At 64.0% G+C, this 56138-nt stretch carries 54 protein-coding genes (1 of these 54 running past the window's edge); 24 read left to right on the plus strand and 30 right to left on the minus strand.

What is annotated here, in order from left to right:
- Both Q0D31_RS20420 and Q0D31_RS20425 read right to left on the minus strand, forming a co-directional pair.
- The coding region (locus Q0D31_RS20420; protein WP_291855181.1) for a hypothetical protein at window positions 1-804 on the minus strand (804 nt) is incomplete at its 3' end.
- Between the two features lie 215 nt (window positions 805-1019).
- Window positions 1020-1253 (minus strand): hypothetical protein, encoded by a 234-nt coding sequence (locus tag Q0D31_RS20425; protein WP_291855184.1) that lies wholly within the window; start codon window positions 1251-1253, stop codon window positions 1020-1022.
- Window positions 1254-1620: 367 nt separating this feature from the next.
- Here Q0D31_RS20425 and Q0D31_RS20430 point away from each other — a divergent pair, with 367 nt between their 5' ends.
- The 3 genes from Q0D31_RS20430 (at window position 1621) to Q0D31_RS20440 (ending at window position 3869) form a co-directional block, all read left to right on the plus strand.
- Window positions 1621-1800, plus strand: a complete 180-nt coding sequence (locus Q0D31_RS20430) for a hypothetical protein (RefSeq protein WP_291855186.1) — start codon at window positions 1621-1623, stop codon at window positions 1798-1800.
- A gap of 265 nt (window positions 1801-2065) precedes the next feature.
- Window positions 2066-2344, plus strand: coding sequence for a DUF2312 domain-containing protein (locus Q0D31_RS20435; RefSeq protein ID WP_291855189.1), 279 nt, complete (start codon window positions 2066-2068; stop codon window positions 2342-2344).
- A 775-nt stretch (window positions 2345-3119) separates the two neighbouring features.
- Window positions 3120-3869, plus strand: a complete 750-nt coding sequence (locus Q0D31_RS20440; protein WP_291855192.1) for a hypothetical protein — start codon at window positions 3120-3122, stop codon at window positions 3867-3869.
- 91 nt (window positions 3870-3960) lie between these two features.
- Here the strand turns inward: Q0D31_RS20440 and Q0D31_RS20445 are convergent, their stop codons facing one another.
- The 5 genes from Q0D31_RS20445 to Q0D31_RS20465 form a co-directional block, all read right to left on the minus strand.
- On the minus strand, window positions 3961-4944 hold the full coding sequence (locus tag Q0D31_RS20445) for an ATP-dependent Clp protease proteolytic subunit (RefSeq protein ID WP_291855195.1): 984 nt from the start codon (window positions 4942-4944) through the stop codon (window positions 3961-3963).
- Window positions 4945-5087: 143 nt separating this feature from the next.
- A complete protein-coding gene (locus tag Q0D31_RS20450) occupies window positions 5088-6002 on the minus strand; it encodes a patatin-like phospholipase family protein (RefSeq protein ID WP_291855379.1) in 915 nt (304 codons plus the stop codon).
- Complete coding sequence (locus Q0D31_RS20455) at window positions 5888-6616, minus strand: hypothetical protein (RefSeq protein ID WP_291855197.1); 729 nt, start codon at window positions 6614-6616, stop codon at window positions 5888-5890. The genes Q0D31_RS20450 and Q0D31_RS20455 overlap by 115 nt, the downstream gene beginning before the upstream one ends.
- A complete protein-coding gene (locus Q0D31_RS20460) occupies window positions 6594-7877 on the minus strand; it encodes a nucleotidyltransferase (RefSeq protein WP_291855200.1) in 1284 nt (427 codons plus the stop codon). Before Q0D31_RS20460 ends, Q0D31_RS20455 begins: the two co-directional genes overlap by 23 nt.
- Before the next feature lie 111 nt (window positions 7878-7988).
- A complete protein-coding gene (locus tag Q0D31_RS20465; RefSeq protein ID WP_291855203.1) occupies window positions 7989-11741 on the minus strand; it encodes a vitamin B12-dependent ribonucleotide reductase in 3753 nt (1250 codons plus the stop codon).
- Window positions 11742-12461: 720 nt separating this feature from the next.
- Between Q0D31_RS20465 and Q0D31_RS20470 the strand changes: the two genes are divergently transcribed.
- The 3 genes from Q0D31_RS20470 to Q0D31_RS20480 are packed head-to-tail and all read left to right on the plus strand — an operon-like array spanning window position 12462 to window position 13741.
- Window positions 12462-13358 carry a DMT family transporter gene (locus Q0D31_RS20470; protein ID WP_291855207.1) on the plus strand — a complete coding sequence of 299 codons (897 nt, stop codon included), beginning with the start codon at window positions 12462-12464 and terminating at the stop codon, window positions 13356-13358.
- Window positions 13359-13417: 59 nt separating this feature from the next.
- Window positions 13418-13576, plus strand: coding sequence for a hypothetical protein (locus tag Q0D31_RS20475; RefSeq protein WP_291855210.1), 159 nt, complete (start codon window positions 13418-13420; stop codon window positions 13574-13576).
- A gap of 21 nt (window positions 13577-13597) precedes the next feature.
- Window positions 13598-13741: a hypothetical protein gene (locus Q0D31_RS20480; protein ID WP_291855213.1), complete on the plus strand. Its 144-nt coding sequence runs from the start codon at window positions 13598-13600 to the stop codon at window positions 13739-13741.
- A gap of 72 nt (window positions 13742-13813) precedes the next feature.
- Here Q0D31_RS20480 and Q0D31_RS20485 read toward each other — a convergent pair whose 3' ends face one another.
- Window positions 13814-14329 (minus strand): DUF892 family protein, encoded by a 516-nt coding sequence (locus tag Q0D31_RS20485; RefSeq protein ID WP_291855215.1) that lies wholly within the window; start codon window positions 14327-14329, stop codon window positions 13814-13816.
- 134 nt (window positions 14330-14463) lie between these two features.
- Here Q0D31_RS20485 and Q0D31_RS20490 point away from each other — a divergent pair, with 134 nt between their 5' ends.
- From Q0D31_RS20490 to Q0D31_RS20510, 5 genes are read left to right on the plus strand one after another with little or no spacing between them, the layout of a single operon-like run.
- Window positions 14464-14658, plus strand: coding sequence for a hypothetical protein (locus Q0D31_RS20490; RefSeq protein WP_291855218.1), 195 nt, complete (start codon window positions 14464-14466; stop codon window positions 14656-14658).
- Window positions 14659-14691: 33 nt separating this feature from the next.
- A complete protein-coding gene (locus Q0D31_RS20495; protein WP_291855221.1) occupies window positions 14692-15186 on the plus strand; it encodes a YetF domain-containing protein in 495 nt (164 codons plus the stop codon).
- Window positions 15187-15232: 46 nt separating this feature from the next.
- The gene (locus Q0D31_RS20500; protein ID WP_291855224.1) at window positions 15233-15871 is read left to right on the plus strand and encodes an isochorismatase family cysteine hydrolase; all 639 of its coding nucleotides are present in this window, start codon (window positions 15233-15235) and stop codon (window positions 15869-15871) included.
- Window positions 15868-16188: a hypothetical protein gene (locus tag Q0D31_RS20505; protein ID WP_291855227.1), complete on the plus strand. Its 321-nt coding sequence runs from the start codon at window positions 15868-15870 to the stop codon at window positions 16186-16188. Before Q0D31_RS20500 ends, Q0D31_RS20505 begins: the two co-directional genes overlap by 4 nt.
- 57 nt (window positions 16189-16245) lie before the next feature.
- Window positions 16246-16749, plus strand: a complete 504-nt coding sequence (locus Q0D31_RS20510) for a ferritin-like domain-containing protein (RefSeq protein WP_291855230.1) — start codon at window positions 16246-16248, stop codon at window positions 16747-16749.
- Window positions 16750-16807: 58 nt separating this feature from the next.
- Here the strand turns inward: Q0D31_RS20510 and Q0D31_RS20515 are convergent, their stop codons facing one another.
- Window positions 16808-17665 (minus strand): SDR family oxidoreductase, encoded by an 858-nt coding sequence (locus Q0D31_RS20515; protein WP_291855381.1) that lies wholly within the window; start codon window positions 17663-17665, stop codon window positions 16808-16810.
- 91 nt (window positions 17666-17756) lie between these two features.
- Between Q0D31_RS20515 and Q0D31_RS20520 the strand changes: the two genes are divergently transcribed.
- Window positions 17757-17999, plus strand: coding sequence for a hypothetical protein (locus Q0D31_RS20520; RefSeq protein ID WP_291855233.1), 243 nt, complete (start codon window positions 17757-17759; stop codon window positions 17997-17999).
- A gap of 580 nt (window positions 18000-18579) precedes the next feature.
- On the plus strand, window positions 18580-19485 hold the full coding sequence (locus Q0D31_RS20525; protein ID WP_291855236.1) for a DMT family transporter: 906 nt from the start codon (window positions 18580-18582) through the stop codon (window positions 19483-19485).
- 65 nt (window positions 19486-19550) lie between these two features.
- Here Q0D31_RS20525 and Q0D31_RS20530 read toward each other — a convergent pair whose 3' ends face one another.
- The gene (locus Q0D31_RS20530; RefSeq protein WP_366518538.1) at window positions 19551-20063 is read right to left on the minus strand and encodes a BA14K family protein; all 513 of its coding nucleotides are present in this window, start codon (window positions 20061-20063) and stop codon (window positions 19551-19553) included.
- Window positions 20064-20469: 406 nt separating this feature from the next.
- On the opposite strand from Q0D31_RS20530, the gene Q0D31_RS20535 reads away from it, so the two are divergent.
- The gene (locus Q0D31_RS20535; RefSeq protein ID WP_291855242.1) at window positions 20470-20880 is read left to right on the plus strand and encodes an NADH:ubiquinone oxidoreductase subunit NDUFA12; all 411 of its coding nucleotides are present in this window, start codon (window positions 20470-20472) and stop codon (window positions 20878-20880) included.
- A 331-nt stretch (window positions 20881-21211) separates the two neighbouring features.
- Here the strand turns inward: Q0D31_RS20535 and Q0D31_RS20540 are convergent, their stop codons facing one another.
- A complete protein-coding gene (locus Q0D31_RS20540; RefSeq protein ID WP_291855246.1) occupies window positions 21212-21910 on the minus strand; it encodes a DJ-1/PfpI family protein in 699 nt (232 codons plus the stop codon).
- Window positions 21911-22009: 99 nt separating this feature from the next.
- Between Q0D31_RS20540 and Q0D31_RS20545 the strand changes: the two genes are divergently transcribed.
- On the plus strand, window positions 22010-22990 hold the full coding sequence (locus Q0D31_RS20545) for a GlxA family transcriptional regulator (protein ID WP_291855249.1): 981 nt from the start codon (window positions 22010-22012) through the stop codon (window positions 22988-22990).
- 219 nt (window positions 22991-23209) lie between these two features.
- Window positions 23210-23716: a hypothetical protein gene (locus tag Q0D31_RS20550; protein WP_291855253.1), complete on the plus strand. Its 507-nt coding sequence runs from the start codon at window positions 23210-23212 to the stop codon at window positions 23714-23716.
- A 226-nt stretch (window positions 23717-23942) separates the two neighbouring features.
- Here the strand turns inward: Q0D31_RS20550 and Q0D31_RS20555 are convergent, their stop codons facing one another.
- From Q0D31_RS20555 to Q0D31_RS20575, 5 genes are all read right to left on the minus strand, one after another.
- Window positions 23943-24491, minus strand: a complete 549-nt coding sequence (locus Q0D31_RS20555) for a GNAT family N-acetyltransferase (protein ID WP_291855256.1) — start codon at window positions 24489-24491, stop codon at window positions 23943-23945.
- Between the two features lie 260 nt (window positions 24492-24751).
- Window positions 24752-25048, minus strand: a complete 297-nt coding sequence (locus Q0D31_RS20560; RefSeq protein ID WP_291855259.1) for a hypothetical protein — start codon at window positions 25046-25048, stop codon at window positions 24752-24754.
- A 190-nt stretch (window positions 25049-25238) separates the two neighbouring features.
- Window positions 25239-26459: a citrate transporter gene (locus tag Q0D31_RS20565; protein WP_291855262.1), complete on the minus strand. Its 1221-nt coding sequence runs from the start codon at window positions 26457-26459 to the stop codon at window positions 25239-25241.
- 43 nt (window positions 26460-26502) lie between these two features.
- Complete coding sequence (locus tag Q0D31_RS20570) at window positions 26503-27447, minus strand: alpha/beta hydrolase (RefSeq protein ID WP_291855265.1); 945 nt, start codon at window positions 27445-27447, stop codon at window positions 26503-26505.
- Between the two features lie 135 nt (window positions 27448-27582).
- Window positions 27583-28362, minus strand: a complete 780-nt coding sequence (locus tag Q0D31_RS20575; protein ID WP_291855267.1) for an SDR family oxidoreductase — start codon at window positions 28360-28362, stop codon at window positions 27583-27585.
- 229 nt (window positions 28363-28591) lie between these two features.
- On the opposite strand from Q0D31_RS20575, the gene Q0D31_RS20580 reads away from it, so the two are divergent.
- Window positions 28592-29569, plus strand: a complete 978-nt coding sequence (locus Q0D31_RS20580) for a DUF2155 domain-containing protein (protein ID WP_291855271.1) — start codon at window positions 28592-28594, stop codon at window positions 29567-29569.
- On the opposite strand, the gene aat is transcribed toward Q0D31_RS20580, so the two are convergent.
- The 10 genes from aat to Q0D31_RS20630 all read right to left on the minus strand — a co-directional run bounded on the left by aat (window position 29566) and on the right by Q0D31_RS20630 (window position 39433).
- Window positions 29566-30240 carry a leucyl/phenylalanyl-tRNA--protein transferase gene (gene aat / locus Q0D31_RS20585; protein ID WP_291855274.1) on the minus strand — a complete coding sequence of 225 codons (675 nt, stop codon included), beginning with the start codon at window positions 30238-30240 and terminating at the stop codon, window positions 29566-29568. The genes Q0D31_RS20580 and aat overlap by 4 nt on opposite strands.
- Window positions 30241-30321: 81 nt before the next feature.
- Entirely contained in the window at window positions 30322-31413 is a 1092-nt protein-coding gene (locus Q0D31_RS20590) for a histidine kinase dimerization/phosphoacceptor domain -containing protein (protein ID WP_291855278.1), read from the minus strand.
- Window positions 31410-31850: a response regulator gene (locus Q0D31_RS20595; RefSeq protein WP_291855281.1), complete on the minus strand. Its 441-nt coding sequence runs from the start codon at window positions 31848-31850 to the stop codon at window positions 31410-31412. Before Q0D31_RS20595 ends, Q0D31_RS20590 begins: the two co-directional genes overlap by 4 nt.
- Window positions 31847-33376 carry an ATP-binding protein gene (locus Q0D31_RS20600; protein ID WP_291855284.1) on the minus strand — a complete coding sequence of 510 codons (1530 nt, stop codon included), beginning with the start codon at window positions 33374-33376 and terminating at the stop codon, window positions 31847-31849. Before Q0D31_RS20600 ends, Q0D31_RS20595 begins: the two co-directional genes overlap by 4 nt.
- A gap of 103 nt (window positions 33377-33479) precedes the next feature.
- On the minus strand, window positions 33480-34862 hold the full coding sequence (gene accC, locus Q0D31_RS20605; RefSeq protein ID WP_291855286.1) for an acetyl-CoA carboxylase biotin carboxylase subunit: 1383 nt from the start codon (window positions 34860-34862) through the stop codon (window positions 33480-33482).
- 76 nt (window positions 34863-34938) lie between these two features.
- Entirely contained in the window at window positions 34939-35439 is a 501-nt protein-coding gene (accB, locus tag Q0D31_RS20610; protein ID WP_291855288.1) for an acetyl-CoA carboxylase biotin carboxyl carrier protein, read from the minus strand.
- Between the two features lie 58 nt (window positions 35440-35497).
- Window positions 35498-35965, minus strand: coding sequence for a type II 3-dehydroquinate dehydratase (gene aroQ, locus Q0D31_RS20615; RefSeq protein WP_291855291.1), 468 nt, complete (start codon window positions 35963-35965; stop codon window positions 35498-35500).
- Between the two features lie 232 nt (window positions 35966-36197).
- A complete protein-coding gene (locus Q0D31_RS20620) occupies window positions 36198-36902 on the minus strand; it encodes a DUF1236 domain-containing protein (protein WP_291855294.1) in 705 nt (234 codons plus the stop codon).
- Window positions 36903-37171: 269 nt separating this feature from the next.
- Window positions 37172-37939 carry a DsbA family protein gene (locus Q0D31_RS20625; RefSeq protein ID WP_291855297.1) on the minus strand — a complete coding sequence of 256 codons (768 nt, stop codon included), beginning with the start codon at window positions 37937-37939 and terminating at the stop codon, window positions 37172-37174.
- A gap of 93 nt (window positions 37940-38032) precedes the next feature.
- The gene (locus Q0D31_RS20630; protein ID WP_291855301.1) at window positions 38033-39433 is read right to left on the minus strand and encodes a M48 family metalloprotease; all 1401 of its coding nucleotides are present in this window, start codon (window positions 39431-39433) and stop codon (window positions 38033-38035) included.
- 221 nt (window positions 39434-39654) lie between these two features.
- Between Q0D31_RS20630 and Q0D31_RS20635 the strand changes: the two genes are divergently transcribed.
- Window positions 39655-40842 carry an aminotransferase class I/II-fold pyridoxal phosphate-dependent enzyme gene (locus Q0D31_RS20635; RefSeq protein WP_291855302.1) on the plus strand — a complete coding sequence of 396 codons (1188 nt, stop codon included), beginning with the start codon at window positions 39655-39657 and terminating at the stop codon, window positions 40840-40842.
- 10 nt (window positions 40843-40852) lie between these two features.
- On the opposite strand, the gene Q0D31_RS20640 is transcribed toward Q0D31_RS20635, so the two are convergent.
- Complete coding sequence (locus tag Q0D31_RS20640; RefSeq protein WP_291855304.1) at window positions 40853-43909, minus strand: Rne/Rng family ribonuclease; 3057 nt, start codon at window positions 43907-43909, stop codon at window positions 40853-40855.
- Window positions 43910-44624: 715 nt separating this feature from the next.
- On the opposite strand from Q0D31_RS20640, the gene Q0D31_RS20645 reads away from it, so the two are divergent.
- The 4 genes from Q0D31_RS20645 (at window position 44625) to Q0D31_RS20660 (ending at window position 50885) form a co-directional block, all read left to right on the plus strand.
- Window positions 44625-45935 carry an N-acetylmuramoyl-L-alanine amidase gene (locus Q0D31_RS20645; RefSeq protein WP_291855307.1) on the plus strand — a complete coding sequence of 437 codons (1311 nt, stop codon included), beginning with the start codon at window positions 44625-44627 and terminating at the stop codon, window positions 45933-45935.
- A 256-nt stretch (window positions 45936-46191) separates the two neighbouring features.
- Window positions 46192-48684 (plus strand): penicillin-binding protein 1A, encoded by a 2493-nt coding sequence (locus Q0D31_RS20650; protein ID WP_291855310.1) that lies wholly within the window; start codon window positions 46192-46194, stop codon window positions 48682-48684.
- Window positions 48685-48780: 96 nt separating this feature from the next.
- Window positions 48781-49912 (plus strand): peptide chain release factor 2 gene (prfB, locus tag Q0D31_RS20655; RefSeq protein ID WP_291855313.1). Its coding sequence is split into 2 segments (ribosomal slippage): window positions 48781-48849 and window positions 48851-49912, totalling 1131 coding nucleotides; the frame shifts between segments, so codons are not numbered across the junction.
- 67 nt (window positions 49913-49979) lie between these two features.
- Window positions 49980-50885: a DMT family transporter gene (locus tag Q0D31_RS20660; protein WP_291855383.1), complete on the plus strand. Its 906-nt coding sequence runs from the start codon at window positions 49980-49982 to the stop codon at window positions 50883-50885.
- A 1-nt stretch (window position 50886) separates the two neighbouring features.
- Here the strand turns inward: Q0D31_RS20660 and Q0D31_RS20665 are convergent, their stop codons facing one another.
- The 3 genes from Q0D31_RS20665 to Q0D31_RS20675 form a co-directional block, all read right to left on the minus strand.
- Window positions 50887-53040, minus strand: coding sequence for a carbamoyltransferase C-terminal domain-containing protein (locus tag Q0D31_RS20665; protein ID WP_291855316.1), 2154 nt, complete (start codon window positions 53038-53040; stop codon window positions 50887-50889).
- Between the two features lie 147 nt (window positions 53041-53187).
- Window positions 53188-54531, minus strand: coding sequence for a M23 family metallopeptidase (locus Q0D31_RS20670; RefSeq protein WP_291855319.1), 1344 nt, complete (start codon window positions 54529-54531; stop codon window positions 53188-53190).
- A 99-nt stretch (window positions 54532-54630) separates the two neighbouring features.
- A complete protein-coding gene (locus Q0D31_RS20675) occupies window positions 54631-55245 on the minus strand; it encodes a peroxiredoxin (RefSeq protein WP_366518539.1) in 615 nt (204 codons plus the stop codon).
- Between Q0D31_RS20675 and Q0D31_RS24020 the strand changes: the two genes are divergently transcribed.
- Together Q0D31_RS24020 and Q0D31_RS20680 are read left to right on the plus strand one after the other, a co-directional pair.
- Window positions 55226-55468: a hypothetical protein gene (locus Q0D31_RS24020; protein ID WP_366518540.1), complete on the plus strand. Its 243-nt coding sequence runs from the start codon at window positions 55226-55228 to the stop codon at window positions 55466-55468. The genes Q0D31_RS20675 and Q0D31_RS24020 overlap by 20 nt on opposite strands.
- A gap of 119 nt (window positions 55469-55587) precedes the next feature.
- On the plus strand, window positions 55588-56138 hold the 5' end (the start) of the coding sequence (locus Q0D31_RS20680; protein ID WP_291855322.1) for a DUF3971 domain-containing protein. It continues 3133 nt past the right edge of the window; only the first 551 of its 3684 coding nucleotides appear in the window; its start codon is at window positions 55588-55590; the stop codon falls past the right edge of the window.

Below are 56138 nucleotides of genomic sequence, written 5' to 3' on the forward strand. Positions count from 1 at the left end.
GGCCGGCCGCGGCGGCGTTGCCGCCGTCACCCTCGGCCGCGGCTCGGTAGGCCTGGCTTCGGCGCGCGCTTCGGCCGCCCTGTTTTCGGAAGCCTTGGCCACCTCTCGCGCCGTCTGGTCCTGGCTTGCCTTGAGCTGCGCGATGGCGGCCTTCAGCGCCTCGAGCTGCTGGCCCATCGCGGCGAGATCGCGCGCCATCGACTGCATCTGCGCGGCTTCCGCCGAAGCGGCGGCCGCCACGGCGGGCTCGGGCTGCGCCGGCCGGGTGGCGGGCTGCTCGGTCATGGCGGCCTTGGGCGCGGGCGCGCCGTCCTGTCCGGCGGCGGGCTTGTCCGAAGCCTTGTCCGGGGACGACAACGCCGCCAGCACGAAGGGCGGCGCCCAGCCGGCGGCCATCGCCCTGGCGTGGTCGCCATAGTGCTGCCAGGCGGCGGCGCCGATCGCGCCGCACAGGCCGAGCAGAGCGAGGGCAACCGGTTTGACCCATCTGGCAGAAGGCGGCTCGGCGAGCGGCGCGATGTCGGCGGGCCCGGTTTTCTCGACCCTGATGCCGCCGACATCGATATCGGCGATGCCGCGGACATCGGCGGCGCGAGGCGCTGCCGTGATTTCGGCCGAAGGTGCGTCCACCTTGATCTCGGGGGCGCGCCCCTCGGGCGGCAGCGCCGGGGGCTGCGCTTGGGCGGCAGGGCCGACGGGATCGTGCACCAGCGGCGGCGCCTTGTCGGCATGCGCGGCGAGAAGCGTTTCGATCGCGGAGATGTCGTGCGGATCGGTCTGGTCTGGCGTTGGCCTGGCTTGCATGGAAGCTCCCTGGCTCGGCCCGATGTCACCCTGGTTCGGGCGGCGAGCGTAGCTGCTGCGTCGATAACCCCCGGCCCCCGATCGACACCGCCAGCCGGGTTTGACCAAAGCAAGGCACCGCCAAGGCGTTGACATGGAGAGGTTGCGGCCGGCGTTCCGGTGTTCCCAGCGGGAACCGGACGCATGACGGGCGCGGCGGCAGCGGCACGAGGCCTTCAGTGCGGCTTGCCGAGCACGAAGGCGAACGGCATGACGAAGATCTCCTCGTCGAGATCGTCGCTGACATGCACGACCCAGTCGCGCCAGTCCTCGGCGTTGCGTTGCCGGATCAGCGCCTGCACGATGCAGGCGGCGTAGTCGCGGGCCTCGGCGAGGTCGCTGACCGCGACGCCGGACCGATCGATCCGGACTTCCCGTGAGCTGGAGCAGTGGAAATAGACCTTGGCCATGACCGGTCTCCTGCGATGCCCTGCGGCGCGGGTTGCGAACTGCCTGCAGGGTGAGGACAAGCCTAGCCGCACCGGAGCCTGCCCATCCGTGATCCATCTCACACCGGCCTCGTTAGTGTTTTGTTAACCACCGCGGAGCCAGACTTGATGTCATCGAATCGCAGCGGAACCGGACCCGAGCCGGCAGTTGCAAGAGAAGGCCGGCGGCGTCATGCCCGCCGGCCTTTTCTCTTGGGATCTTTCTTGGGATCGCCCGTTGGCGAGCGCGTGCCCGACGGCACGCTGCGAAATCGCCCCGGCGCGACCATCATTTGGACATCTGCCGGCATAGCATCGCAAGTCGTGCGTGTTGCGTGGAGTATTGACGATGGAAGCCGAGCTTCAGACCAAGGCGGAGAAGTACGAGACCAGGGCTTCCCGCTGCGAGGATCAGGCCCGGCAGGCCTCCGCCAAGGCGCAGCAGACCTTCTACGAGGTGCTGGCCGGCTACTACCGCGGCCTCGCGACCGATTTCCGCCAGGTGCTGGAGAAGCGGAAGACGGCGTGAGCGGCGAATAGCGAATGGCGAATGGCGAGTAGGGTGGGTTAGCGCAGCGTAACCCACCGTTTTTTCGCGAGCGAGCGTGCGCTTGATGCGCCGCATTGCACCGGCGCCCTGCGACTTCTCGAAATCCCCATCGGAATCCAATTTCAAGCGACGATCTCCGGCGCGTTCGCGGCAATAAATTTTTCCCGCGCCGCGGCCTCGCGCGCTTAACGCATTGGTGAGGTGTTGCGGTCATTTTCACGGCCTCACTCAACAGGGAGGCACCATGTCTGACGTCACCATTCCGGGCGGCCGCATTCGTTCGTTCGTCGAGCGGATCGAGAACATCGACAGCGAATTGCAGGGGCTGAACGAGGGCAAGAAGGAGGTTTTTGCGGAGGCCAAGGGCGAGGGCTTCGACGTCAAGATCCTCAAGGAGATCGTCAAGCTGCGCAAGCAGGACCAGGGCGAGCGCGACGAGCGCGAAAGCCTGCTCGATCTCTACATGCGCGCGATGGAAACCGCGCCGCCGGAAAAGCCGGCGAAGGCCGCGAAGGCGGCGTGAGCGGGGCAAAGTAGGGTGGGTTAGCGCAGCGTAACCCACCGCCGCTCTCGCGAAACAACGGTTGGCCCGGCGCAAGCGCGGCGGTATCTGCCTGGACTTCCGTGGTGTTGCGGTGGCGATCATCGTCCACACTTCCGCGATCTCGCGGCGCGGATGCGCCCGAGGTTTGCATCTTCGTTTGCCCTCGGAAAAACGAGAGGGCGCAGGGAAGGCCGGGTGCGCGCTGCACCCGCGGTCTCGTGTGCAATGGTGGTAGAAGAGGCGCACACGAGCATACAGGTCCAGCGGGAGCATCCCGGCCTTCCCTGCGCAGTGGCTTTACGGCTTATAACGTGATCTCCCCGGAGAACGGCTGTTTTGCCTCCGTCATCGGCGGGACACCTCCCGCCAACTTGGCGCCAGCACCGCGACGCCAGGACCACACGCCTTCGCCGTACGCCCCGGTCAACATCGTCTCTTTGACCTCGGCGTCCACCGCATCCCACCGCGCGTTCGTGACGTGCGCACGCCCCTCTCATCGGGTGAGACGCGCGGAGTTAAATCACTGATTTGCCCGACGACGGAAGGGGGAATCTTTTTCACGCGGGCACTGGACAGGGTTTTGGTGATTTGCCCGTCGGGTTACTGTGTCGCAGGCGGCGCGGCGAGATTTGACTTGCGCGTGAAGCGACGCAGCCGGCAGCGGAGGCGGGTCACGGCGGGCGGGCGGAGTTCAAGGAGTGCATGAGCAGGCGCGGCTTCGATCTATCTGGATTCAGCTGACTTCGCGGAGTTCATGAAGGCGGATAACGAGGACGGCAAGGCGCTGAAGTCGCTCATTCTGGCAAAACAAGGATCCGCGAAAATGGCGTTTCGTGTCTTGATCATCGGCGGTACGGGGCAGGTGGGAGCCGCGGTGGTGCGCGCACTGGCGGCGGAGCCGTCCTGCGCTGAAATCGTGATGGTCAATCGCAGGGCGATTCCGGCAACCGCTGACGCCAGCGTGCGGCAGGTGGTCCTGGATACGGCAGCTGCCGGGTTTCCAGCAGAAGTGAGCAAGCTTGCGCAGGGCATGGTTGCGCAAGGCGGTCTCGTCCATGGAGCGTCCTGTGTCGGCGTCGGTCAAGGCAGCATGAAGTGGAGCGAGGAGGAATTAAAGGCCCTCGAAATTGGCGTGGTCGGCGGCTTTGCCCGCGGTTGTCGGGCGGGGGGCATCACACGGTTTGCTCTGCTCTCGGCCGTGGGAAGCAGCTCAAAAAGCAGGATTCGCTATGTGCGCGTCATGGGGCTGAAGGAAGAGATGGTTCAAGGGACAGGCTTCCAGCGCCTCGCGGTTTTTCGTCCCGGAATTATCTCAGGGAATGCTCACACGCCGCGCTATGTGGCCTGGTTGGGGCGCCTCGTTCCCGGCCGTTTTGGCACGATTGAACAGGACGATATCGCGAGCGCCTTTGTCGCTGAGTTCGTCAGCAGCCCGGCGCCAAACGGGGTTGTGTATTTCGAAAATGGGGCGATGAGACAGAGGTCTCGTGCGCTTAGCGAGTAGGGTGGGCTAGCGAAGCGTAACCCACCGGCTTGGTCACTTGGAATGGCGGATTAGGCCTTCGGGTAATTCGCCCTACGCTTACTTTCATTGCCTAGTCACTTACTTGGTGCCATTCGCCCTTTGTGTTCTTCATATCTCGATGACTTGTGCCGTTATCCCAATTCAGGCACGTTCTCACGTCTTTGAATTCGTTAAACTCGCAAGTCTCCCGTCGAATGATCTTTCCGTTTAAGTCTTCGACGATCTTTAAAAAACCGTCCTTCCCGCTGCGGAGCGTAAACGTAACCGCGATCGTACACGTTTTACGTTCGGGCTCGCAAAATCGCGCAAAGTTGGCCTTTCCATTGTTTTGACTAGCTGAAAGGCTCGTAGCCTTTTCAACAACTTCGTTCCACGTCGGCACGGTTCTGGAAGCTTGGGCTCCCCCAGGCACAAGTTGAACGGGCTCGTCCAAGGTCTGACGAGATACAGGTTGATCGGCTGCTATCTGCGGAATCTGGGCAGGCTTACCCACCATCGTTACACCCATCGACTGAAGGTCTTGAGGACTGAGCCAGACCATCTCGCTGGGCGGCGTCACAACCATTCGTCCAATGATCGCGGGCGGAACCCCTAAATCCTTTGCAACGCGTGCCATTGAAACTGTGGCAGCGCCCGACTGAACTGTCTCAGAGCCTGTTTTGTCAGAAGCACCGTGCACACCAATTCGCGCGGTATAATTTGCGAACTTAGTTTGACCGGCCGCAAAGATTAGGAAGCATGCAGACGCGCAAGTCGCGTTGTTCCCCACATTGGTCGAGATTTTTGCAAAACGCACGGCATCCGCAAGCTTAATTCCTTCCAGAAGACTCCCGCCTTCAGAATTCAGGCGAATATTTGCAACGAGCTTGCCTACATCGTTTGCCGATTTGATCGCCGCTTTCAACGTGTCGCTGTCGCCCTCGATTATCTCGCCGGACAGTATAACGAGGACCCTACCATCCTTCGCCGCAGTGCTCTTGAAATCGGCTGCCAGAGTCGGGTGAACAAGGCCGCAACCAAGCGACAGCCACAGAGCGCATAAAGTTGCCTTCATAAGGCATCACCCCCTCGCGCGATTCTTCCGCAACTCATGCGCGCATGCAAGGGGATTTCCCCCAAATAGGAACACGGTAGTTGGATGATCGTAGCGAAATCCGAGCGGTGTCATGATACTCTCAGATACCGCTTCGCTACTTCCTATGTCGGCGATAGTGGCTGAGGCCTGTACTTCGGCGCACGTGTAGTGAGAAAGCTAGTCGCAAGTTCATCGCCGTGTTTGTCAACGATCGATCGCGCTGCAGGAACAAGTTCGTCCAGAGACCTACGGAAATCGTCGAGAAGGATTGGCTTGGGATTTGCCGGTGGATCAATACGCCGAACGGCTGGTGGACCGAGCAGAAGTCGCGCTTGGTTGGAGGCTGATAGAGATTGCAGGCGCATAGCTGCGAAAATCACGTCGGCCCAAGCTAATTTCCCACCTGCATTTAGTCGGTCATCTGAGACGATGTACGGATCTTCACCGCAGCCTAGGCTCATAACATCGATTTGATCGCGTTCGAGATCAAAGCACACTAGCGCTTCAATGACCGCGAGCATCACGGGATTGTTGGCCCAGACACCGCCGTCCACCAGTGTGTAACCTTGGTGTTCTAATGGGCGGAAATAGGTCGGGGCAGCGGAAGTCGCGAGAGCGACCTTCACCATCGGTTCAAAGCGATCTATCTTGTAGTCGGGATGATGTGGTGTTTTGAAAACGAAGACTTCGCTGTGTTTGCCTTCAAATGCTGGAATACATAGACGGACAATTGAGTCTCCTAAGAGCTTCGCTCCCAACGCGTCAAGAAGAAGACTCTCTAATGCCGCTCGCTCGTAGTGATAATGAAGGAAGCTTCGCTTGGCTCGCCACCAGTTGCGCATGCGGCCAACCGGCGACTCTGTCGGTTTTGGAAAGACATCCGCGCCGCGATGAGCATAAAGGTCCGCAAGAGACGCCGCAGTTAGGCCGGCTCCGAGCCCGAGCGCCAGGATGCCTCCGGTTGAAGTGCCGACGACGAGATCGAAGTAGGAGGCGATGGATCGTCCGCCCAGATAGCGCCGCTCAAGCTCGGCCAGGACGGTGGCGGGGAATAATCCTTTGATGCCGCCGCCATCCACCGATAGGATCCGAAAACGCCGGTCCTTCGGCCAAGCCTGTGGAATTCGGCGTTGCGCAATCGCTCCCGTCGAACGCGCCTCTCCGGGTCTGAATTCTCTTGCGGTTTCGGACATGCGTTGCGTCTCCTATCCGGGTGGCGGCCCGGACCGCGGAATTCGCCGGTGATCTGCCAATACTCGAAGAACAGCAGCCATTCCGACGTCCATGGAATGATCGTCGAGGCGATCGATTGCTCCGGGGTCCAGAACATCTGTTTCGGATCCCAAAGGCATAGGGCTGGCCAGGCAGGATTTCGATCGTTCCAATAGATGTGCGGCAGGAACTTGTCGTCGCGCAGCGCCTCAGCGCCGATGGGCGGGTCGACGATGTGGACGGTTACGTACGGATTTTCGAGCATCCAGCCGTCGAAAATCGTTCGCCTGAAGTAGACAATGCGAATCCGATAGGTTTTGCCGGCGGGCTTGACCGGCCCTTCCCAAATACCGATCCAGTCAGCCTTTGCCGTCAGTTCGAAGTCTGGGAAGACCGGCCGGATGGCGGCGTCCTGCTCATCGACGCTTAGGTAGGTCATCAGGATGATCGCCGAAGAATTTGTGCGACGGTGCCGACCTCACACCGCTGGGCGTGGCCGACATGCCGACAACCGCTGCGGGGATCGCTGCCTTACCGGGCAGGTAGCGGCCGCCGGCGCCACCGACGTCTTTCGCTGCCCGGTCGACATATTCCTTCACGACCGATCGCGCCGGCTTTTCGCCGAACAGGTCTTCCAGAATCTTCTGCGTCTCAGGCAGCGCGATGTCTCCTCGCAATCGCTCGAGCTTGGCGGCAAAGGTTTTGAGCTCTTCGATGAAGACGCGCTGATCGTTAAGATCCGCTGGCCATCGGTCCGTGAGTACGTCTTCGGGGCACATCGGGTTGCGTTCGAAGACCTTCCGACCGACGCTTTGAGCGGTTTGCAGAACGGCGAGCATGGCACCGACCTGATGGCTGAGCTCTTCGGATAGCGAGTTCGTGCTGTTGGCATGCCGCGCGACATAGAACGCGAGGAGCACAGACGGCGGCAGGCGCCGTCCGGCATGCCGCTTGTCGTAGGCCAGGTTGCGCCACCGCTTGATAAGTTGCAGTGCGATGACGGCCCGCGATTTGCGGTAGGCCGGGCATTGGTCGGGGACAGGGAGCGCGTCGGCGCGCTTCTGCAGGAGCGCCATTCGGCCGCGATCGTAGTCTAGCGAGCGTTTCTCGAAAAACGTTCCGAAATTCTGATCGGGGGGCGTCTGCTGGATGAACCACTGTGCGAAACCATGGGGGTTGGCGTGCAGCGCCAGCTTCGGCTCCCGCGGATCCTCGGGCTTCGAATGGAAGATCAGACCAGTCTTTTCGTTGCGACCAATGAGCCGGACGGTGGGGGTCACATCGAGATGCATGCCGTCGTAGTAGACGGTGCTGCAACGGGTCTTGCGGTCGACCTTGTTGTGGTAGCGGGAACCGCGCTCGGCACGGATAGCGTTGTCCAACGTGGACAGAACGAATTCCGGATCGACGTCGGCGCGATACGCTAGTTGCGCCATAACGTCGATGTCGAACTCGTCATCGGTGGAGTGGCGGGCGACTGTCGCGCCGATAGCGAAACCTCCCTGCGCGTAGAAGTCGATGACGAGCCCGAACAGGGGACTGTCATCGCGCTCAAGCCAATCGTGAATTGCGTGGTAGTGATCGACGGCCAGTTGATAATCGGTCGGACTAAGCTGAATACGCACGGCGACGTCGGCCAGCATCACGTCGAGGGCGCTATAGCTGGCGGTTTCGCGTAGGTAACGATCCGTGTAGTTCATGGTCGTCCCTCACTACAACTTTAGCTTTAATTCACGATTCGTTCCTTGAAGCACTTTCCGGCAGTCGCCGCCGACCGCCGGAAGACTCTTTTAACGATGGGGCTAGCTAACTCACGAACACCCCGTCGTGCTCCCACACGTATCGCACTTCATGCAGGTCCCGTTCCGCACCAGCGTGAAGTTGCCGCACTCGCCGCACATCTCGCCTTCGTAGCCCTTGGCCTTCGCTTCGGCGCGGCGTTCGGCCTTTGAGGGGGCGATGGCCTGTTGCGCCGCGCCGGATTTGCTCCATTGCAGCGCTTCCAGCTTTTCGGTCGGCGACAGGTCGTGCTGGGCTTCCTGCTTGAGCGCGACCGCGCCTTCGAGCGTGTCGGCGAGGCGGGCGCTGGGGCCGTGGCTGGCGATCGCGGTGACGTTGCCGGCGCCGCGAGCGTCGGTGTCGACGCCACGCATCACCACCAGCTTGTCGGTGCGCGAGCGGGTCAGGCCCTTGGAGAGATACTTGTTGCTGCCCTCCGGCTGCTTGCCTTCCTCGACGCCCTTGCCCATGGCGTCGAAGTTGGACTCTGAGGGATCGACATGGGCGAGGTCGAAGCGCGACATGTAGCTGACCGCAAGCTCGCGGAACACATAGTCGAGGATCGAGGTCGCGTACTTGATGCTGTCGTTGCCCTGCACCGGGCCCGCCGGCTCGAAGCGGGTGAAGGTGAAGGCGTCGACATATTCCTCCAGCGGCACGCCGTATTGCAGGCCGAGCGAAACCGCGATGGCGAAGTTGTTGATGAAGGAGCGCAGTGCGGCGCCCTCCTTGTGCATGTCGATGAAGATCTCGCCGAGCCGGCCGTCGTCATATTCGCCGGTTCGCAAGTACACCTTGTGCCCGCCGACCACCGCCTTCTGGGTGTAGCCCTTGCGGCGGTCCGGCATCTTCTCGCGCTCGCGCATGACGATGATGCGCTCGACCAGCTTCTCGACGATCTTCTCCGAGACCTGGGCGGCGCGCGCGGCCATCGGCTTGTCGTAGAACGCCTCGATCGCGTCGTCCTCCTCGTCGTCGTCGCTGATCAGCTGCGAGTTCAGGGGCTGGCTCAGCTTCGAGCCGTCGCGGTAGAGCGCGTTGGCCTTCAGCGCCAGCTTCCAGGACAGCATGTAGGCTGACTTGCAGTCCTCCACCGTGGCGTCGTTCGGCATGTTGATGGTTTTGGAAATCGCGCCAGAGATGAACGGCTGCGACGCAGCCATCATCCTTATGTGGCTCTCGACCGAGAGGTAGCGCTTGCCGATCTTGCCGCAGGGGTTGGCGCAGTCGAACACGGGATAGTGCTCGGCCTTGAGGTGCGGCGCGCCCTCCACCGTCATCGCGCCGCAGATGTGGACATTGGCGGCCTCGATCTCGCGCTTGCTGAATCCGACCGCGGCGAGCAGGTCGAAGCCGGGGGCGGCGATCGCCTCCGGCGCCAGCTTCAGCGTCTCGCGCAGGAAGTCCTCGCCAAAGGTCCACTTGTTGAAGGCGAACTTGATGTCGAAGGCGGTCGGCAGCGCCTTTTCCACCTTGGCCAGCGCCTCGTCGGTGAAGCCCTTGGCCTTCAGCGTGGAGACGTTGATCCCGGGCGAATTGGAGAGCGAGCCGTGGCCGACGGCGTAGGCCTCGATCTCGGCGATGTCAGCCTCGCTGTAGCCGAGCGCGCGCAGTGCGGCCGGCACCGCCTGGTTGATGATCTTCCAGTAGCCGCCGCCGGCGAGCTTCTTGAACTTCACCAGCGCGAAATCAGGCTCGATGCCCGTGGTGTCGCAATCCATCACGAGGCCGATGGTGCCGGTCGGCGCCACCACTGTGGTCTGCGCGTTGCGGTAGCCGCTGAGTTCACCGAGCTCCAGCGCCTGGTCCCAGGCCACTTTGGCGCGGGTGACGAGGTCTCCTTGCGGGCAGGCGGCGTGGTCGAGCGGCACCGGGCTCACCGCCAGCGCCTCGTAGCCGCGGGATTCGCCATGGGCGGCGCGGCGGTGGTTGCGGATCACGCGCAGCATGTGCGCGGCGTTCTTCTTGTAGCCGGGGAAGGGGCCGAGCTCCTTCGCCATTTCGGCCGAGGTCGCATAGGCGACGCCGGTCATGATGGCGGTGAGCGCGCCGCACAGCGCGCGGCCTTCCTTGGAGTCGTAAGGCAGCCCCATGGTCATCAGGAGGCCGCCGATATTGGCAAAGCCGAGGCCGAGCGTGCGGAACTCGTAGGAGAGTTCGGCGATCGCCTTGGAGGGGAACTGCGCCATCATGACCGAGATCTCCAGCACCACGGTCCAGAGCCGGCACAGATGCTCGTAGGATTCGACGTCGAAGCGTCCCAACGCTCCTCCGCCCGCGGGGGAGGGGGTGTAGAACGTGATCAGATTGGCGGAGGCGAGATTGCAGGCGGTGTCGTCCAGGAACATGTATTCCGAGCACGGATTCGAGGCGCGGATGTCGCCGGAGGCCTTGCAGGTGTGCCAGTCGTTCATGGTGGTGTTGAAGTGCAGGCCGGGATCGGCCGAGGCCCAGGCGGCGTGGCCGATCTTCTCCCAGAGGTCGCGCGCCTTCAGCGTTTTTGTCACTTTCCTGCTGGTGCGGCCGATCAGATTCCAGTCACCATTCGTCTCTACCGCGCGCAGGAAATCGTCCTTCAGCGAGACCGAGTTGTTGGAGTTCTGGCCGGAGACGGTCAGATAGGCCTCCGAATCCCAGTCGGTGTCGTAGGTCGGGAAGTCGATCTCCTTGTAGCCCTGCTTGGCGAACTGGATCACCCGCTTGATGACGTTGTCGGAGACGAGCGCGCGGCGCGCCAGCTTGATCTCGCGGCGCAGCGCCGGGTTCTTTTCGGGATCGAAACAGTCGTCGCCGGAGCCTTCGCAGTTGACGCAGGCCTTCAGCACCGCCTTGAGGTGCTTCTGGTTGATCCTGGAGCCGGTGACGAGGGCGGCGACCTTCTGCTCCTCCTTCACCTTCCAGTCGATATAGGTCTCGATGTCGGGGTGGTCGGCGTCGACCACCACCATCTTGGCGGCGCGGCGGGTGGTGCCGCCGCTCTTGATGGCGCCGGCGGCGCGGTCGCCGATCTTGAGGAAGCTCATCAGGCCCGAGGAGCGGCCGCCGCCGGAAAGCTTTTCGCCTTCGCCGCGCAGCCGCGAGAAGTTGGAGCCGGTGCCGGAGCCGTATTTGAACAGCCGGGCCTCGCGCACCCACAGGTCCATGATGCCGCCCTCGTTGACGAGGTCGTCATTGACGCCCTGGATGAAGCAGGCGTGCGGCTGCGGATGCTCGTAGGCGGATTTCGAGCGGGTCAGCTTGCCGGTGAAGGGATCGACGTAATAATGGCCCTGGCCGGGGCCGTCGACGCCGTAGGCCCAGTGCAGGCCGGTGTTGAACCATTGCGGCGAGTTCGGCGCGACCATCTGCTTGGCCAGCATGAAGCGCAGTTCGTCGAAGAACGCCTGCGCGTCTTCCTCGGTGGAGAAGTACTTGCCCTTCCAGCCCCAATAGGTCCAGCAGCCGGCGAGGCGGTCGAACACCTGCTTGGCGGAGAGCTCGCTGACGAAGCGCTCGTTCTCGGGCAGGGCGGCCAGCGCCTCGGTGTCCGGCACCGAGCGCCACAGCCAGGACGGCACGGTCTCTTCCTCGACCTTCTTCAGCCGTGCGGCGACGCCCGCTTTGCGAAAATACTTCTGCGCCAGCACGTCGGAGGCGACCTGCGACCAGAACTGCGGCACCTCGACATTCTCGAGCCGGAACACGATCGAACCATCGGGATTGCGGATCTCCGATGTCGTCAATCTGAAATCAATCCCTGCATAGGGTGACTGGCCGGAAGTGGTGTTGCGCCGTTCGATTCGCATAGGTCGTGCCCCAGTGTTCTTGACCGGCCCCGCATCTTTCGCGGTAGCCGAATGCTATTTCTTGAGCGATCCCTGATGCGGCCGAGGTTGAAACAACCGCGGCCTCCCAGGGTTCGCCAGTTCAACCGGTGACCCGGCCCTGTTTCTCCGTCCGCGCAAGGAGGTTACGCACCCCGCGCGACCGTCGCCCCAATTAACGCCCCAACTGATGTCACCTGAGCCGGTTTCGGCTCGTTTTTTTACGCGCAAACGCCCCCGGATTTTGGGCAGACGAGCCCACCACCGCTGCCTCGACCGGCTGACGGCGTGCGCCTCTGGTACCCATCTGGGAGCGACCGGCGGGACCCAAAACACACGCGCGCCGAACAGGAGGAAAGCTAGGACAATCCGGTTGCGCCCGTCAAGAACTAGTACGAGTTCCTGAATCAAATACTAAATGTGGTGGAAACTATGGGAAAACAGGGGCGGTCCCGTGCCCCCGACACGCCCAACTATCGGTGAGTCCTCAGGGATTCCCAAGGGAAAAAATTGTTCGCCGGGGGTGTCGGGGAGCCTTCGCCCGCTGTTCACAGGGCAGGTATTTATTCACTCCTAAGGGGTTGCACTGGTGCGACTCACGGCCGGGGGCGCCGGGGAGGGGCTGACATGCCCGCAGCCCCGTGGCCGGTAGCCCCGATACCCGGCAAGGTGAGGGGCGATTCCTAAGGGATTCCCGGCTGCATGACAGAATCAAAACCGACCGCGTCGCCGCGGATCGCGCCCGCCGGGCTGATGTTCCTCGCCGTCACCTCGGTCGGCTGGGGATTGAACTGGCCGGTGACGAAATACCTCCTGAGCGAGCTGCCGCCGCTGACCCTGCGCGGCACCACAGGGGTGATCGGCGCGCTCTTGCTGGCGGCGCTGGCGCTGGCGGGATCGCAGCGCCTGAAGGTGACGCGCTCGCTGTGGCCGCGGCTGATGCTGGCGGCGCTGCTCAACGTCACCGGCTGGATGGTGCTGATGGGGCTGGCGCTGCTGTGGCTGCCGGCCAGCGAGGCCGCGCTGATCGCCTACACCATGCCGGTATGGGCCTCGCTGCTGGCCTGGCCGGTGCTGGGCGAACGGCCGACGCTGCTGCGCACGCTGGCGCTGGTGATGGCGCTGGCGGGGCTCGCCGTCATCATGGGCGGCAGCGGTTTTTCCGCGACCGCGGCCAAGCTGCCGGGCATGGCGCTGGCGCTGCTTGGCGCGATCGGATTTGCGCTCGGCACCGTGCTGGCCAAGAAGCTGCCGCTGGCGCTGCCGCCGCTCCCGGCGGCGGCCTGGCAGATCGGGCTCGGCTGCCTGCCGGTTGCGGTTGTCGGCCTGTTGCTCGAGACCACCGACCTGGCGCAAGTGACGTCGCTCGGCTGGTGGCTCGTGGTCTATTCGACCGTGATCCAGTTCTGCGTCGCCTATGTCGCCTGGTTCGCGGCACTGGCGCGGCTGCCGGCCTCGGTGGCCGCAATCGGCACCATGGCGGTGCCCGTGATCGGCGTGGTGGCGTCCGCCGCAGCACTCGGCGAGCCGCTCGGGGCGATCCAGATCGTGGCGCTGGCGTTGACGCTGGCCGGCGTGGTGCTGGCGACGCGCTCGTAAATCGCCTTCGAAAAACGGAACCGGCGCAGGGCCCGGCGAATTATTTCATCGGAGGTACCATGAGCAAAGAAACCCCGAAAGACGATCCCAGGCAGAAAACCGACTGGGGCTCGAGCGCGCAGACCGACGAGCCCTGGAAAGGCAATCCGGAAAAGGAGCAGCGCTCCGGCACCAGGAAGTCCGACCCGGACCAATGGCAGGAGACCAAGACGCACTAACCACTCAAGCGGATGGCATCCATGGAGATTATCTACTTTCTAGGTGCAGCCGTGCTGCTGGCCGCGCTGATCTACGGCGTCCTGCAATTCCGCACCCGCAACCGCGCGGCGGTGCGGGCCGGCGACGAGATCGTAAAGGAGCGCTATCGACGGGATGACGCTTGAGCGCCGATTTCTGGACGAAATGAAATAAAAAAGGCGCGCGCCGAACGGGCGCGCGCCTTTGGATTCAAATCCTCAGGCGGCGGCCTGCATTTCCTCTTCGGCTTCCAGATTGACCGCATCCTTGGCCAGCACGGTCAACGCCTTGTCGGTCATCTCTTCTTCCTTGAGCGTCTCGCTCAGAAGCCTCGCGGCGTCGCGCAGGCCGAGCTCTTCGGCCCAGGTGCGCAAGGTGCCGTAACGCGCAATCTCGTAATGCTCGACGGCCTGCGCCGCCGCCAGCAGGCCGGCGTCGAGGGCGGGCATTCCCTTGTAATCCTTCATGATCTCCGCGCCCTCGTCGGTGATGCCGTTGATGGCGGCGCAGGTCTTGCCGCGCGCGGGTTTGCCGATGATCTTGAAGACATTGTCGAGGCGCTTGATCTGGCCGCGGGTTTCGCGCTCGTGCTTGGCGAACGCTGCCTTCAGCTCCTTGGACTGCGCGGCCTTGGCCATCTTCGGCAGGGTCTTCAGAATCTTGTTCTCGGCGTAATAGATGTCCTTGAGCGTGTCGTGGAAAAGCTCTTCCAGAAATTTGGGCTTCTTGGCCATGAGTTTGATCCTCTCGGGGGTTAGAACCCCTCAACCATGACGGCTGGCTTAAGTTCCCATGACTGGTGTCGGTGCGGGAACGCTACAGGCCGGATCGTGTTCACTTTCCGATGGCTGCAAACGGGAGGCTCAAGATGCCAGTCGAACAGGAACGCTTCGCCAGCCTGCTGGGCCGCGCGGTGATGGACGTTTGGGGGGACATGCCCCGCGATATCCAGGAAGCGCTGTTCGAGTCGGCAATGAAGGGGCGCGATGCCGAGCGCGAAGACCTCGCCCGCCTGCTGCACAGCCGCCATCCGCGCACGGCGCATCCGGCGAAACCAGCCTGAGGATGGAAGCCGGCCGCTTTCCGGGAGACACCGATGGACCTGACGATCGACTGGAATTCGGTTTTCGTGCCGGCCATCGGGCTCGCGGAGATCGTGGTTCGCGGCAGCCTGATGTATCTGGGTTTGTTCGTGATCCTGCGGCTGATGGGGCGACGCCAGGCGGGCCAGTTCGGGCCGGCGGACCTGCTGGTCATCGTCCTGATCGCCGACGCGGCGCAGAACGGCCTTGGCAAGGAATATGGCTCGGTCACCGAGGGCCTCGCGCTGGTGGCGACCATCGTCGCCTGGGATTACGTGCTCGACTGGGTCGCCTGGCGGTTTCCCGCGGCACGGCCCTATGTGACCCCGCCGAGCCTTGCGCTCATTCGCGATGGCCGCCTTGATCTGCAGAACCTGCGCAAGGAGATGATCACCGAAGACGAATTGAGATCGCAGCTGCGTCAGCAGCAGGTCGAGGGTTACGAGGACGTCAAGCTGGCCACGCTGGAAGGCGATGGGCGGCTTAGCGTTCTCAAACGCAACAAGTGACGAAGCCGCCGGGGCGGGTCTAACTGGCTTTTGTAGATGAACGGCCATGTCAAAGAGCGATGAATTGCGCCACGGCGCGCCCGGCGATAGCGCGATACATCTGTGCGTGGATATGCAGAGGATGTTTGCCGAAGCCACCGAATGGAAGGTGCCGTGGTTGGCGCGAGTGCTGCCGAATATCGTCGCCATCACGGCTGCGCACCCCGAGCGGACTGTTTTTACGCGCTTCATTCCGGCGCAACGACCCGGAGAAGGCGAGGGAATGTGGCGTCGCTATTACGAGCGGTGGAGTTCCATGACGATCGACCAGCTGGGGCCCGCAAAGGTCGATCTCGTGCCGGATCTCGGCCGGTTTGTCCCTCCCGCGCGCGTGTTCGACAAGCATGTCTATTCGCCATGGACCGGCACCGATCTGCACCGGCAGCTCCGCGGCGGCGGGATCGATACCGTCATCATCACCGGCGGTGAGACCGACGTATGCGTGCTGGCCACGATGTTCGGCGCGATCGACTGGGGATTCCGCGCCATCCTTGTGACCGATGCCCTGTGCAGTTCGGCCGATGAGACGCATGATGCGACCATGGCGCTCTATACCAACCGGTTTGGGCAACAGGTCGAAACCGTCTCGACGGAAACGCTGCTGGAAAGCTGGCAGGCTCGCGCGCGGGTCGGCGCGTGGTCATGACCGCCGGACCGCACTTCCTGGTCGAAATATTGCTGCCGACCGCCGCCGGAGACGGAACACTCATCGAGCGGGAATGGTTCGAGCAACTGCTGGCAGAGCTGACGGCGAAGTTCGGCGGAGCCACGAGCTTCGTGCGGACCCCGGGTGAGGGCCTGTGGCACAGCGGCGGCGAAACCCAGCGGGATAACATTGCGGTCATCGAGGTCATGGTGGACCGACTGGAGCCGGAGTTCTGGAAGGCCCTGCGCGCGCGGTTTGAGCGCGAATTGTCGCAACAGGAAGTCGTGATACGCGCCCACGAGATCAAGCGTTTATGACAGGAACAAGCCTGATTGCGACGTGTTGAATCGCCGTGACAACCCACGGAGGACAACATGGGCTTCTTCACGAAAGATATCAAAACGCTTGACGACCTCTTCGTCCACTCGCTGCGGGACATCTACTATGCCGAGCAGCAGATCGCAAAGAACCTTCCCGACATGGTCGCCAAGGCTTCCGACCCCTCCCTCAAGAGCGGCTTTGAAACCCATCTGGCGGAGACCAAGAACCAGATCGCGCGGCTTGAACAAGTCTTCAAGATGCACGGCGTTGAGGCCAGAGGCGTCGATTGCCCGGCCATCGACGGCATCCTGGAGGAAGCGAGCGAAGTTGCCGGCGAAGTCGACGACAAGAGCGTCCTCGACGCCGCGCTGATCGCCGCAGCGCAGGCGGTCGAGCATTACGAGATTGCGCGTTATGGCACGCTCGTCGCGTGGGCAAAGATGCTCGGCCGTACCGACTGCGCGTCGGTACTGCAGCAGAACCTCGACGAGGAAAAGGCGACCGACACCAAGCTGACCAACATGGCGCTACGCCAGGTCAATCAGCGCGCCGCCTGAGTAATGAAGGAAGCGAATGCAGGCCGCCCGCGTTCCGCGGGCGGCCTTTTCTTATGGGTTACAGGAACGGTCTTCCGCCGGTGACCGCAATAGTGGCGCCGGATACATAACTCGAAAGCGGATCGGCCAGCATGACGTAGGCCGTGGCCAACTCGACAGGCTGACCGGGACGATGCATCGGAACCTGCTTGCCGAAATTTGCCACCGACTCTTCAGGCAGGGTGGATGGGATCAGCGGCGTCCATATCGGGCCCGGAGCAACCGCATTGGCGCGAATACCCCTTTCGGCGAGTAGTTGCGCCAGTCCCGCCGTGAAATTGTGGATCGCACCCTTCGTCGTCGCATACGCCAACAGTGTTGGGTTTGGCATATCCGAATTGATCGATGCCGTGTTGATGATGCAGCTGCCGGGCTTCATCTGGCCTACCGCCGCCTTGGTCAGGTAGAACATGGCGTGGATGTTGACCTTGAACGTCAACTCCCACTCCTCGTCGCTGATATCGTCGATCGTCTTGAAGCTGGCTTGATGCGCGGCGTTGTTGACGAGGATATCGATCCCGCCCAAATCCGACACGGCTTTGTCAATGATCGCCCGGCATTGCGAGGGTGTCTGAATGTCGCCGGGGACCAGCACGGCTTTTCTTCCGGCCTCCGTCACCAGTCGCTCGGTTTCCCGGGCGTCATCATGCTCATCGAGATAGGAGAGCAGGACATCCGCTCCTTCCCGGGCGTAAGCGATGGCCACAGCCCGTCCGATGCCACTGTCACCGCCGGTGATAACGGCCTTCTTGCCGTTGAGGCGGCCGCTGCCCTTGTAGGAAGTTTCTCCATGGTCGGGCAGCGGATCCATCGCCGTGGTCTTGCCCGGCATTGGCTGGGTCTGAGCAGGAAACGGGGGACGGGGATATTGCGACATCACCTTTAACTCTGTTCCTCACGATTGCAGCAACATTCTTGTTCAAGATAGTTTCCCGGTGAAAGCGCACGCACGACGCGGAGCAACGACCATGACCGGCCGGACCTCCGGCCGCGGGATGTTGTCGGGAGTAGATAGCGCCCAACAGGGCACCACGAAATCCTCAGCATCCCCTGCAAATGCTCTTGATCTTCTGTTCGACGATTCGATCCTGCTTCCGGATTTCTTCGTCTCCTGCGATCGCCGGACCCCTGGTCATGGTGCCATCAATTCGGCCGCCGCTCTGACCGCCGGTGCGATTTACAGCAGATCCCGTCGTTTGCTGACGTGTTGAGCCGCTGGCTGCGTTTCCGCTCGTGCCTGATTGCGATCCCGTAGCGTTAGCCGTGCCCAAGGTGTTGGTTCCAGGCGACGTGGGTACTTTGCCGGCGTTGCCGGCACCGCTCGGATCGTTCACCGAGTTGTTGATGCCACCCTGATTGGCGGGACCACTGGGGACGCCACTCACGGCCGCCGAACCTGCGCCGGTGGATCCGGCATTTGGTGTGCCTGCAGCACTGGGGCTGCCGGCGGTGGGGCCGCTGGCCGCCCCTCCGGAAGAAGACCCGCTGGAGCCACCTGACGATCCGCCGCCAGCCTGGCCGTAAGCTGTGGCTGGCCCCAGCAGAACCGCTATGAGAAGGAATTTAGGTAACGACGTCATGACCATGCCCTGTCAGTTGCAAGGGGCAACTTGCGATGCTCTCAATCGTTCCTCGCGTGGCAGCTCCTGGATCATTCGCAGCGCGCCGGGGTCGCCATGGAGACAGATCACCGGTACATGGGATGACCAAGCCTGCGGGATCGCTTCCGCCATCTGGTAGAACCACAACAAGCAACTCCAGTATTCCCCGGATCCCGGATTCAAACTCGCCATGCCATCATCCACCAACGCCAGGCGCGCCGCCGCTGCCCGGCTGTCGCCGCTCGGGCTCACCCTGCTTGCGGTGACTTCGCTCGGGTGGGGCCTGAACTTTCCGATCATGAAGCATTTGCTGAGCGAATGGCCGCCATTGTCCGCGCGCGGCCTGTGCGGCATTGTCGGCGCGGCGGCGCTGGCCTTGTACGCGCTCGCGCGGCAGCAGAATCTCGGCGTGCCGCGCCCGATGTGGATGCGGTTGTTGCTGGTCTCGATGCTGACCATCGGCGGGTGGGTCGCGTTCATGGGGCTTGCACTGCTGTGGCTCAGCGCCAGCGAGGCCGCAGTTCTGGGAATCTCGATTCCGGTCTGGGTCGCATTCCTGGCCTGGCCCATCCTCGGTGAGCGGCTGTCTCCGGTTCGCGCCGTCGCGCTGACAGTTTCGCTTGCCGGCATAGCCGTGCTGGTCGGCGGCAATGGCTTCGAGGCCAGCGTCGAAAAGCTGCCGGGAATAGCGTGCGCGCTGGCGGGCGCGCTGTGCGTCGCGCTCGGCACCGTCTTGACCAAGCATTTTCCGCTGTCGATGCCGCCATTGTCGTTGGCCGCCTGGCAGATCGGGCTCGGGTGCCTGCCGATCGCCGCCGTCGGGCTCGCCGTCGAGCAGCCGCAAATGGCGGCGCTCTCGTCCATCGGCTGGGCGTCGCTCGCGTATATGACAGTGATCCAGTTCTGCCTTTGTTACGTCTGCTGGTTTGCGGCGCTGGAGCGCCTGCCGGCCGCGACGGCGTCTATCGGCACGCTGCTGGTTCCCGTGATCGGAGTGCTGGCGGCGGCGGCGATGCTGAACGAACCGCTGGGCTTGCGCGAACTTGTCGCGCTGGCGTTCACGCTCGGCGGGGTGGCGATGGCGCTGCGCTCGTAGCGGCAGGAGCAAGTCCACAGAAAAAGGCGGCGCACCGGAATGCGCCGCCTTCCTGCATCATGGCTTTATTGCCATGACGGACAAGGGTGCCGTCGTCCATCGTACCCGAGATAGGTGCCGGAACGCGGATCGTAGGAACGATACCGCTGGGTGCAATACGCAACGGAATCATCATCGACGGTTGACGGTCCGACCGCAACGACGCCGCCATCATAGTAGCCGTCATCGTAGTAATAGGGGCTGCCGTAATAGCCGTAGTTCGAGGAGGCGAGCGTGCTGCCGAACAGCGCGCCTGCGACGAAGCCGCTGCCGCCATGGTGACGATGGAAACGACCACCATGATGGTAGCCACCGCCGTGATGGTAGCGACCGCCCTGATGGATGCCGCCGCCATACTGACCACCGCCGCCCTGGATACCGCCGGCTACCGCCGATCCGCCACGGAAGCCTGTGGCGGGTGCGCCACCAATGGCGGCTGGAGCCCCCGGCGCGACGCCTGCGGACGCAGCGCCGGACGACATGGCACCGCCGCGCATACCGCCGCCGCCGCCAATCATGGCACCGCCACCGGGGCTCATTCCGCCGCCTCCAGCGCCAGCACTCACTCCGCCGCCGCCCATGGCGGCGGGGGCGCCGGGGGCCTGCGCCCAGCCAGCGTTCGGTGCGGCAAAGGGCAGCATCAGCGACATTGCTGCCACAGTACTCAAAACTCTAAGATTGATCATCTTTGGCTCCATCTACGGGAATGTCCGCGTTAACCCTTGTCTCGCCCGTCTGTTCCGCTGGCGAGGCCCCCGTCCGCGATCCTCGGTGATCGGGCAGTCGCATGCGATCAGAGGAATAAGCGTCGGTTCCCGAAGGGCGATTCAGCTGTGCCGCGCGGACCGACGCGCCTTGCAAGGGCTACATAGGCCGCGTCTGTCTGGACAATCAGATCAACGGGTGGCATCAAGCTGCACCTGTTCTCAATCCGGCCGAATCCTGATGAAGCTGTTTCTGCTGAAGTTTTTCACATGGTGGAACGGCCAGACCTTCGGCACCCAATTGTGGACCTGGCGCTTCGGCGAACTGGTCGGTCAGGACGAGCAGGGCAATACCTACTACCGGACCAAGGGCCGCAAGATCGATCCGACACTCGGCTTCGAGCGGCGCTGGGTGGTCTATAATGGCTATGCCGAAGCGACGAAGGTTCCGCCGTCATGGCACGGCTGGCTGCATCACACCGTCGATGTCGCGCCGACCGAAGAAAGCTACACGCCGCGTGAATGGGAAAAGCCGCACGTTCCGAACATGACCGGGACACCGTCGGCCTATCGCCCGTCGGGTTCGACGCTCGCCAGCGGCCGGCGACCGGCGGCGACCGGCGATTACCAACCTTGGACGCCCGGCAGCTGAGACAGGCAAGAGGTACGCGCGGTAGCGCAAAATCGCATTGTCGCGATCAGCGCGATCACCTGTGAATAGCGGGATCAGCGGGTACAACCGTCGCCGCGGACTTGCCGGCGGCGCGATCTCGCGGCTCAATGGGACATCTTACGGAGATGGGAGACCATCGCGTCGGTGTCGGGCTCCAGTTCGCGACTGCCCCGACGAGCAGCGGCTACCGATCAGGACACGGCCGGGAGATAGGCCCCCGGTGCAGAGCTTCTGAAATCGCCCGTCTATGTGTGGCTACCGTGAGACAGGAAAGGCCGTCCGGGAAACTGGGCGGCCTTTTTCTTTGCCGCTACGCCAGCCTGGCGGCGGCGCGGCCGATCATTTCGGTGCGGCGGACTTGCGCCGGCGCGATCCGCTCCTTCATCGAGGCCAGCACTTCCGGCGGCGCGGTGTCGGGTGAGCCGGCGTTGAACGGCGGCGCCGGATTGTATTCGAGCCGAAGCTGAATGAGTTCCGCGGTCCGCCGATCGACCAGCAGCGACACCAGCGTCAGCGCGAAATCGATACCCGCCGTGACGCCGCCACCGGTGATGCGGTTGCGGTCGACGCAGACGCGGGTTCGGGTCGGGATCGCGCCGAAAGCGGCGAGAAAGTCCATGGCCGTCCAATGCGTGGCCGCGTGATAGCCTTTCAGGAGGCCGGCCGCACCCAGCACCAGCGAACCGGTGCAGACCGAGGTGATGTATCTGGCGCCCTCGGCCTGCCTGCGCAGGAACGCCAGCATTTCCTCGTCATTGATCATGTCGTCGGTGCCGAACCCGCCGGGCACGCAGATGACGTCGAGCTGCGGGCAATCCGCAAAAGTGGTGGTCGGCGTGATCGTCATCACCGAGTCCGACGCGACGGGTTCGATGCGTTTCCAGATCAGGTGAATCTGGACGCCGGGCACGCTGGAGAACACCTGCAGCGGTCCGGTGAAATCGAGCTGGGTGACGCGGGGAAAGAGCACGAGGCCGATCTGAAGGGCGGCCGAATCTTGCACTGACATGCGAGCTCCGGAAAGGGGACTTGACGAGGCCGATCGTGTCATGGTGCGCTCGTGTCCGAAATGGCATTTTTACCTCTTTTTCGGACATGGGGCGGCGACATGATCGGGGTCCTGATATTTCCGGATTTTCAGTTGCTCGATGCTGCCGGACCGATCTCGGCGTTCGAAATCGCGGCCCGCTTCGCCGATGGCGCGCCGGCAATCAGGGTGGTGGCGGTAACGCCGGGAGCGGTTCGCTCATCCTCGGGCGTCGAGATGGTGGCGCGTGGGTTGAAGCCCTCCGGCACCCTCACGACCCTCATCATCACCGGCGGGGAGGGGGTTCGGCACGCCGCTGCCTGCGAGAAGACGTTAGGCTTCGTGCGCGCCCATGCGAGGCGTGGAATCAGGATCGCCAGCGTCTGTTCGGGGGCGTATGTCCTCGCGTCGGCCGGCCTGCTCGATGGCCGCCGCGCCACCACGCACTGGCAGCGCACGCGGCATTTTCGCCAGACCTATCCGCGGGTAAGGCTCGAACCCGATCAAATCTTCGTGCGCGATGGGGACATCTGGACGTCAGCCGGCATCTCCGCCGGCATCGATCTTTCGCTGGCGATGATCGCCGAGGATTACGGCGAAGAGATCGCGCAACGAACGGCCAAGCAGCTTGTGCTGTACCACCGGCGCAGCGGCGGCCAATCGCAGTTTTCGTCCTTGCTGGAATTGAAGGCGCCGAACGGGCGGTTCGGCCCGCTGCTGGCCTGGGCGCGGGAGAATCTGGACGCGCGGCTGACGGTGGAAGATCTCGCCGAGCGCGCCGGCATGAGTTCAAGGCACTTTAGCCGGGCCTTCGTGGCCGAAACCAGCACGACGCCGTCGAAGGCGATAGAGCGCCTTCGGATCGAAGTGGCCCGACAGCGCGTGCAGTCGTCAAGCGAGGCGATCGAGACTATTGCCGAAACCACGGGATTTCGCGATCCGGAACGAATGCGCCGCGCGTTCATCCGTGCCTTCGGTCAACCTCCGCAATCGCTGCGCCGAGGGGCGCGCCGGCCCCCAATTTTTGGCGAGAATGGAACTTCGGTCGTCCCGCCAGATTAAGGTTCCCGGACAGCCTCAGGGACGTTTAGACAGGAGAATAACATAATACCGTCACATTCAGCCACAATGTGCAATATCTGCGGTTCCGGAATAGAACCACAGTCGGGAAATAAAGCTTAACGAATAAGTTTAGTTGTGCGGCGTCTCAAGGCGGATGACAACCCAGCGACAACCCAGCATCGGGAGTTTTCCCCGATATTCTGAACTAGGAGTATGAGTATGGTGCAATCGACAATCGGACGGGTACTGACTGATATGGAGCGCGAAATTCAGGCCGAGGTCAGAAACCGGCCTCACGAGTCGCGCGCCATCGATTTCGCACCGCCCATGGCGAGGGCGCCGACCTTGGCTATGCCTGACTACGTCGAACACCGTGACGGAGCCACCGAGATCGGCAAGCTGTCGGCTGAAGCCGTGGTTCGCGAATACGAAGCTGCGGCCAAGGACATCGAGGCCCTCGGCGTCGAATTGGTTTCGCATGTCAGGCAATGCGAGGCGATGACCCGTGATGCGCTCGCCGTCACCGAAGAACTGAAGGAAACCGCCGAACGCTACCGCGAAGAGGCCAAGCGAGTATTCCTCCAGATCGAAAACTGTTCGCAAATGACGGTAGAGGTCCGCAAGATCTGCACCGACCTCAGGGATCGGATTTCTATTCCCGCCAATATGGCGAGCATCGAAAACAGCCCCAAGGTGAAAACGAAGAAGCTCAGGCTGGAGACGTAGGACTCCAGCAAGAGGCGAACAGTTTCTCCTGATACCATTGGCGGCGAGCTCGCCGTGCCTAAGGTTCACGTTAGAGCTGAATTCCAATTTCTTGTTTTGACGAAGTTTTATTTGTGCATACCCCCGGATCAAAATCCGAGGGGATAGTTTGTTCGAATGATCGCTCGACCCAATCGCGCGAACCGGTGTCCAATCGCATTCCGTGGCAGGGCTGACATCGCGGAGTCTAGCCAGGCTGAGTTCTGTCGAAGCTGAGCTCTGTCGAAAATGATACCTGCAACGGCCTTTGCAGCTTCATGCTCAAAGCCTGCGAAAGTACCGCGCTACCGGCCAACGCTCGAAACCGGCGCTGCTGTACGTTCTCCTCGACGGTGCGTGCCCTGGATCGTCTCCGGTCTCGACCATCGCCATTGCAAGTCCGGCTTCGCGCATCTTGTTCAGGGCAAATTCGATCAGCGCTGTGGCGGTACCGTTGATGCGCAGGATCGACTGCCAAAATGTAAACCTCGCCCATCTGGTCTTCGGGGTGGATGCGGATGCCGACAAATCCCGCGACTTTGCCGGGGGCCGCCGCAACAAAGACGTTGTCACTCTCGGCTGCCAAGAACTTTTCGATATCAGCCTTTTGTCGAACGTCCCACCCCTTTGGATAGGAGGCTTGATAGACGTATGACGGGACCGCAGGCCGCAGTTTCTCGAACACGGGCCCCCAAGCCCTCATGCTCAGGTCAACGATCTGTAACGTGTCAGACGGTTCGAAGGGGCGGATCAGCATTCGGAGTTCTGCTGAAGGAAGTCGCGAATACCGAGCAATTTTAGATCGCTGCGATTGCTCCGTCCATAGCCTCGGACAACGCCTCATTCTGGCCAGGGCTGAAGAATGGTTTCAGGCGAACTCGCCATGGTTCGGATTTGCATCAGAGTCGCCTGAAAAAGCCATCGAGCTTTGGCGTAGCGGTCGGGATGTCCGATCGACGGATGACGGCCGGCGGGGCCGGCCGTCACCGCCTGATGCGAAGTTGGACACCCGGGCGATCAGTTGTGCTTCTTGATGAAGATGCGGGCGCTCTGCACCGACTGCGCGGTGTGGATGCGCGCGCGCTCGAACGGCGTCACGACGCCGTCGGCCTTGGCCTGGTTTTCGAGGTTCTGCACCCGGATCTGGCCCTGCACCAGCTTCTGGGTTTCATTGAAGGTGAGGCGGCCCGATTGCACACCGTGGAAGATGCGGTGCGCCTGGACGTTCTGGCGCGCGTTGATCAGGGGCGTGCCGGCGAAACTGGTTCCGCACGTAATGGCGAGCGCCAGCGAAGCAAGAACGATGGTCTTCATGACGATTTCTCCTTTGCGTTGCTGTCGCCGATGGCGACGACACCATGTCGGCAGTCAAGCGGCGACGTCCCGCAAGAATGGTTCAAGAGAGAGCCGAACGACTGTGCGCGCTGTCACGATCGCGGGCGAAACTGCGCGGGATTACAAAGGTTTCATCCACCTGAACATATCGACAGGGTGGAACCTGCCTTCAGTGCGGCGCATCGGGACGCCAACCGATGATGGCAAGCATCACCAGAAAGCCGACCACATAGGCCACGGCGACCGGCCAGCCCTGGCTGATCCAGCGTCCGACCGATCTGGCTTCAGGATACATGTTCGACAGGGCGACGCCGGCCGAAGAACCGAACCAGATCATCGAACCGCCGAAGCCGACGGCATAGGCGAGGTAGCCCCAGTCGTAACCGCCCTGTTTCAGGGCGAGGGCGGTGAGCGGAATATTGTCGAAGACGGCGGAGATGAAGCCGAGGCCCAGCGTGGTCTGCCAGGTCGGCGCCGGCAGCCTTTCGACCGGCATCATCGATGCGGCGGCAACGAGCGCCAGAAGAAAGGTCGTGCCCTTGAGGGTTTCCGGCATGACCTTCCAGTCCGGCGCGCGCAGGCCAGCCGTCGCGAGGATGACCGCCCAGACGGCGATGCCGAGAACCGGCAGGGCCCCGAGCAATGCGGGGAATTTCAGGTTGGCGAAGACGTTCGTCGCCAGCGCGGCGATCAGAATTCCTGCGACGATGAACACCCGCGCCATGTCGATCTTCAGTCCTTTCGGCGGATCTTTCTGAATCGGCGAGAAACGATGCTGCTGGATCGCCGCCGGCACCGCAAAAATCAGCATCGCGACGATCGCTGCGACATAGGCCTCCAGCACGGCGAGCGGACTGACACCGGCGATCCACATCATGGTGGTGGTGGTGTCGCCGACGACGCTGCCGGCGCCGCCGGCGTTCGAGGCCGCGACAATGGCGGCGAGGTAGCCGATATGAACCTTGCCCTGAAACACGTGCCGCGCGACGGTGCCGCCGATCAGCGCGGCGGCGATATTGTCGAGAAAGCTTGACAGCACGAACACCAGCGCCAGCAGCACGACGCCGCCCTTCCAGTCGTCCGGCAACAATGCCGGCATCTGATCGGGGATCCGGCTCTCCTCGAAATGCCGCGACAGCAACGCAAATCCCGTCAGGATCAAAAACAGGTTGGCGAGCGTCACCCACTCATGCGCCATGTGCTGGCCGAATCCGCCGAGACCCGCGCCTTGCTTGAATCCGGCGAAGGCCAGCTTGTAGACGATGATGACGGCAAGGCCTGTGAGCGCAACCTGAAGCGTCCGGCGATGGAACAGCGCCACCCCCAGCAGCGTCAGCGCGAACAGGACGAAGTCAACGGGTATTCCAAACAGCAGGATTGGCTCGGTCACGATGGCCTCGCGAGCTGAAGCGGATGCGGCGCTTGAAAGTGTGTTACTTCGGCTTCTTCAGCCAGTCGGCGATCTCAGTGAGGGCGACGTTGGCCTGCTGCAGCAGCTTGCCCATGGTGAAGAAGCCGTGAAACTGACCGGGAAAGTGCCGGTACGTGATCGGCACGCCGGCCGCCTTCAGCCGCGCGGCATATTCGGCGCCTTCGTCGCGCAGGGGATCGGCGCCCGCGGTCAGGACATAGGCCGGCGGCAAACCGGCGAGCGTCTGGGCGCGCGCCGGCGAGGCCTTCCAGTGCTCGATGTCGGCGGCGCTGTTGAGATAGTGGTTGCAGAACCATTTGATCACGGAATGGGTGAGCAGAATGCTGGTCTCGGGCTCGCGATGCGAGGGGTGGCTCATCGCAAAATCGGTGGCGGGATAGATCAGCACCTGGCCGGCCAGTTTCGGGCCGCCATCGCGCGCGGCAAGCGCCACCACCGCGGCGAGATTGCCGCCGGCGCTGTCGCCGCCGACCAGCAGTTGCGCGGGGTCGATGCCGAGTTGGCCGGCGTTGGCGGCAATCCACCTCGTGGCGATGATGGCGTCGTCGGCGGCGGCGGGGAATTTATGTTCGGGCGCGAGCCGGTAGTCGACGGAGATGACGATCAGTTCGCCTTCATGGGCGAGCTTGCGGCAGACGACGTCGTGGGAGTCGAGGTCCCCGATCACCCAACCACCGCCGTGGAAGAACACCAGGCCGGGGGCAAGGCCACCGGTCTTGCGCAATCGCTTTGGGGTATAGAGACGCGCCGGCATTGCGCCATGCGGCGCGGGGATCGACAACGACCTGGCCGATTCCAGTTCGGGCGGCTCGGGATTGCTGACGGCGCGGCCGGCGAGATAGAGCTCGCGCGCGGTCGCCGGCGGGACCGTCTCGTATGGCGGCCGGCCGGCCTCCTGGAAAGCCTTGTAGACGGCGGCGGCATCGGGATCGAGGGTGACGGGCATGGTGCGAAGGCCTCTGGGTTGAGATTGTCATTCCGGGGCGATGCGAAGCATCGAGTATGGTGCGCAATTGCGCACCTGGGAATCTCCAGATTCCGGGTTCGGTCCTGCGGACCGCCCCGGAATGACGGTTCGTACTCAGGCGGCGGTGCGGCCGCCATCGACGGTGTAGGCGGAGCCGGAGACGTAGCTCGCCTCATCGGAGGCCAGGAACGCGACGATGGAGGCGACTTCGGAGGCCTGTCCGAGCCGCCGCGCCGGAATCCGCTCGACGATCTTGTCGTTCGGCGGCGGCTCGTTACCGGGATTTCGGCCCTGCAGGATCGTGCTCAGCATCCGGCTGTCGATCAGGCCGGGGCAGACGCAATTGACCCGCACGCCGGTGCCCGTGCATTCCCAGGCGGCGCTCTTGGTGAGCCCGATCACCGCGTGCTTGCTGGCGCTGTAGACGGCGATCATCGGCGATCCCATCAGGCCGGCGATGGAGGCGGTGTTGATGATGCTGCCCTTGTTCTGTTTCAGCATCACCGGCAGCACGTGCTTCATGCCGAGGAAGACGCCGACCACGTTGACGTCGAGCACGCGTCGAAAGCTCTCCAGCGAGTATTCCGGGATCGGCTTGATGTCGCCCTCGATGCCGGCGTTGTTGTAGAAAGCGTCGATGGCGCCGAACTTGTCGACGGCGGCGCGGACGTATTCGGCGACTTCATCCTCTCGGGTGACATCCGCGGTGACCGCGAGCGCCTGGGCCGACGCGGGCAGTTCCTTGATCGCGGCCTTGAGATCCTGCTCCTTGCGGTCAACGGCGACGATCCGCGCGCCGCGCTCGGCCAACAGGCGGATGGTCGCGGTTCCGATGACGCCGGCCGCGCCGGTGACGACGGCGACCCTGCCATCGAGACGAATTCGATCGGTCATTTTGCTGGGGTTTCCTCTGGCTCCTCCGGTTCAACTCCGGATCTTGGCTGGTTTCGCGCTGACGGACGCGACTATTTCATTTGTCGCGCGGGCTGACCAGTCGTCCGGCCGCACGGGGGCGGCAAACCGCCCTTTCCCCGCCGTATTCGCCGTGTTAACCGAAGGCCACGCGAGCGGCGCATCTGTCTGGACTCTGTCGCAAGCCCGATTCGCCTGTTAAAGCCGCGAGATGCTTCGAACCATTGCCCTGACCGGTCTTGCGGCCTTGATCGCCGCCACCATCATCTCGCTTGCGCCGCCCGCGCACGCGCAGATCGGCAATATTTTCTCCGATCCGCCGTTGCGGCCGCCCGGCGCCATCCCGCGCGGCAATCAGCAGCAGCAACCACTTGAAGACGACGAGGAAGTTCCCGAATTGCCGCGCGGCCGGCTGTTGCCGACGCCGAACCGGCCGCCGCCGGGGCAGGGCGCCCCACCGCCCGGAAGCTTCCAGTCGCAACCGCTGGCGCCGCCGCCTGGAACGACCGTGGTGCCGCAAGGCACCCAGCCGGGCATCGCGGTAACGCCGCCGCAGCCGGGCGCTCCGGGTGTCGCCACCGCGCCGCCAGGCTTGCCTCCCGGGCAGCGCCAGCCCAGGGGGACGCCGCAGCCGCCGCCGACCCTGCAGCCGGGCGACGAGGTCGTCTCCGAGCCGCCGGCGCAGAAGATCACCAACAAGAAGGCGATCTTCTCGGGGCTGGACAAGATCACCGGCCGCATCATCAATTTCGAGGAGGACATCGGGGAGACGGTGCAGTTTGGCGCGCTGCGGGTCCGAACCATGGCCTGCTATACCCGTCCGGCCACCGAAGCCGCCAACACGGACGCCTTTGTCGAGGTCGACGAGATCACGCTGCAGGGCGAGGTGAAGCGGATCTTTTCCGGCTGGATGTTCGCCGCCAGCCCCGGACTGCACGGCGTCGAACACCCGATCTACGACATCTGGCTCACCGACTGCAAAGTCCCTGACCAGACCATCGTCAGCGCCCAGCCCGAGACGCCAAAGACAGCCGCGCCGCCGGCCGCAAAGCGCCCGCCACCGCCAAAGCAGGCCGCGCCGCGCCCGCCGGGGCCGCCGCCGCAGCCGCAGTTTCAGCAGCAGCCTCCGCCGCCGCCCCCGCCGCAACAGCGGCCGGGCGGGCTGTTCGGCGGCATGTTCGGGAATTAGGCGCGATCGGCGATGATCGCCAGCGTGTCCGCGCCGCCGACACTCCCCGGCAACCGCTGGAAATCCGCAGGCTCGCCCGCGACCGCCTTGTCGAGCAGCGTACGATAGCGACGCCGTGAGACTTCGACCGCGCCGAAGCTGCGCAGGTGTTCGGTTACGTACTGGGTGTCGAGCAGTTCGAAGCCGCCCACGATCAGCCGCGCCACCAGGTGCACCAGCGCGACCTTGGAGGCGTCGCGAGCGCGGTGAAACATGCTCTCGCCGAAGAACGCGCGGCCCAGGCTGACCCCGTAGAGCCCGCCGACGAGATCGTCGTCGTGCCAGACCTCGACGCTATGGCAGTGCCCGCGCTCGTACAGTCCGACATAGAGCTCGCGGATGCGCCGGTTGATCCAGGTGTCGTCGCGACCGGCCTGCGGCGCCGCGCAGCCGGCGATCACAGCCTTGAAGGCGGTATCGACGGTGACACGGAAGCTGTCGGAGCGCACGGTGCGGGCGAGCCTCCCGGCGATACGAAAACCGTCGAGCGGTATCACTCCGCGCATTTCCGGCTCGACCCAGAACAGGGTCGGGTCGTCGGCGCTCTCGGCCATCGGGAAGATGCCGCAGGCATAGGCCCGCAGCAGCACCTCGGGCGTGATTTCGGAAGCGGCTGAATCGCGCGTGGTCATGTCGGGCAGGATAGCAGGAGGCGAGCGGTCTTTGCTACGAACGCGAGAACGCCGCCCGAAACGGAATTGCCGAGTGGAATCTCAACCCGCGGCGGCGATGGCGGATTTTGATCCCATCGCCGGCGTACGGGGGAAGCGAAGCAAGATCCTGGTGCCCTGATGCACGGGATCGCGCGCGATGCGGGCTTCGAGCTTGTTGGCCATTGCGGTGACGATCTGCTGGCCCATGCCGGTGGAGCGCGGGTCGGCCCTGGCGCTGAGGCCGACGCCGTCATCCGAGATCGACAGGACAAGTTGGCCGTCATCGGACCGGAGCGCGACATCAATCGGACCGGCGCCGTCGGGATAGGCGTATTTGACGGCGTTCATCACCAGTTCGTTGACGATGATGCCGATCGCCACCGCGCGGTCCGGATCAATCTCGATGGGTTCGGCCGAAAGCGTCAGCCGTGACATCCTATTGCCTTCGGCCGAACGCCGGAGGTCTTCCAGGAGCGCTTCGAGATACTGGTTCAGCAGCACGCTCTTGAGATCGTGCGAGGTGTAGAGCCGCCGATGCACCTGCGCGACCGCAGCGACGCGGCCCATCGCATTGGTCAACGCCGCCTTGACGTCTGCCTCAGCCGCGGAATTGGCCTGCAGGTGCAGCAGCGATGCGATGATCTGCAGCGAGTTGCCGACGCGGTGGTTGACCTCCCGGAGCAACACCTCGCGCTCGGCTGCGAGCGCCGCGTAGCGGTCGCGCGAGGCGCGAACCTCGGCCTCTGCCTCGTCGCGCGCGCGCTGCAACGCCGCCTGCTTGAGCGCGCCGCGCACGGCGACCTGAAGCAGCGGAATGAAATCACCCTTGACGTCCTTGACCAGATAGTCGGCGGCGCCGGCCTTCAATGCGGTGACGGCGATCGTCGAATCCTGCGAGGCGGTGACGAACACCACCGGCGGCGCGTCTGGAATCGCCATGATCCGTTCCAGCGTTTCCAGCCCGTCGAGCCCCGGCATGTACTGGTCGAGCGCGACGGCGTCGATGCCGCCTTGTGCCAGCCGCGCCAGCCCCTGATCGCCGCCGGCCGCATGGATCACCCTGAAACCGGCCCGCGTCAGGCCACGCTCGACCAGCCGGGCCAACGCCTCGTCGTCATCGATGTACAGGAGGGTCGGCGGCGCGTGGTTCATGTAGCGGCTGCAGGTACCTGAATGACCGAAAAGAACAGACCGAGTTGGCGAATGGCGTTGGCGAAACTGTCGTAGTTCACGGGCTTGGTGATGTAGACGTTGCAGCCCAGTTCGTAGCAGCGCTTGATCTCGTGGGAGTCATCGGTGGTGGTCAGCACCACCACCGGCGTTGCCTTCAGAAAGCTATTTTCCTTGACCCGCTTGAGAATGTCGATGCCGGACGTGTCGGGCAGGTTGAGGTCAAGCAGGATGAGCAGCGCGCTGCCCTTGTGGTCGAGACCCGTTCCATCGGCGCCAAAGAGGTATTTCAAGGCAGATGTACCGTTGGTGAACGGTATTATTTCATTGTTGACGCCGGACCGACGGATATTTCGCTCGATCAGGCGGGCGTGGCCTTCATCGTCCTCGATCATGATGATGGTGACGGGATCGCTCATGCGCGTTCGTTCCGCTTGTTGAAGGGCCAATTGAGCGGCAGCGTAATCGTGAATGTGCTGCCGCGGCGAACCTCAGATGCGACCGACATGGTTCCCCCAAGCCGCCGCACCAGGGCGCGAACATGCGCAAGGCCGATGCCCTGGCCCGGCCTGTCCTGGGTTCCCGCGCGGCGAAACAAGTCGAAAATCCGCTGATGGTCCTTGGGGTCGATGCCGCGGCCGTTGTCGGCAATCTCGAAGATCGCAAAGCCAAGCCGGGTGCGTCCGCGCACCGAAATCTCGCCGGGTACGCCGGTCTCGAGATACTTGACCGCATTGTCGATCAAATTGGAGAATATCTGCTCCAGCGCTAGCCGATCGCTGACAATGTTCGGCAAGTTTTCGATCCGGATCTTGGCGTGGGCCTCGGCGGCTTGATGCGCCACCGTCTTTACGATTCCCTCGATCAGTTCCCTGGTATTGATCGGCACCGGGTCGAACTCGCGGCGTCCTTCGCGGGTAAGGTCGAGGATTGCTGATATCAGCCGATCCATCTTGGCGATCGACGATTTGATGAAGCCCAACGCTTCGGAAAAATCATCCGCGAGTTGCTTGTCGGCCCCTTTCAGCGCTGCCTCGTCATCGGTGGCGTTCTCAGGAACGGGGAGGGCAGCCGATTGAGCGCTGGCCAGCGCTGCGATCCGCCTGAAAATGTCGCCGCGCAATTGTTCCAGTTCGCTGGTGAAGCCCATGATGTTGACAAGCGGCGAACGCAGGTCATGGCTGACGATGTAGGCGAAGCGCTGGATTTCCTCATTGGCCTCGCGCAGATCCGCTGTGCGTTCGTCGACCATGGCCTCCAGGGTGAGGTTGCTGTCGCGCAGTTTGGTTTCGGCCGCGTCGCGGGCGCGCGACGACCGACGCACCAGAAGGATCGAAAATCCGGCGAGCGCGACCACGAGCCCGGAACCCGCTACCGTCACCACCGAGGCCAGTTGCTGGGTGCGATCCGCGGTTGCGGTACGCGCCACGAACTGCCGGTCTTCCTCGGCCCGCATCGCCCGCCCGATCTCGCGGATGGATGCGCCGGAACCGGCATCGGCGGCTTCGCGAACCAGGGTGATCGCGCTCCCGGGATCGCCCTGCTTGATCAAGTCCATCTGTTGCGCGAACTGGCCGAGCCGGATTTCCACCGCCGACCGCATCTTCCGGCAATTCTCGACCTGGATCGGGTTGTCGCGGGTCAACTGCGTCAGCGTTTCCAGGCCGGGAAGGATGTTGGCCACTGCACTGTCGTGATCACGGAGAAAGTCCGGTCGCAGGGTCAGCATGTAACCTCGCGCCGCACTTTCGGCCCGCCGTATGTCGAGCAGCAAAGCAATGACGTAACTTTCGACTTCGACGGTGCGAACCACCAGCCCGCTGTCGGTGCGGGCCTTCGAGACGAGCGCCACCGAGAACGCACTGATTGCGACCAGCACCGAGAGCGCCGCCGCCAGCAGCAGAATCTGTCCCGCAGTGCGCCTGCGTCGAGCTTCAGGCGTCAAAGGGTCACCCGAATGGTGAAAAACTGTAACAAGTCGCCCTCGGCGAGACCGATCCCCGGGGCCCGTAACGGCGAAGACCGGCGCTCAGTTCCATCGATGTCGGCTATTTTTCGGGTGGACCCGGTCGGGGCGCCTTGCCGTCCGCCTGCTGCCCGGCCAGGTACTGTTCCAGCCAGTGGATATGGTAGTCGCCGTCGATGATGCCGGGCTCGCGGACCAGCGCCCGGAACAGCGGCAGGGTGGTCTCGATGCCTTCGACCACCATCTCGTCGAGCGCCCGGCGCAGCCGCATCAGGCATTCGCCGCGGGTCTTGCCGTGGACGATCAGCTTGCCGACCAGGCTGTCGTAATAGGGGGGAATGACGTAACCTTGATAAACTGCGGAATCGATCCGCACGCCGAGCCCCCCGGGTGGATGATACTGCGTGATCCGGCCCGGCGAAGGACGGAAGGTCTCGGGGTTTTCCGCGTTGATGCGGCATTCGATGGCGTGACCGATAATGACGACTTCATCCTGCGTCGCCGGCAGGTCGCCGCCGGCGGCGATCCGGATCTGCTCCAGCACCAGATCGATATCGGTGATGCTTTCGGTCACGGGATGTTCGACCTGGATACGGGTGTTCATTTCGATGAAGTAGAATTCGCCGTCCTCGTACAGGAACTCGATGGTGCCGACGCCGAGATATTTCATCTCCTGCATGGCCTTGGCGCAGGTCGCGCCGATCCTGGCGCGCGCCGCGGCGCCAAGAACCGGCGAAGGGCCTTCTTCCCATATCTTCTGGTGACGCCGCTGCAACGAGCAATCGCGCTCGCCGAGATGGATGGCGCCGCCGCGGCCGTCGCCCAACACCTGGATCTCGATGTGGCGCGGCTTCTGCAGGTACTTTTCCAGATAGACCGAGGCGTCGCCGAACGCGGACTTGGCCTCGTTGCCGGCCGTGGTCAGCGCCATCATCAGATCGTCGGCGGTATTCGCCACCTTCATGCCGCGGCCGCCGCCGCCGGCGGCTGCCTTGACCAGCACGGGGAAACCGATCCCCTTGGCGATCGCCATGGCTTCGTCGCCTGACGTCACCGCCCCGTCAGAGCCCGGAACCACGGGGATGCCAAGCTTGATGGCGGTCTTCTTGGCTTCGATCTTGTCGCCCATCAGGCGGATGTGCTCGGCCTTGGGGCCGATGAAGCCCAGATTGTGCTCGGCAAGGATCTCGGCGAATCGGGCGTTCTCGGAGAGAAAGCCATAGCCGGGATGCACGGCGTCGGCGCCGGTGATCTCGCAGGCCGCGAGCAGCGCGGGAATGTTGAGATAGGAGTCCTTCGAGGGTGGTGGCCCGATGCAGACACTTTCGTCGGCGAGCCGAACATGCATGGCGTCGGCATCGGCCGTGGAATGCACGGCAACGGTTGATATCCCGAGTTCCTTGCACGCGCGCAACACGCGCAATGCTATTTCGCCGCGGTTAGCTATGAGGATCTTGTCGAACATGTTGTCCCAAGTGGCGAAGAGCGAGTAGCGAATGGTGGCAGCGAACGCTGTTCGCTATCCGCCACTCGCCATTCGCTTACTCAATGATCACGAGCGGCTCGCCGAACTCGACCGGTTGGCCGTCCTCGACAAGAATTTGCGTCACCGTGCCCGCGCGCGGCGACGGGATCTGGTTCATGGTCTTCATCGCTTCGATGATCAACAGGGTCTGTCCGGCCGATACCTTGGTGCCGACCTCGATGAAGGGCTTGGCGCCGGGCTCAGGCGACCAATAGGCGGTGCCGACCATCGGCGAGGGAACAACGCCGGGATGCTTGGCGAGGTCGGCAACCGCAGCCGGGGTGACCGCGCCTGCTGCCGCCGCAGCCGAGAAAGCCTGCTGATAGCTCGCCGGCATTGCGGCCGACACGCTGATGGAGCGCGCGACCCGCACCCTCAAGCCTGCACGCTCGATCTCGATCTCAGTCAGGCTGGTCTCGTCGAGCAACAGCGCAAGTTCGCGGATGAGCGCGCTGTCATTGCTCTGGAGACTTGCGGCTGATTTGTCCGCGGACTTTTTTTCGGGCTGGCGGGACATGCTCTTGATCCGGAATTGTCGATATGGGGGACGGCCGAACGTCAGTCGGGATTGAAGGTCATTTTCCGGCCTTGGCGCCGAGCCTGGCGGCGAGGCCTGATATTGCGAGCCGGTAGCCATCGATGCCGAAGCCGCAAAGCGAAGCGAACGCGGCCATGGCGGTGAACGAGTGGTGACGAAAACTCTCGCGGGCGTGGATATTGCTGATATGCACTTCGACGGTCGGAATCTTCACCGCAACCAGCGCATCATGCAGGGCGATCGAGGTGTGCGAATAGGCGCCGGCGTTGATGACAATCCCGGCAGCCTGCTTGGCATGGGCCTCGTGGATGAAATCAATCAACTCGCCCTCGCGGTTGGATTGGCGGCAATCGGCTCTCAGGCCGAACTGCGCCGCGGTTTCCGCACATAGGCGCTCGACGTCGGCCAGCGTTTCCTGGCCGTAAACCTCCGGCTGCCGGGTTCCCAGCATGTTGAGGTTTGGGCCGTTCAGCACATAGATCGTGGCGGCAGGGGCTTGGGCCATATCTTCCAGCAAGATGGGGGCGGGATGCCGGCGTTATAGGTAACTATGGGTCGAAGGGAAAGCCTTGCGGCCGGACGGCGGGTTCTTGGAGGGCGTTGCCGCGATAGCAGGAGCCCAACCAACCCGCGGGAATCGTTCGCTAACCGGCAGTTCTCGAATGCCCATTGGCGGCGCAAAAAAGGGGTGGGCATCGCTGCCCACCCCTGGTTGTGCCGACAAACAGTCGAAGCGGTTAGACGTCGAGGATATAAACGATTTCATACGTCTCCGGCCGCACGATGACGTAACGACCCTTCACCAGGATCACCCGGTAACCGCTCCATTCCGGATAGATTTCAACGATTCGCTGCGGGATCGGGTAGAACCGGACCGTGGAGGGTACGGTCGCGCCGATCGAGATGTTGAAATTGACGTTGGTGGTTTCAGCAATACTTCGTTCCGACCGGAAGGCGGACACGATCTGGGTACGCTTCTCAGCCGGCGGCGCCACGGTCGCCGACGTGGCGGCGTTGCCGGTGGTCGTCTGCGAACGGCTATCGGTTGCAGTCGTGCCAGACTTGGTGTCGGTCGAGCTCTTGGTATCGGTCGAGCTCTTGCTGTCGGCGCTCGTTCCCGACCGACCATCGCGGCTACCCTTGGTCGAATCGTCAGCGCTCTTGGACTTCTCACCCTGCATGCGGTTCGAGTCCTGAGCGCTCTTGCCACCAGGGGTGCGGTCGCCATCCGAGCCCTTTGCCGGGCCGGTCTCAGCACCCTTCATGCCGGAGGGAGCGCCGGTATCGCGCTGCATCGCGCCACCGCCCTGCATTCCGCCGCCACCTTCACGCTGCATCGCGCCGCCCGACGGAGCGCCCTGCTGCGCCGCGGCACCACCGGTTCCCGCGCCTCCTGCGCCCGCACCTGCACCACCTGCTCCCGAACCCTGCGCATTGGCCAAGCCGGTTCCAGCGATCAACGCCGCAGCCGCGACCGAAATCAAAAAGCGATTGCTCATCTAATGTCTCCTCACATCTGTTCATTGCCCGGGCCGACAACGGCGCGGGCAGGTCGATGTTCCCTCGCTCCAGAGGTTCCGCCGCCTTTGTTTTATGAACGTGGGATAAACGGCCGCAACATCAGCGACTTGCGGCGAAAGCCATACCCGTCAAGCAAACGAGGCCGGCGCTGCGGCCGGCCTCGCGATGGATCGTCAGTTGTTGAAACTGTTCAGCAGGTCGCCTTGCCGCAGCGGGCGATGCTGATTTTCTCGCGCAGGGTTTCGACACCGACAGCACCGATCACAACCTGCTTGCCGATGACATAGCTCGGGGTGCCGTTCATGCCCATGGCTTCGGCGAGCTTCATGTTTTCTTCAAGCGTGTTGCGTACTTCGGCACTCGCCAGGTCTTTCTCGAGCTTTGCCGCATCGAGGCCAACTTCCTTGGCAACCGCCATGGCGCGCGCCTTGTCGACAGCACCGCGACCGCTCAGCAACTTGTTGTGGAACTCCAGATATTTCTTGCCGCTTGGATCCTGCATGCGCACGGCGACCCCGACCTGGGCGGCTTCGACCGAGCCCGCGCTCAGCACCGGAAACTCCTTGAGCACCACCTTCAGCTTCGGATCGCTCTTCATCAACTCCATCATGTCCAGCATCGCGCGTTTGCAGTAGCCGCAATTGTAGTCGAAGAACTCGACGAAGGTGACGTCGCCGTCCTTGTTGCCGACGGTCACGCCGCGCGGCGAGTTGAAGATCAGGTCGGCATGCCTGGCGACGGCGGCTTCGTGCTTGGCGGTTTCGGCCGCGCTTTGTCGCTTGCTGAGCTCGGCCATCGCCTCCTCCAGCACTTCCGGATTCGCAATCAGGTAATTGCGGATGATGGACTGGATCTCGCCGCGCTGGGCGTCCGAGAAACCCTGAGCGGAGGCGGACGGCGGCGCTCCGCAGAGCGTGAAGGCCAACAATGCGGGAATAAGAAAACGGAACGTAGGCATCTGCAATTCCTTATGCGGTGAGTTCCGGCAATTCTGTACACCGGCTTCTTGAACGTGTCGGGCGCCTGGATTGTACCCGAACCCGGCTTGTTTCTAGTTGCCCTTCTGGCCGGGCAGCGGCTTGGCACTCACGATGTCGTCGGCTTTGACCCATCCGGGCGTCCCGATCGCAAATCGCGTTTTCGCTCGCGAGGCGAGCTCGCGTGCGGTCTTGTTGTCACCGCGCAGGTAGGCGGCCTGGGCCGAAGCCAGGTCGGCCTGCGCGTAGTCTCCCTTTCGGCCGTAGGCCATTGCGAGCTGGATAAATCCGATCGGCGCCTCGCTCTCACGCGCCACCGCGGCGCGCAGAATCGCGATCGCTTCGTCCGTGTAGGCCTTGTTATCGGCTGCGACGAGCGCCTGCCCAAGTAACATCTCGATGAGCGGCGCGTTATTGGACAGCTGGACGGCCTTGCGCAGGGGGGCGATGGCTTCGAGCGGCTTGCCACCCTCCAGCAACGCCTGGCCACGCACCTCATGGAAATAGGGGTTGTTGGGCTGCTGCTGAATCAGGGCGTCGATCTGGGCGAGGGCGCTACGCAAGTCGCCATGCCGATAGGTCGCGATCGCGCGCGCATAGCGGGCCGGCAGGCTGGTGCTGGACGGCGGATAGCGCCGATTCACGGTGTCCTGCCGCTCCATGAAGGCGGATATCTTGGCTCGCACCATGTCATGGCGCAACTGCAGGGCAGGGTCGTCCTTTTTGTCCCAGTAGGGGCTCGACCGCGCCAGTTCTTCCAGCGCGGCGACGCGGGCCGCCGGCATCGGGTGTGACTGGACATAGGGATCGGCGCCGCGCGCCGCAAAAAGGCTCTCTTCGGTAAAGCGCTTGAAGGTTTCGTACATGCCCCGTGCGGACTGTCCGGTGACGGTCAGAAACTTCACCCCGGCACGGTCGGCGTTTTCTTCCTGCTGGCGGATATAGGAAAGCAGGTTGCGGCGAATCACCTCTCCCGGCGCGGAAACCATCGCCGCCCCGGCGTTGGCCAGGCCGCTATTGCCGCCGCCTGCACCCGCCACCATGGCGCCGGCGCCGAGCAGCATGGCGATGATCATCTGGGTCTGGGCCTGCGAAATCTGCTCGCGCATCTTGGCGAGGTGGCCGCCGGCCAGGTGACCGGTTTCGTGCGCCATTACGCCGATGATCTGATTCGGCGTGTCCGACTGCATGATCGCGCCGTAATTCACGAAGATGCGGCGACCGTCGGCGACAAAGGCGTTGAATACGCCCTGGTTGATAATCACCATCTGGATGTTCTGCTTTTCCATGCCGGCGGCGCGCAGGATGGGCCGGGTATAGTCGCGCAGCAATTGCTCTGCCTCGGTGTCGCGGATCACCGATGGACCCTTGTTCTCCTGGGCCGCCGCGGCGATGGGCGCGAGCGCGACCGCCATCGCCGCAATACGCGCGGTCAGGTTCATCGCAGGTTTGCGTAAGGCTATGCGAAGCAACATGAGCTGTCTTTGCCAAGTGGTGCGGATCGGTGGACCGCGGGTTCGGCCCCTGAATAGATCAGAAACCGGCCGAGGTCTTTCATTTCAACGCGTTTTTCACGTGAACTCAGGTATCGCCTGGCTTGAAAACGCGATACCAAGCGACCGAATGCGGCCAGTCTGGGGCGACGCCGGTTTGGGGCGTGGATTCAGGCGCCCCCTTTTTCAGATAACAGATTTCCATGCTGGATTCGACGTCAACAGACCGCGCAAACGCCCTGCTCAGCCCATCCGGACGGAGCGATGTTCCGCCATTCATGGTGATGGACGTGATGGCGGCGGCGGCGCGGATCGAGGCCGCCGGCGGTCACGTCATCCACATGGAAGTGGGGCAGCCGGCGGCGCCGGCGCCCAGCAACGCGATCGCCGCCGCGCACGCCGCGCTCGATAAGGCGCGGATCGACTATACGTCCGCGCTGGGCATCGGCTCGCTGCGCGCGCGGATCGCCAGGCATTACCGCGACACCTACGGATGCCAGGTCGATCCTGACAGGATCGTGGTCACGACCGGCTCGTCCGGCGGTTTCGTCCTGGCGTTTCTGTCGATGTTCGAGCCGGGCGATCGGGTCGCGGTCACCGTGCCTGGCTACCCGCCGTACCGCCATATCCTGACCGCGCTCGGCTGCGAGCCGGTGCTGATCGAGACGTCGAGCGAGACGCGCCATGCACTGACCGGCGAGGCCCTGCTGGCGGCCCATCGCAGGACGCCGCTGAAGGGCGTGCTGGTCGCCAGCCCCGCCAATCCGACCGGGACGATGATGTCCCGCGAGGCGCTCACCGGCCTGATCCATGCAGCGGAGAGCGCCGGAATCCGGTTCATTTCCGACGAAATCTACCATGGGCTCGACTATGCCTTTCCGGCAGTGACGGCGGCGGAACTCTCGCCGCAGGCGATCGTGATCAATTCCTTCTCGAAATATTTCTGCATGACCGGCTGGCGCGTGGGCTGGATGGTGGTGCCGGAGCCGCTGGTGCGGCCGATCGAACGGCTGCAGCAGAACCTGTCGATCTCGGTGCCGACGCTGTCGCAGATCGCGGCCGAGGCGGCCTTCGACGGCGCGGCGGAGATGGAGGCGATCAAGCGCGGCTACCAGGACAACCGCCGCATCCTGATCGAGGGACTGCCGAAGGCCGGACTGAGCAAATTCCTGCCTGCCGACGGCGCATTCTACCTCTACGCCGACGTGTCGGATTTCACCTCGGACAGTTTCGAATTTGCCGGCCGCATGCTCGAGAAGGCGCATGTGGCGGCAACGCCGGGCGTGGACTTCGATCCGATCCACGGCCGCGCCTTCATCCGCTTTTGCTATGCGGGCTCGGCCACCGAGATGCGCGAGGCTGTGACTCGCCTCGCGCGCTGGCTGGCGTAGCGGCCAAACCTTACTCGGCGTTGCCGAAGCGGCGCGACCACCAGCCCGCCTTGCGCGGAGCGGCTGCGCTGCTCGTGTCTGGCGCAGGTGCAGGCGACACGTCCGGTTCGGATACGCTTTGAACAGGCAACGGCGTCGGCTCGGCCGCGGCGCCGGAGATGAAGCTGACCTTCTCGCGCACCGTCGATCGCCGCCGCGCGGCCGCACGGTCGGATTCACGGTCGGATTCCTGGGCGGCCTCCTCGGCGGTCGGCGTGCCCGGGATAGTCTCGGTCGATTCGGGCCGGGCATGGGCCATCGGCGCCGGCTCCGCCGGCCGCCATGCCGGTTCGGGCTGGACCAACGATGGCGCGGGGGCCGCAGCGACGCCGTCGAAATCGGCGACCGCACTGGTAACTTCGGGCGCCGAGGTCGGCCCGAGTTCGTCGGCGATCGAGCCGACCAGACCGTCTTCCAGCCCGTTGCCGCGCCGGCGCCGTCCGCCGCGCCGGCCGCGGCGACGCGGACGCCGTTCGCCATTCGCCGCCTGCTCGCCGCGAACCACACCCGGCTGCTCGTCGCCTTCGTCCTCTTCGCCTTCGCCATCCTCTGCGGCAGTGCCTTCAGTCGCTTCGCCGACAACGCGCAGCGCGTCATGTTCCTCGCGGGGGGCGCCGCCTTCGCGCGGTTCACCACGACCACGCCGACGCCGACGTCGCTTGCGGCGGATGCCTTCGGCTTCGCTTTCGCCGCCGGGGGCCTCGGCGGCGGTATCGTCGCTCAAGCCCTCGGTTTCTTCGGTTTCAACCTCGGATTCGGTTTCGATGTCGAATGTCTCTTCGTCGTCATGGGCTTCCTCGACCTGCGGCGGTGAGGCGGCAGCCTGCGCCACCAGCAGCGCCTTGGCCGCTTCCAGCGTATGCACCTGTTCGCCGCGGTCGATGATGAACGACTGCTGGCCGCTCACGGCCGCATCGGCCACCACGGCAAGGGTCACCTTGAAGCTGTTCTCGAGGTCGCGCAGATGACCGCGCTTGTGGTTGAGAACGTAGAGCGCGACGTCGGTGCGGGTGCGCACCACCAGATTGTGGGTGGCACCCTTCATCAGCACTTCCTCGATGCCGCGCAGCAATTGCAGCGCCACCGACGATACCGAGCGCACATGCCCGCTGCCGCCGCATTGCGGGCAGGGCTCGGTCGAACTCTCCAGCACGCTGGCGCGGATGCGCTGACGCGACATTTCCATCAGGCCGAAATGCGAGATGCGTCCGATCTGGATGCGCGCCCGGTCCTGCCGCAGGCAGTCGGCGAGCTTGCGCTCGACGGAGCGGTTGTTGCGCTTCTCGTCCATGTCGATGAAATCGATGACGATCAGGCCGGCGAGGTCGCGCAGCCTGAGCTGGCGGGCGACTTCCTCGGCCGCCTCGAGATTGGTCTTGAGGGCGGTGTCCTCGATATGGTGTTCGCGGGTCGAGCGGCCGGAGTTGACGTCGATCGAAACCAGCGCCTCGGTCTGGTTGATGACGATGTAGCCGCCGGAGCGCAACTGCACCGTCGGCGAGAACATCGCATCGAGCTGGCTCTCGACGCCCATCCGCGAGAACAGCGGCTGGCCGTCGCGATACTGGCGGACCGCGCGCACGTTGGAGGGCATCAGCATCTTCATGAAGTCGCGCGCTTCCTGGTAGCCGGCTTCGCCGGCGACCTGGATTTCGTCGATCTCCTTGTTGTAGAGGTCGCGCAGCGACCGCTTGATCAGCGAGCCTTCCTCATAGACGAGGGTCGGAGCCTGCGACTTCAACGTCATGTCGCGCACGGTTTCCCACATGCGGATCAGATATTCGAAGTCGCGCTTGATCTCGGGCTTGGTCCGCGAGGCGCCGGCGGTGCGCAGGATGATGCCCATGCCTTCGGGCACGTCGAGATCCTGCACCACTTCCTTCAGCCGGGAGCGGTCCTGGGCGCTGGTGATTTTGCGGCTGATGCCGCCGCCGCGGGCGGTATTCGGCATCAGGACGGCGTAACGGCCGGCCAGCGACAGATAGGTCGTCAGCGCGGCGCCCTTGTTGCCGCGCTCCTCCTTGACGACCTGAACCAGCATCACCTGGCGGCGCTTGATGACTTCCTGGATCTTGTACTGGCGGCGCGGGCGGAAGGCGCGCTCGGGCACTTCCTCCAGCACGTCGTCGCCGCCGACGGATTCAACGAGTTCCTCTTCGGCGTCGTCGCCGTCATCTTCTTCGTCTTCTTCGTCGTCGTCCTGCTCTTCGCCTTCCGGAGCGGTGCCGTGGTCTTCATGCGTGGCGGCGTATTCTTCGCCGGCGTGTTCGGCGCGATGCGCGTCCCCGGCATGGGCGGCGTTTTCGCGCGCGTGCTCATCGTCATGCCGTTCGTCGTCGGGCCGCTGGTCAGGGGCGTGGTCGTCGTGACGCTCGGTGAGCGACGGCGCCTCGGCGACCGCAGCAACCGCTTCGGTGTCGGACGGCAATGCCGTGGCATGATCGTGCGGATGATCAGGATCGTGCGCGTGTTCCGGCCCGGCATGGTCATGAGCAAGGCCGTGCGCCTGCTGGCTCTGCGCGTCTTGATGTTGCCCATCGTGGTCGTGCGGGGTCGCCTCGGAACCCTGCATGCCGCCTTCGTTGGGCTGGGCCGCCTGCGCCGGATCGAGGGCGGCGTTCTCGATGACATCGCTCTGGACCCGGTCGCCATGGCCCCGGCGGCGCGCGCTACGGTGGCGCGAGCGACCGCGGTGGCGATTATTGGAGCGGTTCTCGGTTTCTTCCTCCGCCTCGCGGTGCGCGCGTTCGTCCGCCTCAATCAGCGCCTGACGGTCGGCGACGGGGATTTGATAATAGTCGGGATGGATTTCGCTGAAGGCGAGGAAACCGTGACGGTTGCCGCCATATTCGATGAACGCGGCCTGCAGCGACGGCTCGACGCGCGTCACCTTGGCGAGATAGATATTGCCGCGAAGTTGTTTGCGCTGGGCGGTTTCGAAATCAAATTCTTCGACGCGATTGCCGCGGACCACAACGACCCGGGTTTCTTCCGGGTGGGTGGCATCGATCAACATCTTGTTGGGCATTTTGGGGCTCTTGACGGCGGCGGGCGCGGTGCATGGCGCGCGCAGATAGCGCGGCCCGGTGACGCGACGGTCCACCTGATTCGGGGGTGAGGGGAAGGCCAAAACGCAAATCCTGGCGCCGCGCCGAACGGGGGTGCAGGGGAGCAAGGCGACGCGCGAAGCTTTCGCCTCGCGTCGGCGCGATCGTTCCAATGACCCTGGTCGGCAATACAGTCTGGCGCATCGAGCGTCGGCCCGTCTGAACATATTGGCGGAAGAAGATCCGCCGTATCTATCGCTGAAGCCCCGGCGCGGCGCCTAGACGCCTGCCGGCCATCGCATATCCGACCTTTCCGGGTCCGGATAATCGGTCGTGCCGTGTCCCAAACCGTCCCCGGTGAGTTAGAACACCTGGGACCGAAAGCCGCTCGGGCTCGAAACCGCCGCTCCGTGTCAGCCGCGCGCGGCGCTGGCCGTGGAGAGGTCGGGAAGGACGCAGAAACCTTCGACTTGCAAGGTTCCGGCGCTGCACCGGGAGGCTGAAAGCGACACAACCGGGAGTATTAGCCGTCAGCGGTTCGTACATACGTGGATTGGCGGCGCGGTGCAAGCAAAGCGTCCGGCAGGCGTCGCAGCGCAGCAACACCTTGCCATTTTCGCCGGGGGAACCCGAAGGTTGCGATTAACCCTGATGTGCCGATGCGGTAAGCAAAGCCGCTTCGGAGGCGCCGAATCGTTGGTGAACCGCGCAAATCCACCTGTTTGGCTGAAATGTGGCGTGTTTTGCGCCGCAGCATTGCTGTGCGCCCAAGCGATACATCCAGCCGCAGCCCAATGGCCGGCATCCGGGATGGTGGCCCCGACCCCGGTGGCCGCGTCAAGTTTTCCGATCGCCTCCGACGCGCGCCTGGCGGGTGACGCCAAGCAAACCCGCTTCGTGCTTGATCTCGACAAGCCGGTCCAGTTTCGCGCCTTTGCGCTGGCCGATCCCTACCGCGTCATCCTCGATCTGCCCCAGGTCAGCTTCAGGCTCGCCGCGGATATCGGTTCGGCGGGGCGGGGGCTGGTCAAGTCCTTCCGCTACGGGCTCGTCATGCCGGGCGGGTCGCGGATCGTCTTTGACCTGACTGGCCCGGCGAAGGTCGCCAAGTCCTATGTGCTGGAGGCGGCCAACGGCCAGCCGGCACGGCTGGTGCTCGAGCTCGAGGAGGTGGACCGGACCAGCTTTGTCCAGTCGCTGGCGCCTGCGAACCGCCCCGAATTGCGGCCTGCGATCGCCGACGCCAACGCCAACGCTGCCGCCGCCCCAGCCACGGTGCGACCCGCGCCGCCGCCCGATACCAGGCCGGTGATCGTGATCGACCCCGGCCATGGCGGGGTCGACAACGGCACCCAGGCCGCCGGCGAGATCATGGAAAAGAACCTGGTGCTCGGGTTCGGCCTGGCGCTGCGCGACCGGATCGAGAAATCCGGCAGATATCGCGTCGTCATGACTCGTACCGACGATACCTTCATTCCGCTGGGCGAGCGCGTCAGGATCGCGCGCAGCCATTCGGCGGCGCTGTTCGTCTCCATCCACGCCGACGCCTTGCCAAGCAACGAGGGCAACGCCAGGGGCGCCACCATCTACACGCTGTCGGAAAAAGCCTCCGACGCCGAAGCCGAGCGGCTGGCGGACGCCGAGAACAAGTCGGATGCCATCGGCGGCGTCAGTCTCGCCGACGAGCCGACCGAAGTCGCGGACATCCTGATCGATCTGGCGCAGCGGGAGACGCGGACCTTTTCAAACCGTTTCGCACGGGTCTTGATGGGCGAAATGAAGAACACGGTGCGGATGCACAAGCACCCGCTGAAGTCGGCGCGATTCCGGGTCTTGAAGGCGCCGGACGTGCCCTCGGTGCTGGTCGAGCTCGGCTATGTCTCGAACAAGGGCGACCTCGAGCATCTGGTATCCGAGAACTGGCGCAACAGGACGGTCGGATCGATGGCGCTGGCGATTGACGCGTTTTTCGCCAAAAGACCGGCAACCACGGCGCCTACCAAGTGAAGGTGCCCGCGGCGAGCGTCCTTGAAAGCGGTGTGTAAATGATCAGATGCTGGGGACCAAAGCCCTAGTTTGGCCACAGCGGCAACGCTATAGAAAAACAACGTAGGCCTTCGGAATCGCGTGGGTATTGACCGCAGGCCCATTCATTGTTCGACCGCTGGAATCCGACTGCTCGAACCCGGCCAGGGGGCCGGGAATGTTCTACCGGAGCGGACGCCACAGGTTCCGGCACACAGGTTGAAACGGAAGTTCGATAATGCGCCTGCTGGTCCGGTTTTTGGGTTTCCTGTTCGCCGCCGGAACCGTCGTGTTTCTGGTGGGAGTGGCCGGCGTCGCGGGAGCGATCTGGCATTTCTCCAGGGACTTGCCGGATTATTCCCAGCTTCAGGATTACGAGCCGCCTGTCATGACGCGTGTGCACGCCTCCGACGGCGCACTGCTCGGCGAGTATTCCAAGGAGCGCAGGCTTTACCTGCCGATCCAGGCGGTGCCAAAGCTCGTCATCAACGCGTTTCTGGCCGCCGAAGACAAGAACTTCTACGAACATGGCGGTATCGACTTCACCGGCATGGCGCGCGCCGCGGTGGTGTTCGCGCAGAATTTCGGCTCCAACAAACGTCCGCAGGGCGCATCGACGATCACCCAGCAGGTCGCCAAGAACTTCCTGCTGACCAACGAGGTTTCCTTCACCCGCAAGATCAAGGAAGCCTTGCTGGCGATGCGCATCGAGCGCGCCTATTCGAAGGACCGCATCCTCGAACTGTACCTGAACGAAATCTATCTCGGGCTCGGCGCCTACGGGATTGCGGCCGCCTCGCTGGTGTATTTCGACAAGTCGGTCAACGAACTCACGATCGCGGAAGCCGCGTATCTGGCGGCGCTCCCCAAGGCGCCGGCCGCGCTGCACCCGGTTCGCAACCGCGATCGCGCCGTCGAGCGGCGCAACTACGTCGTCGACCGCCTGGTGGAGAACGGCTGGGTCAAGCAGGCCGACGCCGACAAGGCCCGCAAGGATCCGCTCGCGGTCACCAGCCGCGGCAACGGCGCGCATACATTCGCCGGCGAGTATTTTGCCGAGGAAGTCCGACGCGACATCTTCGAGCGCTACGGCGAGAAGAAGCTGTATGAAGGCGGCTTGTCGGTCCGGGCCACGCTCGATCCGAAGCTGCAGGTGATGGCGCGCAAGACCATGGCGGCCGGCCTCGTCAAGTATGACGAAGCAAGCGGCTGGCGCGGCGCGCCCTCGAAGCTGGATGTTTCAGGCGACTGGGGCGTCAAGCTCGCCGACGTCAAGTCGCTGAGCGATATTGCGCCCTGGCGAATGGCCGTGGTGCTCGAGACATCAGACCAATCGGCGCGGATCGGCTTCCAGCCCGGCCGTGAACTCGGCGGCGCCGTCAGCAAACAGCGCCAGACCGGCATCATCACGCTCGACGGCGTGCGCTGGGCGAAGGCCGCCTCGGGTCCGCAGAAGGGCCGCACGCCAACCTCGGTGGCGCAGGTGCTGTCGGCGGGCGACGTGATCTATGCCGACCCGCTGTTCGACAAGGAGGGCAAGCCGGTCGAAGGCCAGTACCGGCTGCGTCAATTGCCGGAAGTGTCCGGCGCGATGGTGGCGATGGACCCCTGGACCGGCCGCGTGCTGGCGATGGTCGGCGGCTTCTCGTTCGACCAGAGCCAGTTCAACCGCGCCACCCAGGCCTACCGGCAGCCGGGTTCTTCGTTCAAGCCGCTGGTCTACTCGGCCGCGATGGACAATGGCTACACGCCCTCCACCGTCGTGATCGACGCGCCCATCGAGATCGACCAGGGGCAGGGTGTCGGCGTATGGCGTCCGGAGAACTATTCGTCCGGAAAGTATGGCGGCCCGACAACGCTGCGCAACGCGCTCCGGCAATCGCTGAATACGGTTACGGTGCGGCTGGCGCAGGACATCGGCATGCCGCTGATCGGGGAGTATTCGCGACGTTTCGGCGTCTACGACGAACTGCCGAATTATCTTTCCTATGCGCTGGGCGCCGGCGAAACCACGGTCATGCGGATGGTCACGGCCTATTCGATGTTCGCCAATGGCGGTCGTCGCGTGAAGCCGACCCTGATCGACCGCATTCAGGACCGCTATGGCCGCACCATCTTCAAGCATGACGCGCGCGAATGCCGCGGCTGCGATGCGCCGGGGGGCTGGAAGAACCAGGCCGAGCCGCAACTGGTCGATCGCCGCGAGCAGGTGCTGGATCCGATGACCGCCTACCAGATCACCTCGATGATGGAATATGTGGTGCAAGCCGGCACCGCGACGGTGTTGAAGGAAGTCGGCAAGCCCGTCGCCGGCAAGACCGGCACCACCAACGACGAAAAGGACGCCTGGTTCATCGGGTTCTCGCCGGACCTGGTGGTCGGCATCTATGTCGGCTTCGACAAGCCGCGCAATCTTGGCCGCGGCATGACCGGCGGTCATCTGGCCGCGCCGATCGCCAAGGACTTCCTCAAGCTCGCACTGGCCGACAAGCCGGCGATCCCGTTCAAGGTTCCCGCCGGCATCAAGCTGGTCCGCGTCGAAGCCAGGAGCGGCATGCGCGCCGGGCCCGGTGAGGGTGGCCGCACCATCCTGGAAGCGTTCAAGCCAGGCACCGCGCCGCCGGACAATTACAGCGTGATCGGAATCGCCGACATGGACGGGCGGATGCCGCCGGGGATTTCGCCTGACGCCGGCAACATCATGCGTCCCGGAACCGGCGGGCTTTACTGACCTGCGGGCCATACCCGATTGCGCTTTGCGGCTTGCGCCGCTACATCCCTGCCACATCATCCCATGCGCGGCTTCGGCCGCAGATCAAGAGACACCATGCGCGCCGAAGTCGAACGCCTCGTTGAAGAGATCAAGCAGTCGGTCGGGCTGCTGAGGAGGCATCTTTGACGTCGAGACATCCACGGCGCGGCTCGCCGAGCTGAACAAGCTCGCCGAAGATCCCAATCTCTGGAACGATCCCCAGAAGGCCCAGAAGCTGATGCAGGAGCGCACCGCGCTGGTGGATGCGCTGGAGGGCATCGGCAAGGTCGAGCGCGAACTCGACGACAATGTCGAGATGATCGCGCTCGGCGAGGCCGAGAACGATGAAGGCGTGGTGGTCGAGGCGGAGGGCGCGCTAAGAGCCCTGAAGAAGGAAGTCGCCCGTCGCGAGCTGGAAGCGCTGCTGTCGGGCGAGGCCGACCGGTTCGATTCCTATCTCGAAGTGCACGCCGGCGCCGGCGGCACCGAAAGCCAGGACTGGGCCGCGATGCTGCTGCGCATGTACACGCGCTGGGCCGAGAAGCACGGCTTCAAGGTCGAGTATCTCGAGGAAACCCAGGGCGAGGAAGCCGGCATCAAGTCCGCCACCATCCAGATCAGCGGACACAACGCCTATGGCTGGCTGAAGACCGAAGCGGGCGTACACCGGCTGGTGAGGATATCGCCGTTCGATTCCAATGCGCGCCGGCACACTTCGTTTTCGTCGGTGGCGATCTTCCCGGTGGTCGACAACAGCATCAAGATCGACATCGCCGAGTCCGACGTTCGCACCGACACCATGCGCTCCGGCGGCGCCGGCGGGCAGCACGTCAACAAGACCGAATCCGCGGTGCGGCTGACGCATATTCCGACCGGCGTCGCGGTGGTCTGCCAGGCCGGCCGCTCGCAGCACAAGAACAAGGCGCAGGCCTGGGACATGCTGCGCGCGCGACTCTACGAGATCGAACTGAAGAAGCGCGAGCAGCAGGCCGCCGCCGACCAGGCCGCCAAGACCGATATCGGCTGGGGCCACCAGATCCGCTCCTATGTGCTGCAGCCCTATCAGATGGTGAAGGACCTTCGGACCGGCGTGCAGACCTCGGACACCTCGGGCGTGCTCGACGGCGACCTCGACGAGTTCATGGCCGCAACCCTGGCGCAGCGTGCGTTCGGCACCTCGCCCGGCGCGGTCGAGGATGTGGACTGATCCGGAAATCGGGTGGCGACGCCATGGCATCGCGGGCTAAAGCCGCGCGGTGACCGACATCAGCCGCATGATCGCACATAACGCTTCGATCGACCGCAGGGATTGGTCGCTGCTCGGCCTGCTGTCGGTGCTGTGGGGCGGCACGTTCTTCTTCAACGAGGTGGTGCTGAAGGAACTGCCGCCGCTGACATTGGTGTTTCTGCGCGTCGCGCTCGCCACGATCATGCTGCTGCCGCTGTTGTGGGTCTACCAGATCCGTTTTCCGCGGGGCCTGTCAGGCTGGGCGCCCTTCATCGCGATCGGGTTGCTCAACAACGTGGTGCCGTTCTCGCTGATCGTGGTCGGGCAGACCTATATCCCCGGCGGCCTGGCCTCGATCCTGAACGCCACCACGCCGCTGTTCACGGTGCTGGTGATGGCGGTAGCCGGCGAAGAAAAACTGCAGGCGCGGCGGATATTCGGCGTCGCCACCGGCCTGATCGGCGTCGTCATCCTTCAGGGCGACGGCCTCGGACTGGAGAGCGGGCAGGGCGTCGGCATTCTGCTCTGCCTCCTCGCCGCCGTCAGCTACGGACTGTCAGCGCTGCTGGCTCGACGGCACTTGAAAGATGCGCTGCCGCTTGGCGCCGCGACATTTCAGATGCTCGCTTCGGCCGCGATCATGACGCTTGTCGCGGGTTTCGTCGAACGCCCCTGGCAATTGCCGATGCCGGGCGCCGTCACGTGGCTCGCCGTGATCGGCCTCGCCGCCTTGTCCACCGCGCTCGCCTATATCGTGTTCTTTCAGATCCTGCGGCGGTCGGGCGCTACCAATGTCATGTTGGTGACGTTGCTGATCCCGATGACGGCGATCCTGCTTGGATATCTGGTGCTGGGCGAGAGAATATCGCCGCGTGAGATCGCCGGCGCGGTGGTGATCGGCAGCGCGCTGTTGTTGATCGACGGGCGGGTGCTGAAGCTGCTTCAGCGCTGAGCTAACCGCCTCCTGCCTTCCAGGCCGCGTACCAGCCGCTGAATCGTCCGCTGTCGCGCACGCCGCCGTGCCAGGCGGCGGTGACCGCGCCGTCGGCGGCCACCATGATTACGACGTCGAGACCCTTCGAACGCCGCAGCGTGTCGATCGCCTGCTGCGGCGTCTGCGCGATCGGGCCAGCGACATTGAAGGAGGTGTTGACCGACATCTCGACCCCGATGCGACGGCCGAGCGCCTTGAGATAGGCATGGGTGAGGGGATCGTCGTCGGCGCGTACGATCTGGATTCGCCCGGTGCCGTCGGCGTGGATCACGGCGGGTATCTTGTCGCGCGCGCCGGGTTTCGAATGCGCCGTCAGCACCATGTAGTTATAGGCGTTGTAGTTGGCGTCGGAGGCGCCCGGCTGCAGCTGGAAATACTGCCGCGCGGCCTCGAGCGTCGCCATCGGTGCCAGCGGGCGGATGGCCTCGCGGTACTTGACGCGCTCGTTGAGCTGCGCCCGCGCTTCGGGATTGCAGGGATTGGCGAGGATCGAGCGATGGCCGAGCGCGCGGGGCCCGGTTTCGGCCGCACCCTGGTACAGCGCGATCACGCCGTTCTGCGCCACCATATACGCCATCAGGTCGGCGATGGCGTCGCGGCCATCCGGTGTCGAGACCTCGCCGATGGAACGGGAGGCGATGTCGTCAGCCTCGACCGCGGCCGCGATATCCGCGGCCACGGGCGGCGTGCCGCAATAGAAGGCGTGAGTCAGCGGCGCACCGCGCGGCGCTCCCGCCATGTGCGCCAGCAGCCATGCCGCGCCGATGGGAACGCCGGGGTCGCCCGGCACCGGCGGCACCCAGAGATGCAGCCGGGCCTTGCGCTGCTGAGCGGCCGAAAACCATGCCTCGTCAAAGTGCTCCAGCAACCGCATGTTGGCGAGCGCGTTCAGCGCGACGCCGCCGGTCAGCACCAGCCGGTTGGCGGCGGTCACGCGCAGCAGATGATCGACAATGTGAATGAGCGCGTCCTCAAACACGAGCTGGGTCGCCGCCGCCTTGTCGAGGCGATCCCTTGTGTCGGGGCGGTGATGGATATCCTCGACGCGCAGCACCGCGTCCGGATTCCACAACTGCGCGGGCGTGAGCGGCTCGCCGAGGATTTCGATCAGGGCTGCGTGGTAGGGCTTGTCGTAGGGATTGCTGCACCAATTGCCCATGGCGCGATTGAGCCTGATTTCGCCCTCGGCGCCGAAATGGAGAACCTGCCTGAGCCGCGGATAATAGGGGTTGGTCGCACGGTTCATGTCGCCCCAGGCGGCCGCGCCCATGTAGCGGCCCTCGCTGGAGAGCCAGGTCCAGCCGCCCTGGGTCGATGAAATCACGCTGTAGAACGCGCCGAGTGAATCGAACACGCTGTCATTGCAGTAGAGCTGGCGCATCTCGCCGTCGCGCGCGACATAGAGCGAGACCGAACCCTGGTCGCCGGTGCCGTCGAGTACGGCGATCGCGACCGGCTCCGCACCGTCGGCAAAGGGCGAGGCGGCAAACGAAAACCAGGCGTGATTGTCGTGGTGCGGCATGCAGATCAGCGGCACGTTTTCGGAAAGGCCGAGCTGTCTGGCGAGGAGCCGTGGTGTCCGTCGCATCTGGTCGAGGCGGCGACGGTCGATGGCGGGCGTGACCGGCTGCAGCAGCATACCCAGGCTTTGCGGCGCTTCCTCGAGCAGCGTTCGCACGATGGTCGCGAACAGGACCGGATAGTCCCAGGTGGTGACGACGGCGGCGATGTCGCCGATATCGCGCCCGAGTCCGCGCAGGGTTTCGACCGTGGCGTCGATCGACCGCCGCGGATATTCGGTGGTGTGCTTCTCGCCGGAGAAGCGCTCTTCCTCGTTGTTGACGACGATGCGGGGGCCGCCTGCCTGCGTGATCTCGATCAGCGCGACGCCGGTGTTGTGGGTGCCGGGCGCGGCGAAGCCGACGACGTAAACGGTTTCGCCGCGCTGCAGCCGTAGGCGGATCGAGTCGACTGTCCAGCGCGCGAATTCGCTGTCGAGCCGGTGAAAGCCGGCGCGCGCCATGGCCGGCTCGGCGAGCCGGCGCGTGAGACGGTAACCCGCCTTCGCAATCGCCGGATGCCGCGGCCCGACGCGTCGTTTCAGCGTTTCCAATCAGTCCGCCTCAGAGGGCCACGGGTGGATCGTCGACGGAACTGACCACAACTGACGCCGCGCAACAACCATCTGTTGGTAGGTGGAGCGAGGATAGGCTTCAAGCATCAGGCGTTTGCGTGGCGAGTTCATCGAACTGCATCGGCACTAACCCGCGCTGAGCCTCACCCCGGCGCGCAGGAATTTCTGCGGATCGACCGCCTCGCCGTCGATCCGCGTTTCGTAGTGCAGATGCGGGCCGGTCGAGCGGCCGGTCGAGCCGACGGCGCCAATCACCTGTCCGATCTTGACGACGTCGCCGACCTTGACGTGAATCTCGGAGAGATGGCCATAGCGCGTCGACAGTGCGTTGCCATGGTCGATCTCCACCATGCGGCCATAGCCGCCGCTCCAGCCCGACGAGACCACCTTGCCGTTGGCGGTGGCGCGCACGGGATCGCCGGTCGGCGCGCGGAAATCGAGGCCGGTGTGCATCGCCGGGCGACCGAGGAACGGATCGCTGCGAACACCGAAGCCGGAAGTGAATTCAACCGCGCCGACCACGGGCTTGCGGTAGGGCACCAGCGAAAGCGTCGCGTTGAGGCGCTGTACCTGGGTGCGGGCGATGTGGATCCGGTAGAGTTGGCGCTCGAATGTGCCGGCATCGGGTGGAAGTTTCACCGGCACGAACGGGCCGCCCACGGCCGAGCGCGGCGTCGCCGCTTCCAGCTGCGCCATGTCGAGCCCGAGATCGGTGAAGACGCCGCGCATCCGCCGGACGCGCGATTCCATGCTGTCCTCGACCGCGCTCAGCGCGGCCATCTGCCGCCGCTCAACGCTATCAAGCGATGTCTGCAACCGAACGAGGACGTTGTCGAACCCTTGAACCTTGGCAAACTGGTTGGGCGGCGGCTTGATCGCGACCGGCGCTCGCGACTCCAGGCGGGCTTCGCGATCCGGCGGCGCCACGAAGATCACGGTATCGCTGATCGGGGACGGTTTTGGGACCCCGGAGGACGGCGTGTCGGCCGCGGCGCCGCGGGCGGGCGGGCGGATCGAGCCGGTGGCGGCGGTATCCGGAATCGTACCGAGCGCAGTGGCGCGCGATTCGAGCGCGGCCTGGCGGCGCATGATCTGGTCGAGCTTCTGGTCGAACTGTTCCTGGTCGAGCAACTGGCGGCTGGTGGTGCGGTCGACTCTGGCGCGCAACTCGGCGATGCGGTCCTCATAAGCGTACTGCATCTCGGCCTGGCGGGCGATCAACCGCGTCAGGACGTCGTCGCGAAAGGCGAAATAGGTGGCGGTTGCCGCCGACCACATGCCGAGTATGACGATCGTGCCGACGACGATCCAGAACACCACCGGGCCGACCCGGACCTGCTTGCCGGCGTGGACGATGGCGTAGCCGTCACGATCGAGCGCAGCGGCCTGCGCCGCGGGACGTCGCGGGGGCGTCCGGCGGTGATCGTGGGGATGGTGGTGGTCGGAGCGATAACCGGAACGATACGACATCGGCACTCCCGCGCCGGTCGGACATCAGTTCCTTACGGCTCAATCTGCGCCGCCGATTTGACCCGCCGATGGTTAATTTTCGGGAAAGGGCTTGCCGAATTACATCTCCCGCACGGCGGCCAGCACCTCCTCGGCGTGGCCGTCGACGCGTACATTGCGCCAGATCCTCGCGATCCGCCCGTCCTCGCCGATGACAATTGTCGTCCTGATGATTCCCATGAACGCGCGGCCATACATGGATTTTTCGCCCCAGGCGCCATAGGCGGCGAGCATCTGGTGCTGCTCGTCCGCGAGCAGGGGAACCGAAAGCTTGTGCTTGTCGCGGAAGGATTCCTGGGCGGCGGGGCTGTCGGCGGAGACGCCGATCACGGCGGCGCCCAGCTCGGCAAAGGCCGGGCTCAACCGGGTGAAGTCGATGGCCTCGCGGGTGCAGCCCGGAGTGTCGGCGCGGGGATAGAAAAAAAGCACGACCTTCCGCCCCGCAAAATCACCAAGCGAAACGCTGCCGCCGCCGTCGCGGGGAAGCTGGAAGCCTGGGGCCGGCCCGCCTTCGATTAGCGCTGCCGCCGGCACCGACCTGGGCGCTGCCGGTCGACCCGATTTTAACGGTTTTGATGGGGGCCTGTGCGACGCTTGTGCTGAGGCAGCTTTGTCAGGCTTGCCGGCGGTCTTTGCGGCCGCGGTGACAGCGCGCTTGCTGGTCGATACCTTCACCTTGCGGCGGGCAGCGGTCGACGCCGGTGGCTTTGAGGCAACTGTATTCCGGGATTTTCCGCTAGGCGGCCTGGTGGATGGGACACGGGATGGCTTGGAGGATTTCTTGCGTTTTTTCGTGGACATACGCCTTCCTTTCGTCGCTTTCCGCGGATCAACCAATAGGGTATTGCGAGGCGTGCCCATGACGGCCGGATTCGGGCCGGTCTTCGGGCTGGCTTGATGACCGTGGAGCATGATCATACCGAATTCGACGCACCACCCGCCCGCGCGCTAAAGAGCCCACCCAATCAAACCTTGGGCCCGACAACGAGTAACAGTATTAATCGAGGATTGGCAGCGATGCCGGAACAGGAGCGCTCGATACCGATCGATGAGCGCGCCCTTGGCGGCAATCAACCTCAACGCCGGCACCGAGAGGCAATGGCCAGGAATACTTCGCCCAAGGGGTCGAATCCGCGTGCCGAGGTTCAGACCCCGCAATGGGATGATGCCTCGGCCGGCTGGGATCCGGAGCACGACGAGGCGGCGCGTAACCGCGCGCGCCGGCTGTTGTCCCGTTCCAGTTCCGGCGTTCATCGGCTTCATTGGCTGGGCGATCGATTTGCAGGGCTGCGGCGGCTAACCAGGGAACGCTGGATCAAGCGCCTGGCCGTCATCGTCGGCGTGCTGGCGGTGATCTTCGTCGGCTGCTTCGGCGGGTTGTGGTTGCGGCTCGGCGCCGGACCCATCAACCTCAATCTGGCGACGCCATGGCTGGCGTCGGCGATCGAGGACAATATCGGGCGCGGCAACACGGTCGAGATCGGCGGTACGCAGATCGAGCGGGCCGGTCGGATCCGGATTGCGGTTCGTATCCGTGACATCGTGGTTCGCGACCGTGACCAGGTCGT

The organism is Bradyrhizobium sp. (genome assembly GCF_022844465.1).
In the GTDB taxonomy this organism is placed as follows: Bacteria; Pseudomonadota; Alphaproteobacteria; order Rhizobiales; family Xanthobacteraceae; genus Bradyrhizobium.

Coding starts and splice junctions, on each gene's coding strand:
- Q0D31_RS20425 (WP_291855184.1), bottom strand. CDS start 1,253: ATGGCCAAGGTCTATTTCCACTGCTCCAGCTCACGGGAAGTCCGGATC.
- Q0D31_RS20430 (WP_291855186.1), top strand. CDS start 1,621: ATGGAAGCCGAGCTTCAGACCAAGGCGGAGAAGTACGAGACCAGGGCT.
- Q0D31_RS20435 (WP_291855189.1), top strand. CDS start 2,066: ATGTCTGACGTCACCATTCCGGGCGGCCGCATTCGTTCGTTCGTCGAG.
- Q0D31_RS20440 (WP_291855192.1), top strand. CDS start 3,120: ATGAAGGCGGATAACGAGGACGGCAAGGCGCTGAAGTCGCTCATTCTG.
- Q0D31_RS20445 (WP_291855195.1), bottom strand. CDS start 4,944: ATGAAGGCAACTTTATGCGCTCTGTGGCTGTCGCTTGGTTGCGGCCTT.
- Q0D31_RS20455 (WP_291855197.1), bottom strand. CDS start 6,616: ATGACCTACCTAAGCGTCGATGAGCAGGACGCCGCCATCCGGCCGGTC.
- Q0D31_RS20460 (WP_291855200.1), bottom strand. CDS start 7,877: ATGAACTACACGGATCGTTACCTACGCGAAACCGCCAGCTATAGCGCC.
- Q0D31_RS20465 (WP_291855203.1), bottom strand. CDS start 11,741: ATGCGAATCGAACGGCGCAACACCACTTCCGGCCAGTCACCCTATGCA.
- Q0D31_RS20470 (WP_291855207.1), top strand. CDS start 12,462: ATGACAGAATCAAAACCGACCGCGTCGCCGCGGATCGCGCCCGCCGGG.
- Q0D31_RS20475 (WP_291855210.1), top strand. CDS start 13,418: ATGAGCAAAGAAACCCCGAAAGACGATCCCAGGCAGAAAACCGACTGG.
- Q0D31_RS20480 (WP_291855213.1), top strand. CDS start 13,598: ATGGAGATTATCTACTTTCTAGGTGCAGCCGTGCTGCTGGCCGCGCTG.
- Q0D31_RS20485 (WP_291855215.1), bottom strand. CDS start 14,329: ATGGCCAAGAAGCCCAAATTTCTGGAAGAGCTTTTCCACGACACGCTC.
- Q0D31_RS20490 (WP_291855218.1), top strand. CDS start 14,464: ATGCCAGTCGAACAGGAACGCTTCGCCAGCCTGCTGGGCCGCGCGGTG.
- Q0D31_RS20495 (WP_291855221.1), top strand. CDS start 14,692: ATGGACCTGACGATCGACTGGAATTCGGTTTTCGTGCCGGCCATCGGG.
- Q0D31_RS20500 (WP_291855224.1), top strand. CDS start 15,233: ATGTCAAAGAGCGATGAATTGCGCCACGGCGCGCCCGGCGATAGCGCG.
- Q0D31_RS20505 (WP_291855227.1), top strand. CDS start 15,868: ATGACCGCCGGACCGCACTTCCTGGTCGAAATATTGCTGCCGACCGCC.
- Q0D31_RS20510 (WP_291855230.1), top strand. CDS start 16,246: ATGGGCTTCTTCACGAAAGATATCAAAACGCTTGACGACCTCTTCGTC.
- Q0D31_RS20515 (WP_291855381.1), bottom strand. CDS start 17,665: ATGTCGCAATATCCCCGTCCCCCGTTTCCTGCTCAGACCCAGCCAATG.
- Q0D31_RS20520 (WP_291855233.1), top strand. CDS start 17,757: ATGACCGGCCGGACCTCCGGCCGCGGGATGTTGTCGGGAGTAGATAGC.
- Q0D31_RS20525 (WP_291855236.1), top strand. CDS start 18,580: ATGCCATCATCCACCAACGCCAGGCGCGCCGCCGCTGCCCGGCTGTCG.
- Q0D31_RS20530 (WP_366518538.1), bottom strand. CDS start 20,063: ATGAGCCCCGGTGGCGGTGCCATGATTGGCGGCGGCGGCGGTATGCGC.
- Q0D31_RS20535 (WP_291855242.1), top strand. CDS start 20,470: ATGAAGCTGTTTCTGCTGAAGTTTTTCACATGGTGGAACGGCCAGACC.
- Q0D31_RS20540 (WP_291855246.1), bottom strand. CDS start 21,910: ATGTCAGTGCAAGATTCGGCCGCCCTTCAGATCGGCCTCGTGCTCTTT.
- Q0D31_RS20545 (WP_291855249.1), top strand. CDS start 22,010: ATGATCGGGGTCCTGATATTTCCGGATTTTCAGTTGCTCGATGCTGCC.
- Q0D31_RS20550 (WP_291855253.1), top strand. CDS start 23,210: ATGGTGCAATCGACAATCGGACGGGTACTGACTGATATGGAGCGCGAA.
- Q0D31_RS20555 (WP_291855256.1), bottom strand. CDS start 24,491: ATGCTGATCCGCCCCTTCGAACCGTCTGACACGTTACAGATCGTTGAC.
- Q0D31_RS20560 (WP_291855259.1), bottom strand. CDS start 25,048: ATGAAGACCATCGTTCTTGCTTCGCTGGCGCTCGCCATTACGTGCGGA.
- Q0D31_RS20570 (WP_291855265.1), bottom strand. CDS start 27,447: ATGCCCGTCACCCTCGATCCCGATGCCGCCGCCGTCTACAAGGCTTTC.
- Q0D31_RS20575 (WP_291855267.1), bottom strand. CDS start 28,362: ATGACCGATCGAATTCGTCTCGATGGCAGGGTCGCCGTCGTCACCGGC.
- Q0D31_RS20580 (WP_291855271.1), top strand. CDS start 28,592: ATGCTTCGAACCATTGCCCTGACCGGTCTTGCGGCCTTGATCGCCGCC.
- aat (WP_291855274.1), bottom strand. CDS start 30,240: ATGACCACGCGCGATTCAGCCGCTTCCGAAATCACGCCCGAGGTGCTG.
- Q0D31_RS20590 (WP_291855278.1), bottom strand. CDS start 31,413: ATGAACCACGCGCCGCCGACCCTCCTGTACATCGATGACGACGAGGCG.
- Q0D31_RS20595 (WP_291855281.1), bottom strand. CDS start 31,850: ATGAGCGATCCCGTCACCATCATCATGATCGAGGACGATGAAGGCCAC.
- accC (WP_291855286.1), bottom strand. CDS start 34,862: ATGTTCGACAAGATCCTCATAGCTAACCGCGGCGAAATAGCATTGCGC.
- accB (WP_291855288.1), bottom strand. CDS start 35,439: ATGTCCCGCCAGCCCGAAAAAAAGTCCGCGGACAAATCAGCCGCAAGT.
- aroQ (WP_291855291.1), bottom strand. CDS start 35,965: ATGGCCCAAGCCCCTGCCGCCACGATCTATGTGCTGAACGGCCCAAAC.
- Q0D31_RS20625 (WP_291855297.1), bottom strand. CDS start 37,939: ATGCCTACGTTCCGTTTTCTTATTCCCGCATTGTTGGCCTTCACGCTC.
- Q0D31_RS20630 (WP_291855301.1), bottom strand. CDS start 39,433: ATGTTGCTTCGCATAGCCTTACGCAAACCTGCGATGAACCTGACCGCG.
- Q0D31_RS20635 (WP_291855302.1), top strand. CDS start 39,655: ATGCTGGATTCGACGTCAACAGACCGCGCAAACGCCCTGCTCAGCCCA.
- Q0D31_RS20640 (WP_291855304.1), bottom strand. CDS start 43,909: ATGCCCAACAAGATGTTGATCGATGCCACCCACCCGGAAGAAACCCGG.
- Q0D31_RS20650 (WP_291855310.1), top strand. CDS start 46,192: ATGCGCCTGCTGGTCCGGTTTTTGGGTTTCCTGTTCGCCGCCGGAACC.
- Q0D31_RS20660 (WP_291855383.1), top strand. CDS start 49,980: ATGATCGCACATAACGCTTCGATCGACCGCAGGGATTGGTCGCTGCTC.
- Q0D31_RS20670 (WP_291855319.1), bottom strand. CDS start 54,531: ATGTCGTATCGTTCCGGTTATCGCTCCGACCACCACCATCCCCACGAT.